Raw genomic sequence first — 54,926 nt, forward strand, 5'->3', positions numbered from 1 at the left:
GAGGGGACCTCGGTGTCGACCTTGTCCGTGCTGACTTCCAGCAGGGCTTCGTCTGCGTCGACGTGCTCGCCCACCTCCTTGAGCCAACGGGAAATGGTGGCCTCGTTCACGCTTTCGCCCAGAGTGGGGAGAATGACTTCGGTCGACATGGTGCTACCGGACTCCTTCGCCAGAGTTCTTGGAGGATCGCCCGCCGGCACGACTCCGGTGGGATCTCTGCGGTCAGCCTAACCCCAAAGGACAGCGCGTGTCGGGCCCCGGAAGGCACGTGCGGGGTCCGGTCACCATGCCAGGAGCGAACACGACGGCACCCGGTTCGGGAGGTCCCCACGCGGAGTCGGGACTGGACCCCGGTGTTGTTGCACCGGGTTTTCTCGTTCGAGAGTCCCCCTCGGAGCCGGGACTGGATCGTCCGCGGTCCGGCCCACTGCCCTCGTCGGTGCGGTGGGACGCTCACTCCTCCTGCTCGCCGAGTCCCATCGGGCCGTAGACGAGCTCATCGTCCTCGTACAGGCTGACCGAGGAGACGCCGTAGTCGGCCAGCTCGTCGAAACTCTCACCGAGCCAGGACTCGGCGTCCTCGCGGGTGTCGAATTCGCGGCCGAGTCCGAGACCGTGACGCTCGTCCTCGCTGAGTTCGGCCTCGGGCTCGAGCTCTTCCTCCCAGCGGAAACTCATCAGTACTTCTCCCCTCGCTTGACGGCGCAGCCCGGGTTGCGGAAGCGGCGCAGGGTGATCATTCGGGACATCATGTCGGAGACCAGGCGCTTGCCCTTCGGGTTGAACCCGGGAATGCGCGCGTATGCCTCCTTCTTGTATGAGCGCCAGCGGAAGAAGACGTCCATGCCGCAGAGCAGGAAGTAGGCCCAGATGCCGATGCTGGAGACGACGGAGAGCCACGGCAGCCACTGGGTGGCCAGCATGGCGGCGATGAGGATCAGCACGACGGGCCAGGCGAACTCGCAGACCGACCAGTGCGCGTCGACATTGTTGCGCAGCAGAACGCGCTCGGGGCGGGCATTGGCGGTGCGGAAGGCCTCCTCCCGCCGCCGGTAGTCGATCTCACGGTTACGGGCCCGCTGCTCCTTCTTCGTCAGGACCGGGTGGAGGCGCTGCATGCGGGCGGCCTCGGCCTGCTTGCGGCTGGGGGTGGGAGCGTTCTTCGTGCGTGGCGCCGGCCGCTGGACGGGTGCCTCCGCCTCGGCGGCGTCCGCGACCTCCTCGTCGGCCGCCTTGGCCGTCTTCTTGAATCGCAGCGATGCCACGGGGTGCCCTTTCGTCGTGATTCCTGGCCACTGATTCTAGGCCGGTCGGCGGGATCGGGTTCAACAGACCCCACCGTGGTGTCCGGTCATGGGGACGATCCGCTTCTGATGGCGAGATGATGGTGCCCATCCGATCATTGAGGCAATAGGCTTGTGATGGTCCGCCCGTCGCGCATCCACGCGCAGGGCAACGCAGCGGAAGGATCGGACGCACCGATGGCAGGAATCTTCGAACGGCTCTCCATGATCTTCAGGTCGAAGGCGCACAAGGCCCTCGACAAGCACGAGGACCCCCGCGAGACCCTCGACTACTCCTATCAGCGCCAGCTGGAACTGTTGCAGAAGGTCCGCCGGGGTGTCGCCGACGTGGCGACCAGCCGCAAACGCGTCGAGATCCAGGGCAACCAGATCGGCCAGGAGATGGACAAGCTCACCGCCGCGGCCCAGCGTGCCCTCTCCCAAGGGCGGGAGGACCTCGCCCGCGAGGCCCTGACCCGCAAGTCCGGTCTGCAGGCCCAGCTCGACGATTTGCAGACCCAGCACGCCGCCCTGGCCGAGGAGGAGGAGAAACTCGTCCGCGCCAGCACCCAGCTGCAGGCCCGCGTGGACGCCTTCCGCACCAGGAAGGAGACCATCAAGGCGCAGTACTCCGCGGCCGAGGCCCAGACCCGTGTCAACGAGGCATTCACCGGGCTGAGCGATGAGCTCGGCGACGTCGGTGCGGCTGTCGCCCGGGCCGAGGACAAGACCGCTCAGCTGCAGGCCCGTGCCGGCGCCGTCGATGAGCTGCTCGCGTCGGGCGCCCTCAACGACCCCACCGGCACCTTCAAGGACGACATCTCCCGTGAGCTCGACGCCATGGCCTCCTCGGCCTCGGTCGAGAACGAGCTCGCAGCCATGAAGACCCAGCTCGGTCTCGACGCCGGCCCCTCCGAGCCCGCGCCTCAGCTGGAACAGGGCCGGCAGGAGCAGACCGGGAACGACCAGGCCTGACCGCCTGCACGCCGACTCCGTGGCCCCCGGCCGCGCCCGTGTCGCGCGTGACATGCCGGTACGGTGCAGACGTATGAGAGTTCTCGTGGCGGCAGGCGCGATGGCCGGCTTCGACGCCTGGCGAGCCGGAGCCAGGGTCGGCCGCGCCTGGCGGACCGTCGGCGCTGACGTCGCGCTCGTGCCCCTGGCCGAGATGGGGCCGGGCTGGCAGCAGGCCAAGGAGAACCTGGCGGGGCCGGACAACACCCTGTTCATCCCCCTCGACGGACGTGACCACGACAGCGGTCCCATGCTCTTGTCCTTCCTGAGCGGCGGCGGGCCGAGCACGCTCGTCGACGCCGTCGGGACGGGCCGGGCCGCCTCGGGCGTGGATCTCCTCGACATCGACCGGGTCCGTGACCACCTGGCCGAGCGGCCGCTCATCGGGCTGTGCCGTTCGGGCGAACAGGACACCGTGCTGGCCGGCGCACAGGGGCTGGCGGGCCGACGAGTGGACCTGCCGCTGCGCGAGCGCCTGGCCCTCGACAGGATGCTCCGGGCGTGGGCCGATCTGCTGGCCGCGAGCAGCAGCGACCCGTCCGGCCCGGCCGACGGCGCGACGCTGGCCGCCACCCCCGGATCCGGCGCCGGCGGGGGAGCGGGCGCCGTGGTCCAGGCACTCGGCGGACGAGTGCTCACCGGGCCGCAGGCCCTCGGCGAGATCGCCGACCTGGACCGGACGATCGCGGCAGCCGACCTGGTCGTCACCTGCTGCGAGGACTTCGACGTGGATGCCTGGGGCGGGCCGGTCGTCGAGTACGTCGTCCAGCGGGCCGCCGCGGCGGGACGGCCCGTCGTGGTCATCACCGCGACGAACCACGTGAACCTGACCGGTCAGCGGCGCAACGGCGTCGAGGCGGTCCACGCCATCGGTACCGGAGACATCACGGATGCGTGCCTGACATTTGCGCAGAGCTGGTTCTGGTAGAAACTTGAGGGTGAGAACCGGGCCTGCTGCCAGGCCCGGCCCCATCTGGCTGGGAAAGGCGAGAAGAGGACCGACATGACAGATACCGTGACCGAGAAGATCACCGGCGTGACACTCACCGACGCCGCAGCCGAGAAGGCCGCCGGCCTGCTGCGCGCCGAGGGCCGCGACGACCTCGCGCTGCGCATCGAGGTGCAGCCCGGCGGGTGCGCGGGACTGCGTTATCGCCTGGCCTTCGACGACGAGCAGCTCGAGGGCGACCTCGTCGACCACTACGACGGCGTCGACCTCGTCGTCGACCGGATGAGCGCCCCCTATCTCGGCGGGGCCGTCATCGACTACGCCGACACCATCGAACGGCAGGGTTTCACGATCGACAACCCGAACGCGGTGAGCACCTGCGCCTGCGGCGACTCCTTCCACTGAGCCGGCTCGCCCGCAGTGACGACCGGTTCGCGGCCCCGCGCACGTCCAGGGCCCCGGCCGGTCAGGCCCAGCTGACCGGCAGCGCGCGCCCCTCCTCGTAGCCGGATGGGGACTGCACGCCGACGACGGCCTTCTCGTGGAACTCGGCCAGGGAGCGGGCGCCGGCGTAGGTGCACGAGGACCGCAGCCCCGAGGTGATCCAGTCGAGCAGGTCCTCCACGCCCGGGCGGGCCGGGTCGAGATACATGCGTGAACTCGAGATGCCCTCCTCGAACAGCGAGGCACGGGCGCGTTCGTAGGCGCTCTGGTCCCGGGTGCGGTTGCGCACCGCGCGGGCCGAGGCCATACCGAAACTCTCCTTGTAGCGGCGCCCGTCGGCGTCGGTCAGCATCTCGCCGGTGGACTCGTTCGTCCCGGCGAACCAGGATCCGATCATCACCGAGCCGGCGCCCGCCGCCAGGGCGAGGGCCACGTCGCGGGGATGACGCACCCCGCCGTCGGCCCAGATGGCGCCGCCGGCACCGGCCGCGGCCTGGGCGCACTCGAGGACCGCCGAGAACTGGGGCCGGCCGACACCGGTCTGCATCCGGGTGGTGCACATGGCGCCGGGCCCCACCCCGACCTTGACGACGTCGGCTCCGGCGTCGATGAGGTCGAGGGTGCCCTGAGTGGTGACGACATTGCCGGCCACGATCGGTACGCGCACCCCGGTGGCGTCCGCGTGGGCGTCACGGATCGGGCGGACGCGGGCCAGGGCGTCCAGCATGCGCTCCTGATGGCCGTGGGCGGTGTCCATGACCAGCACGTCCGCGTGCGCGTCGAGCAGGGCCCTGGCCCGGCCCTCCGCGTCACCGCTGATGCCGATGGCCACGCCGATCATCAGACGGCCCTGGTCGTCCAGGGCGGGCGGGTAGATGCCGCAGCGCACGGCGCCGCGCTGACTCATGACACCGACGAGGGCGCCGTCGGCGTCCACGGCGACGGCCAGGCGGTGACGGGTCGAGGCGAGGACGTCGAAGACCCGCTGCGGCTCGGCATCGGCGTCGATGACGGTCAGGTCGGTCGTCATGACGTCGTGAACCTGCGCGAAACGATCAACACCGGCACCGTCGGCGGCCGAGAACAGGCCGATCGGGTGGTCGCCGTCGTCGATGACGACGGCCGTGCCGTGGGCCCGTTTCGGGATGAGCGCGAGGGCCTCGCCGACGGTCGCCGTCGGATCGAGCACCACGGGCGTCTCGAACCGGGTGGGGGAGGCCTTCACCCGGGTGATCGCCTTGACGACGAAGTCGACGGGGATGTCCTGGGGCAGGATGGCGATGCCGCCCCTGCGGGCAACCGTCTCGGCCATGCGACGGCCGCTGATGGCCGTCATGTTCGCGACGACGAGCGGAAGCGGCAGGCCGATACCGTCATTGCTGGTGAGGTCCACGTCGTGGCGGGAACGGACGCTGGAGCGGTTCGGTGCCATGAAGACGTCGTTGTACGTCAGGTCGTAGGCCGGCTGCTGGTTGAGGAAACGCACCAGCAGATTGTACGCATGGCCGTGTTCGGCGCGCAGTGGTGCGGTACCCGCCGCGATGTGTGGCCGGGCGGCTCTGGCCCGCGTCCGCCCGTCTCACGACGCTGCGGTGTCCGGCCGTGTCGTGAGGGGGTTACGATGGGTCAGTAATTTCCGTGCACAAGCAGAGGACGGTTCCATGAGCAACGGCGCCAGCTCCGACTCCGCAGACCTGAAGGTCATCGTCTACTCGGACGACCGCACCGTGCGTGAGCAGGTGCGTCTCGCCCTCGGACGCACCATCGCCTCGGATCTCCCTCAGCTCCAGATCAGCGAGTTCGCCACCCAGCCCGCCCTGTGGGCCGCCCTCGACGAGCAGGACTACGACGTCGCGGTTCTCGACGGCGAGGCCGTCCCGGCCGGGGGCATGGGCGTCGCCCACCAGATGAAGGACGAGTTCGCGCGCCCGCCCCTCGTCGTCCTGCTCGTGGCCCGCCCCGCCGACTCCTGGCTCGCCGCCTGGTCGAACGCGGAGGCGATCTCGCCCTATCCCGTCGACCCCATCCGCCTGCCGCAGACGGTGGCCGACGTGGTGCGTGCGGCACGCGCCGAGGACGCCACGATGCCCATGACCCCCGAGGCCTTCGGCGCCCCGGGCCAGTCGAGCCGTCACGGGCTCGATGACCGACACGACGTCCCCAAGGAGATGACGGTTTGATGACTCAACTGACCTGGCCCAATCTCATCACCGGACTCATCAATGGTCACGACCTCGACGACGAGGCCGGCGCGTGGGCCATGGATCAGCTGCTGTCCAACCAGACCAGCCCCGAGCAGATGAGCGGCTTCCTCGTCGCCCTGCGCTCCAAGGGCGAGACCAGTGCCGAACTGTCGACACTCGCCTCGGGCATGCTCGCCAAGGCACTGCCCCTGGAGCTGCCTCGCGAGGCCGTCGACGTCGTCGGCACCGGAGGGGACCGCGCCAACACGGTCAACATCTCGACGATGGCCTCCATCGTCACCGCAGCCAGCGGCCGCCCCGTCATCAAGCACGGCAACCGCGCGGCCAGTTCGATGTGCGGCACCGCCGAGTGCCTCGAGGCGCTCGGCGTCGTCATCGACCTGTCGCCCGAGGCGGAGGCGGCGGTGCTCGCCGAGACCGGCATCGTCTTCCTGTACGCCCAGCGCTACCACGCGTCGATGCGCCATCTCGGCCCCACCCGTAAGGCCCTCGGCGTGCAGACCGTGTTCAACTTCCTCGGCCCGCTGGCCAACCCGGCCAGGCCGCGCGCCCAGGCGCTCGGTGTCGCCGACGAGCGGACCGCCCCGCTCATGGCCGGTGTCCTGGCGGACCGCTGCGACCGCGGTTTCGTGTTCCACGGCACCGACGGTCTCGACGAGGTCACCACGACAGGGCCCTCGGACGTGTGGATCCTCGGGGGCGGGCGCTGCGAACGCACCATCCTCGACCCCGCCGATCTCGGCCTTCCCCCCGCCACCCGAGAGGATCTCGTCGGCGGTGACCCGGAGCACAACGCCCGCGTCGTCCGTGATGTCATGGCCGGGCGCCCCGGCCCGGTGCGCGACATCGTCACGCTGAACGCCGCTGCCGCGATGCTGGCCTTCGACGGCCCCGACTTCGACGAGCCCATCGCCGATCAGCTGCGCAGCCGCCTCGACCAGGCCCGCCGGGTCATCGACGAGGGTCGCGCCACCGAGCTGCTCGACACCTGGATCGCCTCCACCACGGCGCACGCCGACGACTGACGACGTCCTCACGGGCGGCCCCTCACCCGCGGATCTGCGCTCCGAGATGTGGGCTTGCGCCACGCCGGAGCCGTCATGGGCCATGATGGAACCATGACTGACAACCCGACAAGCACGCCCTCCGCCAGCGAGCCCGACGACTCGACGCGCATCTTCACCCCGGGGCCGAGTACCCCGTACACGGGGGACTCGCCGTCCCAGAACGTCCCGCCCGCGCCATCCCAGAGCACGGCCCCCACGTGGCGCAGCACCACGTCGGCGTCATCGGCCCCCTCCAGCACTCCGGCCCCGGAACCGACTCCCGGTTGGCGGGGGATCCCCCCGCAGACACCTGCCTCGGCCTCGAGCGCCCCTGCGGCCCCCTCGTCCGTCGCCAGCGCCTCATGGGGCACCCAGCCGGCACAGCAGCCCCAGCCGGCCCAGCAGTGGGCCGCCCCGCAGGGCCAGCCGGTGCAACAGCAGCAGTCCTGGGGGCAGAACACGGGCCAGCAGCCGGGCCAGGCGCCCCAGGGCGCCCCCTACGCCCAGCAGCAGATGCCGTATGCCGCCGCACCCCAGGCCAGCACCCCCGCCCCCGGGCAGAAGGACGGTCTGCGCGCCCTGTTCGACTTCGGTTTCACCAGCATGGTGACGCCCCTGCTCGTCAAGATCATCTACATCGTCGTGATGGTTCTGGCCGTCCTGTCGTGGCTCGCCGCCATCTTCATCAGTGTCGGCGCCGCCTCCGCCACCGACATCTACGGTCGGCGCAGTAGTGGCGGCGGGTTCCTGATCGTGCTGTCGATCCTGTTCGGCTGGATCCCCGGTGCGCTCGACATTCTGGTCACCCGGGTGCTCTGCGAGTTCGTCCTGGCGAGCCTGAAGACCCAGCGCGCGGCCGAGGAGATCCTCGCGCACCTGAAGTCCGAGTGACCGTCCCGGCGCGACCTGCCGAGTCCTGGCGTCAGGGCGTTGCCGGCGGCCAGGCGAGGCAGGCGTAGGCGCCGAGCCACAGCGCCGGCCCGTAGGGGAAGGGCCCGTGACGGGTGCTCCCCATGGCATGGATGATCCCGGTCGCCGCGCCGATGACGGCTGTCGCCATGACGGCAGCCACGGCGGCGGCCGGGCCGGTGCCGGCGGCGCCTGTCGCACCGGTCAGCGCGCCGAGCCCGACGGCCAGGCGGACGTCGGCGAAACCCAGGCCCGCGCCGGCCCGCCAGACCACCCAGAAGAAACCGCCCACACCCCCGGCCCCGGCGAGCGCGCCCACGACGAGCCGCGGTTCGCCGGCCAGGGCGGCGCCCAGCAGCAGTGCCGCACCCAGTTCGCCGAGCACCAGTCTCGTCAGGCCCCGGGGGATCCACGTCGAGGCGGCGTCGACCCCGGCCAGGACGACCCCGCCCGAACCCCAGATGAGCCAGGCCGGGGCAACCGGCCCGGCCATCACCGTCGCGGCCGAGCCGGCCGCGACGCCGAGCAGACAGGTGAGCCGTACCCGCCCGCCGGCGGCGAGTTCGGCATAGGGGGTCTTCTCGGACGCGCCCGGCACGGTGGGCGCGGGCTCGGGCTGGCGGGCCAGGAGCCGCAGGTGGATCGCGGCGAGCAGCAGTGCCGACACGAGGCACAGGACCCAGCAGAGCAGCCGGGCCGGCACGGCCGGGGGTGAGGTGGCCATGAGGCCGAGCCTAGGGGCCCCACGACCCGGCCGGAAGGGTTCAGGACGACCTGTGGACGGTGGGGCCGTCGCGGCGACCGCCGCGGGCGAGCACGCCGGCCACATCGGGACGGAAGAAACCGGGCCCCTTGAGGACCTTGCCGTCGGCGCGGTAGAGGGGCCTGCCGTCGGCGCCCAGCTTCGACATGTTCGAACGCTGCACCTCGGCGAGCACGGCCGGCAGGTCGATGCCGGTCTCGAGCGCCATGCCGTAGACCACGTAGACCAGGTCGGCCAGCGCATCGGCCGTCTCCACCAGATCGCGCGCGTTCTCGTCGGCGGCGACCGCCCGGGTGAAGGCCTCCTCGACGATCCTCCGGGACGAGGACCCGTAGACCGCGCCGACGAGCTCGGCGAATTCCTCGGCGATGAGGCCCATGCGCATGTGCAGGTGCTCGCGCTCCAGGCTCGGGCCGTCCTCGACGATCGGCAGCCCGTAGACGCGGTGGAAACGTGCCACCAGGCCCTCGGGGGAGTCGCCCTCGCGGGTGCCGGTGGCGTCGGTCGGCGTCACCGTCTCGCGGCCGTTCCCGCGGGGCCGTCGGGAGGGCGTCGGGCCGTCCCAGGGGGCCTGCGGGCTGCGGGGGTCATCGGGCAGCAGGTCGGCCAGCCACATGTCATGACGCCGTCCGTCGTTGACCGCGGCGCCTCGCAGCCTGCCCTGCTTGTGGAATCCCGTCTTCCACGCGATCCGCCAGCTCGCCCAGTTCGGGACGCCGTCATGGATCTCGGCCCGCCACAGCAGGCGCTCGGCGCCGATCTCACCCTGCGGGTCGAAGGCGGCATCGACGAGGGCCCGCACTGCGCGGCTCGTCACACCCCGCCCCCGGGCCGCCTCACTCGTCCAGTATCCGATCTCCCAGGTTCCCAGCGGGCGGGCCTGCAGACTCACCATGCCGACCGGTTCGCCGCCGGCGGTGGCCCGCACCGCCCACATCGGGTGGGCACCGGTCTGCCAGCCGGTCTGCACGGCATCGGTCACCAGGCGCCGCGCATCGGCCGCTGTGAAGCCGGACCGGATCGTCGTCCACTCCGCGATGCTCGGTTCGGCGCAGATGCGGGCGAACGCGTCGACGTCATCCGGTGTCGGGGCCGACAGGACCAGGCCGTCTGCGGTGATGCGGAAGGGCTCCATGTCGGACGAGCCTACTGCCGACGCCCTGACCCGCCCCACTCACGCACGAGGGGTCCCGCCATGGCGGGACCCCTCGTGGTCAACGGGTGAGTGGTGGGCGTCAGCGCTGGGCCTTGGTGAAGCCGGCCGCCTCGGCCGCCTCACTGGAGACGAACCACACGTCGGCGTTGGTGCGGCTGTAGCCGGCGCCATCGGGGGTGTGGTACTTCATCGAACGCTCGTTGCCCTTGATGGTGTAGCCCTCGGGCGGGTTGGTGCCCAGGTAGGCGCCCTCGCCGTAGTCCTTGTCGCTGGTCGCCGCGATGGGCTCGGCCGGGACCTCGGCGGCCTCCTCGACGGCCGTCGCGGGCTCGGTGGCGGCGGCCTCACTGAAATCGGTGGTCACGTCATCATCACCGAAGGCCCCGCTGGGCTCGTGCGGGGTCCAGCCGTCATCCTTGGGCATGAGGATCTGGCGGACGGCGAGGAAGACGACGCCGACCACGGCGGCGATACCGAGGCAGGTCAGCAGACGATGGCGCTTCTTGGCCGGCTTGGCCGCCTCGGGCAGGTGCTTCTTCAACGGATCGGGCAGGTCGTCGGCCTTCTCACGCACGGTGTCGAGCACCTCTCCGCCACGACGGGTGGCCTCGACGACGTATTTGTTGTCGGCGGCCCTCTCGAGCACATCGGTCAGGTTCTCGTTGAGGTTCTCCAGGCCGTCCTTGACGGCGTCGCGGGTCTGGTCGTACAGCGGCCCGACCTTCTCGGCGGCTGCACTGATGGTCTCGCGGGCGTTCTCGCCGGCGACGGCCATGGACTTCTTGAAGGTCTTCTTCGACATGGGACTCTCCGATGATCGACTGGTTGCTCGTGATCGAGCCTGCTCGTGGTCGAGCTGTCGCCAGCCTACAGTCGCCCCGGCCCCCCGCGGGCCGGGCAGGGCTCGGTTCAGGGTGATGCGCGACCTCGAACCGAACCCGGGGCGGCCCCGGGGAGCCCTGGATGGCATTGAAAGGCCTGGGAGGATGGGGGGCGTCCTCGTACCGACAGCTGAAAGGGGAGGCACGTGACCCAGGCCGTCCTGCACACCAACCACGGCGACATCACGCTCGACCTGTTCGACGACTTCGCTCCCAAGGCGGTGAAGAACTTCGTCGAGCTCGCCAACGGCACGCGTGAGTACCTCGACATGAACACGGGCCAGCGGAGCACCGCCCCGTTCTACGACGGCACGATCTTTCACCGCGTCATCGACGGGTTCATGATCCAGGGCGGTGACCCCACGGGAACCGGCCGCGGTGGCCCCGGCTATCGCTTCGCCGACGAGTTCTACCCGGACCTGACCTTCTCGAAGCCGTACCTGCTGGCCATGGCGAATGCCGGCCCCGGCACCAACGGCTCGCAGTTCTTCATCACGGTCGCCCCCACCCCGCACCTGAACATGCGGCACACGATCTTCGGCGAGGTGAGCGACGAGGCCTCCAAGAAGGTCGTCGACGAGATCGCCGCCGTGCCGACCGGCGCGGCCGACCGTCCCGTCGAGGACGTCGTGATCACCACGGTCGAGATCATCTGAGCACCCCGCGGCCCCGGCGCGAGGCGGCCGCGGCGGGTCGCGCGCTCGGCGCAGAGCGGCTCCGGGAACCGGACCCGAGGAGGGACGATGAGTATCGCGGTGGCCGGACGCCGGGTGGTGCCCGCGGTGGCCCTGTCCCTCGTCCTGCCGTTGGTGGCCTGCGCCCCTTCCGGGTCGGCCGGCGCTGTCGGCGTCCTCGAGATGCTCAACGCCTCGATCGCCGACATGGACCGCGACCGGTTCGACGAGGCGCTCGACCAGTCGATCCCGCAGTCCACCCGGGACATGTGGTGGTCCAACCTCGCCCAGCTGAGCGAGGTCGATTTCGCCGGCACCGTCGACGGCTGGCGGGTGGACTGGTCCCTTCCGGGCGAGCAGGCCGCGGCCACCCATGTGGTGAACCTGGACATCGGCTGCGCCGGCACGTCCTGCCGCATCACCCGGATCGAACCCGTGCCCTCCCGGCCGGCCCCGGGATGGCTCGTCGAGCCGGTCGACGTCACCACCGTCGACGGCGCCGTCCTCATCGCCGGCCGGGGTGCGATCGACGTGACGGCCGCCGCTGCCACGGCCACCGCAGCCGTCGACGACTCGGGCATGGCCCTGCTGGACACCGACTCCCGGGCGCCCATGCCCGTCGAGGTGCCGGCCACGGACAGTGCGTACGCGCTGGTCACCGGGGCTCCGGCAGCCGAGACCCGGGGGCTGGGCGCGCTCACCCGCCGCACCGGTGACGCGGTCCGTGTCGTCGTCAACCCCGCCCATGCCGAGCAGTGGAGCCCCGCCCAGCAGGCCATGCTGCTGACGCATGAGGCGGTGCACTGGCGCCTGGCGGGCCACGGCACCCCGACCGGCGGCAACACGTGGGTGAGTGAGGGCCTGGCCGAGTGGCTCGCGTTGTCCCGGAACGCCGACGAGCGGGCCTCCAGCCAGACGCGGGCCGTCCAGGCCTGCCGGGACTCCGGCGGAGCCCCGGCCCTGCCCGCCGACGAGGACTTCAGGGCGACCGACGACGCCGATGCCCTGCGCGGCGCCTACGCACTCAGCTGGGCCGCCGTCAGCGAACTCGTCGCCGAGTCCGGCCCCGGTGCCGCAGGGGACCTCGTCGAGCTGCTGTGGACGACCCCCGCGGGCCAGGTGGACCAGGTCCCCGACGTCCTCACCCGCTGGTGCGCGTCGAACGCACCCTGAGCCGTTCTCAGGGGCAGGGCCGACGCGCCCTGCCGGGCCCACCTGCCTCCCGGGCCGCGGCGGCGTCTCCCGATAGAGTGAGAGACGTGTGGTACCGCTTCTTCAAGTACGCATTGTTCCGCCCCGGCGTGAAACTGCTCATGCACCCCGACCTGGTGGATGAGCAGAACATTCCCGCCAGGGGCGGGGCAGTGCTCGCGAGCAATCACCTCGACGCAGGCGACACCTTCACCCTGCCGGCGATGATGAAGCGCCGCCTCATCTGGCCGGCCAAGAAGGAACTCTTCGAGGGCAAGGGCCCCAGGATGAGGATCGTCGCCTGGTTCCTGCGCGCAGTCGGTATGGTGCCACTCGACCGCTCGGGCGGCCGGGCCAGCGTCGACGCGATGGGGCCGGTCGAGGCCGAGCTGGCCGCCGGCAACATCATCGGCATCTTCCCCGAGGGCACCCGCACCCCCGACGGAAATCTCTACCGCGGCCACACCGGCGTCGCCCGCCTGGCCCTGGAGAACGGCGTACCCGTCATCCCCGTCGGCATGGTCAACACCCGCCTGCGCAAGGGCCTGTTCGGCCTGCCCACCATGAAGGATGCCCGCATCATCATCGGCGAACCACTCGACTACACGCCCTGGCGCGGACAGGCCGACTCGGTGCGCGTGCTGCGCTGGGTGACCGATGACGTCATGGCGCACATCCAGGACCTGAGCGGCCAGGACTACGTGAACGTCTATGCGACCAGGGTGAAATACGGCAACCTCAAGGGCAAGGACCTGACCCGATTCACCCGGGTCAGGGCCAACGACGGCCTCGAGACTCCCCCCACCGACGCAGAACTGGCCGCCCAGGCGGCCGCCGGGCCCGGCGAGAACGATGAGTGACGAGAGCGCCTACGACGACCCGCGGCAGCCGGACCAGGCCGCCGGGCCCCCCGGCGGCGCCGGCGAGGCCGGTGTGGCCCGGGCCGCGGCCGACCCCGTGCCGGAAGCCGAACCGGGCCCGGCCGACCGACCCGTCACCGATGACGGCGCGGACCGGGACGACGCTGCCGCCGCCCGCCCCGAACCGTCGGAGAGCCCCGGATCCCCGCCCACCCCGGACGAGTTGACCAGGGTCGAACAGGTTGCGAGGCCGGGGCATGTCCGGGCCGCATGGAACTGGACCCGCCGCGCGGCCAGGACCACCCAGCAGGCCCTGTCCGTGCACGCCGAGGGCCTGCAGAACCTGCCCGAGGGCGGCGCGATCCTCGCCGCCAACCACGTCTGGGCCGGCGACTTCAGCCGTCTTCGCGCGGTGCTCGACCGTCCGGCTCGCCTGGCCGCCGGATCATCCAGCCGCCTGCTGCGCAGGCGGGTCCGCATCGACGACCCCCTGCAGGGCGATGACGCGGCCCAGGTCCTCGCCGGCGGCGGCCTGGTCGTCGTCTTCCCCGAGGGCGCCCCCAGCCCCGACGACGACATCCACCGCGGCGGCACTGACGTGGCGTGGCTGGCCCTGACCGCCAGGGTCCCGGTCGTGCCCGTCGGCATCGTCCCTGCGAGGGCCGGCCACCGGCTGCTCAGACCAGTCACCGACCGGGCCCTCGGGCCGACAGTGGTCTTCGGCGAGCCCCTGGACTTCTCACGCTTCTGGGAGATTCCCGCGCTCAGCTACGCCCTCGACGGGGTCCTGCTGCGTGGCGTCACCGATGAGATCATGAACGCGATCGTGGCCCTCACCGGTCGCACCTACTCCGACACCACGCCGGCCCAGGCCAGGGAACTCGCCGCGGCCGCCCGCAGGCAGCGGGCCTGGGCGAGAGCCAGCGAGTACCCGACCGTCTCCCAGATGCGCCGCGCGGAGGCGGAGCGCCGTGAGATGTTCCGCGAACGCGACGAACAGGACCTGGCCAGGGCCGCGGCACGGGCCCGCACCGGCCGTTGAGATCGGTGCACCCCGGGTGGCATTATCCTTGGGAAGGTGCCCGAGCTGATTCCATCACTGAGTGACCTGCATGCCATGCCCCAGGTGCAGCAGCCGCACTATGATGACGCCTCAGAGGTCACCCGCGTCATCCACGAGCTGAGCAGCCTGCCCCCGCTCGTGTTCGCCGGGGAGTGCGACGACCTGCGCGAACGCATCGCCAGGGCGGCGGCCGGCAAGGCCTTCATCCTGCAGGGCGGCGACTGCGCCGAGACCTTCGACAGCGTCCAGGCCAACCCGATCAAGGCCAAGCTGCGCGTCCTGCTGGCGATGAGCGTCGTGCTCACCTACGCCGCGCAGGTGCCGGTCGTGAAGATCGGCCGCCTGGCGGGCCAGTACGCCAAGCCCCGCAGCAAGGACACCGAGACCCGGGGCGACCTCACCCTGCCCGCCTACCGCGGTGACGCGGTGAACGGCTTCGACTTCAACGCCGAGGCCCGCCGCCACGACCCGCAGCGCCTGCTCGGCATGTACAACGCCTCGGCGGCCACGCTCAACCTGGTGCGCGCCTTCGTCAAGGGGGGTTTCGCCGACCTGCGCCGGCTGCACGCCTGGAACGCCAGCTTCGTCAAGGACTCCCACGTCGAGGACAACTACGAGCGCATCGCCGACGAGATTCAGCGCGCCCTCGGGTTCATGACCGCCTGCGGCGTCGACGCCGACACCATGCGCACCGTCGACTTCTACGCCAGCCACGAGGCCCTGCTGCTCGACTACGAGTACGCGATGACCCGCATCGACTCGCGCAGCGCGCGGCCCTACGACACCTCGGGCCACATGGTCTGGATCGGTGAACGCACCCGCCAGCCCGATGGGGCCCAGGTGGAGCTGCTCAGCCACGTGCACAACCCGCTGGGCGTCAAGCTCGGCCCGACGGCGACCGCCGAGGAGGCCCTGGCCATTGCCGACCGACTCGACCCGGACCGGGTGCCCGGTCGTCTCACCTTCATCACCCGGATGGGTGCCGACAAGGTGCGTGACAGGCTGCCCGCCCTCGTCGAGGGCGTTGTGGCATCGGGGCGGGAAGTGGCCTGGGTGTGCGACCCCATGCACGGGAACACCTTCGAGACCCCCAAGGGCTACAAGACCCGCGAGTACGCGGCCGTCGTGGAGGAACTCAACGGCTTCTTCGACGTCCACGAGCAGCTGGGCACCTGGCCCGGCGGCGTCCACATGGAGCTCACCGGCGACGACGTCACCGAGTGCCTCGGAGGCGCCTTCCAGCTGTCCGAGGCCGACCTGGCCGAACGCTACGAGACGACCTGCGATCCCCGCCTGAACCGCAACCAGAGCCTCGAGATGGCCTTCATGATCGCCGAGCGCCTCAACAGCTACCGCGCCAAGTACGTCCCTGCCGAGCCGACACCCGACTGGTACGAGTGAGCCGCATCGCCCCGCCCCTGCGCCGGTTCCGCCTGGTGGTTCGTCGTGCGGGCCCGGTGGCGGCATAGTGGGACCATGCAGATCACGCGTTTCGGCCACTCATGTCTCCTGGTGGAGACCGGCCACGCCCGGATCCTCGTCGACCCGGGCAACTACTCCGACGGATGGACCGACCTCGGCGGGCTCGACGCCGTGTTCGTCACGCACCGTCATCCCGACCATGTCGACCCGGCGCGTTTCCCCGGGTTCGTCGCCGACCGTCCCGGCCTCGCCGTGTACGCCGAGGCCGGTGTCCTCGCCGACGTCGCCACGCCCGGGGGTGTGGCGCTCGAGGCCGGCCGGCAGGTCGCCGTCAAGGACGTCCGTGTCACCGCGGTCGGCGGCCGCCACGCGGTGATCCATCCCGAGATCCCGCGCATCGGCAATGTCGGCCTGGTCTTCGCCGCCCCGGGCGAACCCGTGCTCTTCCACCCCGGCGACGAGATCGACACCGCCCCCCGGGACGTCGACGTGCTGGCGGTGCCGATGATGGCGCCGTGGAGCAAGGTCAGTGAGACCGTCGAGTTCGTCCGCGCCGTGGGCGCCCGCTTCGTCATCCCGATCCACGACGGCCTGCTCAACGACCGCGGTTTCGCGCTCATCGCCGACCGGGTCACCCTCATGGGCGGCGGCGAGTTCGTGCCGCTCGGCAGCGGATGGCCCTGGACGGTGCCCGTCGTCCGGTGAGTCGGCGGCGTTGAACCGTCCCCGAGCGGGCCCGACAGGCACGGTCTGGCGGGGCCGCGACGTCCGGGATTCACTCGGCCCGGTCAAACGGGGTACGCTGTTCGAGTTGCGCCATGGCCCCCGGCGCCCGTCGCCGGGTGGGCGGTCCATCAGCAGCCAACAGAGAGTGCAGTTGTGATTTCGGCTTTCCTCAACGCGTTCCGGTCCCCGGACCTGCGCAAGAAGATCCTGTTCACCCTGATGATCCTCGTGATCTTCAGGCTGGGGGCCTCCATCCCCACCCCCAACGTGAACATCTCCGCGATCCAGCAGTGCGCGGCCGATGCCACCACGGGTGACGCGGCCGGCGCCTACGCGATGATCAACCTGTTCAGCGGCGGCGCGCTGCTGCACCTGTCGGTCTTCGCGCTGGGCATCATGCCGTACATCACGGCGTCGATCATCCTGCAGCTGCTGACCGTCGTCATCCCGCACCTGGAGAACCTCAAGAAGGAGGGCTCCACCGGGCAGGAGACGATCACCAAGTACACGCGCTGGGTCACGGTCGTCCTCGCCGTCCTGCAGGCCACCAGCTTCACGATGCTGGCCGTCTCCGGCCAGCTGTACAGCACCTGCACCCAGTCGGTCGTCTACGACACCGGTATCTTCTCGATCGTCGTCATGATCCTCACCATGACCGCCGGCACCTCGCTCATCATGTGGCTCGGCGAGCTCATCACCGACCGCGGCATCGGCAACGGCATGTCGATCCTCATCTTCACCCAGATCGCGGCGCGTTTCCCGAGCTCGATGTGGGCCATCCGCACCGCCCACCCCGGGAACCAGGGCTGGCTGCTCATGATCATCGTCGTCGCCGTCGGCCTGCTGGTCATGGCCGGGGTGGTCTTCGTCGAGCAGGCGCAGCGGCGCATCCCCGTGCAGTACGCCAAACGCATGGTCGGCAACCGTCTCATGGGCGGGTCCAGCACCTACATCCCGCTGAAGGTCAACCAGGCCGGCGTCATCCCGGTCATCTTCGCCTCCTCGATCCTGTACCTGCCCTCGCTCTACCTGATCTTCCGGCCGACCGGGAAGGCCTCGGAGTGGATCGCCGCGAACCTGGCGGGCACCGGGGACAGCCTCGTCTACAACGTCATCTACCTGCTGCTCATCATCTTCTTCACGTACTTCTACGTGGCGATCACCTTCGACCCGGTGGAGATCAGCGACAACATGCGCAAGTACGGCGGCTTCATCCCCGGCGTCCGGGCCGGCAAACCCACGGAGGACTACCTGGCGTACGTCCTGAGCAGGCTGACCGCTCCGGGATCGCTCTACCTGGCGGTCATCTCGCTCATCCCGACGCTGGCCATCATCTGGATCAACGCCGACCAGAACTTCCCCTTCGGCGGCACGAGTCTGCTCATCATGGTTGGTGTCGGTCTCGACACCATGAAACAGGTGGAGTCCCAGCTCCATCAGCACAACTACGAAGGGTTCCTCAGATGAGACTGTTGATCATGGGCGCCCCCGGGGCGGGCAAGGGCACGCAGGCCGTCGGCATCGCCGAGCACTACGGCATTCCGGCGATCTCCACCGGTGACATCTTCCGGGCCAACGTGAAGCAGGGCACCGAGCTGGGTAAGCAGGTCAGCGCCATCATGGCCGCCGGCAACTACGTGCCCGACGAACTCACCGAACAGATCATCACCAACCGGCTCGACGAGGCCGACGCGGCCGACGGCTGGCTGCTCGACGGTTTCCCCCGCACCCTGCACCAGGTCGAGGCGCTCGGGGCCTACCTGGCGGAGCACTCCGCCGGTCTGGATGCCGTGATCTGCCTCGACGTCGACCCGGAGGACCTCATCGCCCGGCTCCTCAAGCGCGCCGGCATCGAGGGCCGTGTCGACGACAACGAGGAGACCATCCGCCACCGCATGGACGTCTACCTGGAGTCCACCCAGCCCCTGCTCGACACCTACGAGCAGCAGGGCCTGCTCGTGAGGGTCGACGGCAACGGCACCGTCGAGGAGGTCGGTGCCCGCATCACCGCCGCCGTCGACGCCTTCGTGGCCTGACCCGGGCCCATGCGCGAGCGAATCGAGATCAAGACACCCGACCAGATCCGCCTCATGCGCCGGGCCGGGCTGGTGACCGCCGAAGGCCTCGAGGCGATGAGCGCCGCCGCACGGCCGGGCGTCACCACGGGGGAGCTTGATCGGATCGGCCGTGAGGTGCTGGCCAGGCGCGGCGCCCGGAGCAACTTCCTCAACTACGGCGCCGGCTGGGGTTACCCGCCCTTCCCCGGCGTGGCCTGCATCAGCGTCAATGAGGTCGTCGTCCACGGCATCCCCGGTGAACGCGTCCTCGCCGAGGGGGACATCGTCTCCATCGACTTCGGCGCCATCGTCGAGGGCTGGCACGCCGATGCCGCCCGGACCGTCGCCGTCGGCGAGGTCGACGAGCCGTCCCGTACCCTCTCCGAGGTGACCCGCCGGTCCATGTGGGACGGCATCGCCCGGATCCGCGCCGGCGCCCGCGTCGGCGACGTCTCCCACGGAGTCGAGTCCTCGGTCGGTTCGCACGGCCGCTCGTACGGCGTGCTGCGCGAGTACACCGGGCACGGCATCGGTACCGCCATGCACCAGCCCCCGGACGTGCCGAACGTCGGTCGCCCGCGCAGGGGTCCACGCATCGTCGCCGGCATGTGCCTGTGCGTCGAACCCATGGTGACCCTCGGCGGTGAGGAGGTCGTCGAGCTCGACGACGGATGGACCGTCGTGACCCGGGACTCCTCACGGGCCGCGCACTGGGAGAACACGGTGGCCGTCATGCCCGACGGCCTGTGGGTGCTCACCGAACCCGACGGCGGCGAGGCCGAACTCGGGGGCAGGGGAGTCCGGTTCGCCCCGCTGGGCTGAGCGGGCGGGCGCGGCCGGTGCCGGCGGGTCGCATAGGCTGTTGTCATGACGAACATGCCGGTGCCCGGGGAGCAGTTCGAGCGCGACCGGTCGCGCCTCAATGACCTCCTGGGCGCCGCCTACACCGGCGGTCACCTCGACCTGGCCGACTACCGTGAGCTGCAGGACGAACTGTTCACCGCCGGCAGCAGGGCCGAGCTCGCCAGGATCGGCGAGAGACTGCCCGCGCAGTACCGCTTCAGCGACCCCGCAGGGTCCAGCAATGACGTCGCCCTCGCCCCCGGGCAGGTCAACGACCCCTCGATCCGCCCCGACAGCACCCCCGCTGTCAGGGCCTCGTCGTGGTTCGGCATCGGCGCCGCGGTGGTGCTCGTGGCGGTCGTCGTACTGCTCCTGGTGGCACTTCTCTGACAAGCCGCGGAGTGAGGATCATTCGCAGCTGATTCGGCCTCCTGACCAGGGGAATCGGTGGCGGGCGGGATGTTCTGGCCGCATGCTGGTCCCAGCACTGGATTTGTGGACTGAGGCAGCCCTAAGGTTTGGTCCGAGTGGATCGAACAGGAGGACTGATGCAGCACGACCACGCCCACGGCGCTCCCGGCGGGCACCGGCCAGGCGGATCCGATGAGGTGCACGAGCACCATCACCACGACCACGGCGTGACCGTCACCGCCACCACTCGCCGCGGCCCCCTGTGGGGGGCGCTTCTGCTCCTGCTCGCCTTCATGCTGGTCGAGGTCGTCGTCGCGCTGCTGACCGGCTCCCTCGCCCTGCTGTCCGACGCCGGCCACATGCTCACCGATGCCGCGTCGATCGCCATCGCCCTGTGGGCCGCCAAGCTGGCGGTCCGCCCGCCGAAGGGGTCCATGACCTTCGGGTGGCGCAGGGCCGAGATCATCTCCGCGATGGTCAACGGCGTGAGCCTGCTGGTGGTGGCCGTCATCGTCCTCGTCGAGGCCATCGAACGCCTCGTCGACCCGCCCGAGGTCGACGCCGTCCCCGTCATGATCGTGGCGGTGATCGGCATGGTCGTCAACGTCGTCGACGTCCGCCTCATCGCCGCGGCCAACCGCACCAGCCTGAACGTCGAGGGCGCCTACCAGCACATCCTCACCGATCTGTTCGGGTTCATCGGCACCCTCGCCGCGGCGGCCGTCATCCTCGTCACCGGCTGGATGCGGGCCGACGCGATCGCCTCACTCATCGTCGTCCTCCTCATGGTGCGGGCCGGCGTGCCGATCACCGCGAAGGCAGTGCGCATCCTCATGGAGGCGGCACCCTCCGATCTCGACCTGGACGAGGTACACCGGCACCTGCTCGACGTCGACCACGTCAAGGCGGCCCACGACCTGCACGCGTGGACCGTCACATCGGGCGTCACCGCGGTGAGCGCGCACGTCATCATCGCCGACGAGTGCTTCACCGACGCCCATGCCAACCAGATCCTCGACGAACTGGACGAGTGCCTGGCCGCACACTTCGGTATCGACCACTCCACCATCCAGCTCGAGCCGGCCAAACACCAGGAGCACGAGCACAACACGACGAGCGTGTGAGCCCCCGAAACGACGACAGCGGCCCGCAGCCCGTGAGGCCGCGGGCCGCTGCGGGTGGCAGAGGGTCAGGGCTGGGCGAAGATACCGGTGACCGGGTTCCACTCGATGACGCTGCGGTCGGAGACGATGCCCTCCGTGACCATCGGGTCGGCATCGCTGAGCGCGGTGGCGGCGGCCTCGTCGGGGGCCTCGACGATGAGCAACGCCCTGACCGGGTCGGTGCCCAGCAGGGGGCCCGCCGCCTTGAGCGAGCCGGCGGCGTACAACTCGCGCAGATAGGCCCGGTGCACCGGACGGACCGCATCGGCGTCCTTGGCCGGATCGTAGGTGTAGTTGATCGTGAAGAAGGACATCATTGCTCCTCGGGATGCGTCGACTGGCACTCCCAAGCAAAGCAGATCACGCCCTCGGGCGCGCGCCACCCCGCCCAGCGGGCAGCCGGCCGGTTCGTGGTCGCCGCAGCCGAGCGGGGGCGCGGGCGGTTGCCGCGGGCCGGCGGCGGATTTGGGCGCCGGGCCCAGGTGGCATAACATTGACCGTCGGTTCATTGTGTCCGGTGATGCCCGCATGGTCGCATGCGGGTGTCCGTGTGGTTTCGGCCGTCGGGCACGTCCAAGCGTTCGATCAAGAGATTGAGAGTCTATGGCCAAAAAAGAGGGAGCCTTGGAGCTCGAGGGCACAGTCGTCGAGGCCCTGCCCAATGCGATGTTCCGCGTTGAGCTGGACAACGGCCACAAGGTGCTGTCGACGATCAGCGGGAAGATGCGTCAGCACTACATCCGCATCCTGCCCCAGGACCGTGTCGTCGTGGAGCTCTCCCCCTATGACCTGACGCGTGGACGCATCGTCTACCGCCACAAGTAATCACGTCACACCCATGACCGTGGGGCATCGTGCCCCGCGGCCCATTCAAGGAGAGGCTCGATGAAGGTTCAGCCGAGCGTCAAGAAGATCTGCGACAACTGCAAGGTGATCCGTCGCCGCGGTGTCGTCCGGGTGATCTGCACCAACCCGCGCCACAAGCAGCGCCAGGGCTGAGCACCCGCTCTTCACGACAACTGAACAACCGCTGCGGGCCCCGTGCCGCGCAGCGGCTCCCAACGTGAGTGCAGGGCTGGGCCGGACCCAGTCAAACCCCTGGACGAAGGCCAGGGCCCGCCGGGGACCCGATCCCCGGGCCGCGGGAACGCCTCACGCCACAACCTTCGCGGCCGGGTGGAACCGGCCGAGAACTGAAAGGTACCGCCTGATGGCACGCCTCGAAGGTGTCGACCTGCCGCGCGACAAGCGCCTGGAGGTCGCACTCACATACATTTACGGCATCGGGAGGACCCGTGCCGACAAGATCCTGGAAGCAACCGGTGTCAGCCCCGACATCCGCGTGAGGGACCTGACCGACGAGCAGCTCGTCGCCCTCCGCGATTTCATCGACGCCAACTACGAGGTCGAGGGCGATCTTCGCCGCGCCGTGGCAGCCGACATTCGCCGCAAGGTCGAGATCGGCACCTACCAGGGCCGCCGCCACCGCGCCGGCCTGCCGGTCCGCGGCCAGCGCACCCGCACCAACGCCCGCACCCGCAAGGGCCGCAAGAAGGCCGTCGCAGGCAAGAAGAAGGCCCGCTGAGCCCCAGGGCGACGCGGAACAAGGATTGATTCCAGGAGACTGAGAACTTTATGGCTACTGCAGCCCGCAAGGCCGCCGCGAAGACCAAGGTGCGGCGCAAGGAGAAGAAGAATGTGGTCGCCGGTCAGGCCCACATCAAGAGCACGTTCAACAACACGATCATCGCCATCACCGACACCAATGGCGCCGTGATCGCATGGGCCTCGGCCGGCACCGTCGGTTTCAAGGGCTCCCGCAAGTCGACCCCGTTCGCCGCCCAGATGGCAGCCGAGGCTGTTGGTCGTCGTGCCATGGACCATGGCATGAAGCGCGTCGACGTCTTCGTCAAGGGTCCCGGCTCCGGTCGTGAGACCGCCATCCGTTCGCTCGGCGCCATCGGCCTGGAGGTCGGCACGATCTCCGACGTCACCCCGGTGCCGCACAACGGCTGCCGCCCCCCGAAGCGCCGCCGCGTCTGAACCCGACCAAGCAGAAAAGGACTGAACAACAATGGCCCGTTACACCGGCCCCATGACCAAGAAGTCCCGTCGCCTCGGGGTGGACCTGGTCGGCAACGACAAGGCGTTCGAACGCCGCCCGTACGCCCCGGGCGTCCACGGCCGCGGCCGCACGAAGGACTCGGAGTACTCGCTCCAGCTACGTGAGAAGCAGAAGGCGCGTTTCGCCTACGGCGTGCTCGAGAAGCAGTTCCGGCACTACTACGAGGAGGCCTCCCGCCGTCAGGGCAAGACCGGTGACCTGCTGCTGCAGATCCTCGAGTCCCGCCTCGACAACGTCGTGTACCGCGCCGGCTTCGCACAGACCCGCCGCCAGGCCCGTCAGATGGTCAGCCACGGCCACTTCCTCGTCAACGGCAGGAAGGTGAACATCCCCAGCTTCCGGGTGAGCGCCCTCGACATCATCGACGTGCGCCCGAAGAGCCAGCAGATGGTCCCCTTCATCGTGGCCCGTGAGACCTTCGGCGAACGCGACGTGCCCGCCTGGCTCACGGTCAAGCCCAACAAGATGCGCATCCTCGTGCATCAGCTGCCCACGCGCGACCAGATCGTCGTGGACGTCAACGAGCAGGCAATCGTCGAGCTCTACTCGAAGTGATTCGGCGCCCCCGCGCCGGCCGTCGGCGCGGGGCCGTCCTCTTGGCGGGGGCGGGGTCATCCCCGCCCCCGCACCAGGGCCGCGAGGGGAGTCCTCGTGGCCGGCTCATCGCCCCGTCATATAGCGGTCGGGGCGGAAAGGGAAAAGAATGCTCATCGCACAGCGCCCGACCCTCTCCGAAGAGGTCGTCGGCGACTTCCGCTCGCGGTTCATCATCGAGCCCCTCGAACCCGGCTTCGGGTACACGCTCGGCAACTCGCTGCGCCGCACGCTGCTCAGCTCGATCCCCGGCGCATCGATCACGTCCATCAAGATCGAGGGCTGCCAGCACGAGTTCTCCACCCTGCCCGGTGTCGTCGAGGACGTCACGGAGATCATCCTCAACCTCAAGGGACTTGTTCTCTCGAGCGAGGAGGACGAGCCCGTCGCCATGTACCTGCGCAAGTCCGGCGCCGGCGATGTCACGGCCGCCGACATCGCGGCCCCGGCCGGTGTCGAGATCCACAACCCCGAGATGCACATCGCCACGCTGGCCGACAACGGCTCCCTCGAGATGGAGCTCGTCGTCGAGCGGGGACGCGGCTACGTGTCCAGCGCCCTGAACAACGATCCGGACGCGGAGATCGGGCGGATCCCCGTCGACTCGCTCTACTCGCCCGTGCTCAAGGTGAGTTACAAGGTCGAGGCCACGCGTGTCGAGACGCGCACCGACTTCGACCGGCTCATCGTCGACGTGGAGACCAAGCCCAGCATCCACCCGAGGGACGCCGTGGCCTCCGCCGGTAAGACCCTCGTCGAGCTCTTCGGCCTGTTCCGTGAACTCAACGTCGAGGCCGAGGGCGTCGAAATGGGTCCGAGCCCGGTCGACGAGCAGCTCGCCGCCGACCTGGCCCTGCCCGTCGACGATTTGCATCTGTCGGTGCGCTCGTACAACTGCCTCAAGCGCGAGGGCATCCACACCGTGGGTGAACTGGTCAGCCGCTCGGAGCAGGATCTGCTCGACATCCGCAACTTCGGTTCGAAGTCGATCGACGAGGTCAAGGAGAAGCTGGCCGAGCTGGGCCTGTCCCTCAAGGACAGCGCCCCCGGTTTTGATCCGCTGGCGGCGGCCGACCGCTATGAGGACGAAGAAGAAGACGGCGCCGACTACGCCGAGACGGAACAGTACTGATCTGTGCGCCCTCGCGCGCGCCACATGATTTGGAGAGAGAAACATGCCCAAGCCCACGAAGGGTCCCCGCCTCGGCGGCAGCGCATCCCACCAGCGGATCATCCTGGCCAACCTCGCCAGCCAGTTGTTCGAGCACGGCCGGATCACCACCACGGTGACCCGTGCCCGTCGCGTGCAGCCCCTGGCCGAGACGCTCATCACCAAGGCGAAGCGCGGTGACCTGCACAACCGCCGCATCGTCGCCAGGACCATCCGCGACAAGGAGGTGCTGCGCCACCTCTTCGACGACATCGCACCGGCGCTCGAAGGCCGCGACGGCGGTTGCACCCGGATCACGAAGATCGGCAACCGCCGGGGCGACAACGCCCCGATGGCCGTCATCGAGATCATCACCGAACCGGTCAGCCCCAAGAGCCAGGCCAAGCCAGCCCCGACCGCCGCCGAGACTGTCGAGGCGATCGAGGAGGCCGCTGCTGCTGCCGCCGACACCGAGGCCGCTGACGAGGAGCAGGCCGAGGCCGTCGTCGAGGATGAGCAGGCCGAGGCCGCTGAGGACGAGGACGCGGTGGAGCCCGCCGAGGCGGACGAGGAGAAGTGAGTCACTGATCCGACGTCGTGAGTCATGATGCCCGGCCCCGGAAGGGGCCGGGCATCATGCGTTGCGGCTCGGATCGGTGTTCCCCGACACGGGCGGCTCGGTTCCGGACAGGGGAAGACGCGAGGCCCCACCCGATCGGATGCGGGTGGGGCCTCGCGTCTTCGCGTCCGGCCCGGTCCGGGGCCGTGTCGCGTGGGGGTCTCAGGCCGCGCTCGCGCAGCCCCAGGGGGACAGGCCGCGTTCGGCGTAGAGCCGGTTGGCGACGGTGATCTGCTGCTCGCGGGTCGCCAGATCCGCGCGGGGCGCGTAGTCGCCGCCACCGGCCCCGAGCCAGGTCTGGCTGTCGAACTGCAGACCGCCGTAGTAGCCGTTGCCGGTGTTGATCGACCAGTTCCCGGAGGACTCGCAGGCGGCGATCCGGTCCCACATGTCGGCCCTCGACAGGTCGAGGCCCTCGGTGGAGCCGGTGTTGCCGTCGCTGGACTTGGTGCCGACCCTGACCCGCCTGGTCACCGGCTCGGAGGTGACCTTCTCGGACTTGCTGGTGCGGCTCTCCTCGACACCGTCGACGATGACGACCTCGTACTCGACGTCCTTGGAGCCGTCCCGGCCCTCCTGGGTCTCCTTCTCGGTACCGGCGTCGAGGGTGTCGTCCTCGGTCTCCTCGGTCTCGTAGGGGATCTTCTCGGTCTCGGTGACCTTCTTCGTGGTGACCCGCTGCACCTGGATGCGCATGTCCTTCGTCACGGGGGTCGCCGGGTCGGCGCTCACCCGGTCCTTCTCGCCGAGGGTGATCCCATTGCTGGCGAGCAGGTCGGCGACGGTCTCGTCGGTGGAGACCAGCCGGCGTTCCTCGCCGTCGGCCACGAGCGTGACGTTCTTCGGGGTCACCGCGGTGACGGTGATGCCCTCGCGCTCGATCCGGGTGTTCCGGTCGATCGAGATGCGGGCGTCGTCGGCGACGCCGAGCGAGTCGAGCACGTCATCGAGGCTGGTGGAGGTGGTCCACAGGGAATTCTTCGCCCCGTCGATGGTGACGTTGACGGGACGGCCGTAGTTCACCGAGACCTGCTGGCCGTCCGTGATCCTCGTGTCGAGCGAGGGGCTCACGACGTCGTGGGCGTCGTCGAGGGTGATGTCATGGGCGTTGAGCAGGTCGGCGACCGTGCCGCCGAGCTGATGGGTCTCAGTGCTCTGGCCGTCGACGATCAGCTCGACGTCATTGTTGGCCAGCGCGATGCTGAAGCCGCTCGTGAACAGGGTTGCTGCCCCGACACAGGTGGCGACCGGGGCGGTCCATGTCTTCTTCACGCGTTCAGACTCCTGGAGTTGAAAGAACGTTTCTCTTCACATGCTTGTCTTCACATGGGGCGTGGGGAAGACGCACCGATGAATGACCCCAGTCTAAGACAAGGCTGAGAGATGTGGAAGAAGACCCCCATTGAACCCTGAATCGCCAAGGCCGCGGGTGTTTCCTGCCGAGACCGGTGAAAAACCTTGTCACAACGGTAAAAGGGGCTCCCCGTCGCACACGGGGAGCCCCTTCGTCCGGGAAACGGTTGCCTCAAGTTTCCTGAGAAACCATGTCCAACGGTCCGACTCAGGCGTTCTTGGCGGCCAGGAAGCGCGCGGAGACGTCGTCCCAGTTGACGACGTTCCACCAGTTCTTGACGTAGTCGCCCTTGACGTTCTTGTACTGCAGGTAGAAGGCGTGCTCCCACATGTCGAGCTGGAGGATCGGGGTGGCGCCGGCCGGCAGGTTGTTCTGGTGGTCGAAGAACTGCAGGGTCTGGATGCGCCGGCCCAGCGGATCCCAGACCAGCGAGGCCCAGCCGGACCCCTGGATCCCGGTGGCGGCGGCGTTGAACTGGGCCCTCATCGCGTCGAAGGAGCCGAAGAACTCGGTGATGGCCTCGGCGAGCTCGCCCTCGGGGGCCTCGGGGCCGGACCCCTTGGGGGCCATGTTCTGCCAGAAGACGGAGTGATTGACGTGGCCGCCGAGGTTGAAGGCCAGGTCCTTCTCGAGCTTGTTGATGGCACCGAAGTCGCCGCTCTCGCGCGCCTCCGCCAGCTTGTCGAGGGCCGTGTTGGCGCCGTCGACATAGGCCTGGTGGTGCTTGTCGTGGTGGAGCTCCATGATCTCGCCCGAGATGTAGGGCTCCAGCGCGGAGTAGTCGTAGGGCAGTTCCGGAAGCGTGTAAATGGCCATGTCTCCTCATTCCGCCCCCGGCGCCGGCTGCGCCCGGGGCTCGTCGGTGTCATCTTCAACAACATGCGGCCGGTGCCCGTCTATTCCCGCACCGCCCGATCCGGCCGCAGAACCGCGGGTCGGCCGCGGGCGGATCCGTCGAAGGAATGAGACGGAAGGGCTGATTCCATCCCGAGATGGGATGCGCGGCGGCGCGGGATTTCAGGATGATGGGGACATGAGCACGTCATCGATACCGCAGGGCGACCCGGGGCGGACGGTCTCCGGCCCGGACCACTGGGCCGCTCCCGGAGCCGCCCAGCAGCCGTACCCGGCTGCGCCTGGCCCGCAGGTCCCGCCGCAGGCGGCACCCGCCGACTGGCCCCAGGGCGTCCCCGCCGGACCGTCCCAGACCGTTCCCGGCGGGGCGCCGGTGCCCGCCGCGGCGAACCCGCGGGCCGCCCTGTCGATCCGTGGGCTGGTGAAGTTCTTCGGCGGCAGGTGCGCGGTGGCCGGCATCGACCTGGACGTTCCCGCCGGATCCCTGTTCGGCCTGGTCGGCCCCAACGGGGCAGGTAAGACGACCGCCCTGTCGATGGCGACCGGCCTGCTGCGGCCCGACCAGGGGCAGGTGCACGTCGCCGGGCACGACGTCTGGGCCGACCCCGCCGCCGCCAAGGCGCTCATGGGCGTCCTGCCCGACGGGCTGCGCACCTTCGACCGGCTCAGCGGGCGCGAACTGCTCGAGTTCGTCGCCCGCATGCACCGGATCGACCGCACCACCGCACGCCAGCGCGCTGACCAGCTGCTCGCCACGCTCGACCTGGCCGGTGACGCCGACAAGATGGTCTGCGACTACTCGGCGGGCATGGCCAAGAAGATCGGCCTGGCCTGCGCCCTCATCCACAACCCCCGCCTCCTCGTCCTCGACGAGCCCTTCGAGTCCGTCGACCCCGTCTCGGGCGAGACGATCCGGCAGATCCTGCACCGCTACACGGCCGGGGGCGGCACCGTCGTCATGTCGAGTCACGTCATGGAGCTCGTCGAGACGCTGTGCGATGCCGTGGCCGTCATGGCCGCCGGCCGCATCCTCGCCGCCGGCACGATCGATGAGGTCCGCGCCGGGCTGCCGCTCCAGCAGCGCTTCCTGCAGCTCGTCGGCGTCCACCGGGTGGGCGGGGGTGAGCTGTCGTGGTTGGATACCTCGCCCGGCTCCAACTGAAACTCACCTGGCGCGGCGTCACCGCCAGCACCGGGCGCATCGTCGCCTTCGCCATCGTGCTGCTCTACGGCCTCGGCCTGCTCGCCCTGCTCGGCGCCGGAATCGTCGCGCTCGGCCTCGACGAGGCCTCAGCGGTGCGCGGGCCGGTGCTCACCGCGGCCATGGCCGTCATCACCCTCGGCTGGCCCCTGATCGGTGTCGCCGGCGCGGGCGACGCGAGCCTGCTCGAACCCGCCCGCTTCGCCCTCACGCCCCGCACCGGGCGCGAACTGGCCCCCGCACTGTTCGCATCCGCCCTGCTCACCCCGGGCTCGGTCGCCGTCGGCATCGTCGCGCTCCTCGTGGTCGTCGCCTGGCGCGCCGAGCCCCTGTCCGCGGTACTCGCCGCGGCCCAGCTGCTGCTCGGCGTCACCACCTGCGTCCTGCTGGCACGCGTGGTGCTGGCAGCGCTCGGCCCTGTTCTCGGCAGGAGGCGCGTGCGCGAGCGGCTGGGGGTCGTGCTGCTGCTCGGCGTCATCGGCGCCGGCGTCGGCTTCCAGTTCCTCTCCCAAGCCCCAGTCGACGCCCTGTGGGGCACGGAACTGCTGGCCCCGGTGACCGCCGCCGCGCAGATCGCCCGGTGGACGCCCTTCGGGTGGTGCTGGTCACTGGCCTGGGACGCCCAGCAGGGCGCCTGGCCGGTCCTGCTGGTGCACGTCGTCGCCTCGCTCGCGCTCGTCGCGCTGCTCGCCCGGTGCTGGGTGCGCCTCATCGACCGGACCCTGGTCAACCCGGTCACGCGGGACGAGGCCGCACGGGTCAAGGGCTCCCGACTCGACGACCTGCTGCCTGCCGGGGTCGTGGGCGCGCTCATGGGCCGTGAGCTGCGCTACTGGCGCCGCGACCAGCGCCGGTTCATCCAGCTCATCAGCATCGTCCTCGTGCCCCTCATCATGGTCCTCCCGGCCGTGCTCGGCGACCAGCGGCAGGCGATCGCCCTGGCGCCGTTCATGTGCGCGCTGATGACCTCGAACGTCTCGGCCTGGGGGCTGAGCTACGACGGCTCGGCGCTGTGGACCGTGGCGCTGTCGCAGGTGTCCGCCGTCCACGACCGGGCGGCCCGCGTCGCCGTCGTCGCGATCATCAGCGGCCCGGTCCTGCTCTGCAGTCTCGTCGTCGCGCTCGTCCTGGCACCCGGATACGACGTTCCGGGCCTGATCGGCATGACCGTCGGAACATGGCTCGTCGCAATGGGCACCGGAACCTGGGTGGATGCGATGTGGCAGCAGCCCATGCCGCCACCCACCTCGAGCGTCTTCACCCGCAACGCGGGCAGCACGGCCGAGACCTTCCTCGGGTCGGTGCTGACGATGATCCTGCCGGTCCTCGGCGGGGCGCCCTCGGGTCTCCTGTTCATCCTGGCCACGGCCATGGGACGGCCGGCGCTGGGCTGGGCCGGGCTGATCGTCGGCCTGCTCGTCGGCGGACTCGCCTGCTGGGGCGGTGTCGTGCTGGCCGGCCGGCGCCTGGACGGCCACTGGCCGGAGGTCCTCGCCAAGGTCAAGGAGCGTCTCACCTGAGTGGGGCGGGGCCACGGCTCCCGGGGCGTTGTACCCTCGACCTTGCATGCCTGGGGCGCGATCATCCCGCGCTCGGCAGGCGCGGGATGGGGGAGCGGTGCCGAGCAGGACGGGAACCGGGATCGATGCCGGCCCGCCGCAGGGGGGCGTGCGGCTCGTGGGACGAACCGTGCACCCCTGGGCCTGGTGGGCCTGGGCCATCTGCGCTGCGGTGACCGTCAGCCTCACGACCAACCCGTGGCTCATCGGGCTCGTGTGCGCCGCCGTGCTCGTCACCGTGCTGCGCCGCCGCAGCGACGAGCCGTGGGCCCGCTCACTGGGCGTCTACCTGTCGATGGCCGGTTTCGTGCTCGTCATGCGCGTCTTCTTCGCCACCTTCTTCAGCGCCACCTCCTCCGGCACGCTGCTGTGGGACCTGCCCCAGCTGTCGCTGCCCTCGTGGGCGGCGGGACTGCGCATCGGCGGACGGGTCTACCTGGAGCCCGTCCTCATGGCCTGCTTCGACGCGATGCGCCTGGCCGCGATGCTGCTGTGCGTCGGCGCTGCGAACACCCTCGCCAACCCGCGCCGGGCGCTGCGCAGCGTGCCGGCCGCCCTGTACGAGATCTCGGTGGCCGTGGTCATCGCGCTCACCGTCGCCCCGCAGATGATCGAATCGCTGGCCAGGGTGCGCCGCGCCCAGCGGCTTCGCGCCGGGGCGGTCACCGGCGTCGGCGGCCTGGCCCGTCTGGTCATCCCGGTTCTCGAGGACTCGGTCGAACGCGCCATGGGGCTGGCCCGGAGCATGGAGTCGCGCGGTTTCGGCAGGACACGGGCGGGCGGCGGCTCTGCGTGGGGGATCCTGCTCGGGCTGCTCGGCTCGGTCTGCCTGGGGATCGGGGCATTCCTCATGCTGGGCGGCAGCCGGCCGAGCCCGGTGTGGGTCGTGCTCCTCGCTGCCGGGGCGCTGGCCCTCGGCGCGGCCCTGCGCCTGGCCGGCCGTCGCCTCCAGGTCACCCACTACCGGCCCGATGACTGGTCGCGGCCCGAGTGGGTGGTCCTGGCCAGTGGCGTCGTGGCGGTCGCGGCCGCGGTCGCGGCAGGGCGCCTGGCCCCCGGCGCGCTGGACGTGACGATGCCGCCGCTGGCCCTGCCCGCCCTCCACCCGCTCTTCCTGTTCATCGTGGCCTCGCTGGCGGCCCCCGCCGTCCTGACCCCGCCACCGCCCCGCGTCTCGGACTGGCTCGCCTGGACGGCCCGGCGTTCCGAGCCGGAGCAGGAGCAGGCCGGTGGGCGGGCCGATCTCGACGCCGAACGACTCCGACCCCGAGGTGGTACGCCATGATCGACCTGATCGGATTGTCGGTGGGCTACCCGGGCCGTCCGGCCCCGGTCCTCGCGGACGTCAACCTGAGCATCGACGAGGGCGACCTGGTGCTCGTCGCCGGCCGCACCGGAACCGGCAAGTCGACCCTGCTGGGCACCGTCAACGGCCTCGTCCCGCGTTTCACGGGCGGGACGATGAGAGGCGCCGTCACCGTCGCAGGGCGCTCCACCGTCGATCATGCGGCCCGCGACATGGCCGACCTCGTCGGTTTCGTCGGCCAGGACCCGCTCGCCGGATTCGTCACCGACGTCGTCGAGGAGGAGATCGCCTACGGCATGGAACAGCTGGGCATCGCACCCGACGCGATGCGCAAACGTGTCGAGGAGACCCTCGACACGATGGGCATCGCGGACCTGCGCCGCCGCAGCCTGCGCAGCCTCTCGGGCGGCCAGCAGCAGCGCGTCGCCATCGCAGCGGTGCTCGCCGCCCAGCCGCAGGTGCTCGTCCTCGACGAGCCCACGTCGGCGCTCGACCCGACCGCGGCCAGCGACGTCCTGGCCGCCATCGGGGCGCTCGTCTGGGACGCGGGACTGACCGTCGTCCTGGCGGAGCATCGGCTCGAACGCGTCATGAAGCAGGTCGACCAGGTACTGTGGCTGCCCGGCGACGGCCGGGCCGAGTTCGGCCCGCCGGCCGAGGTACTCGCCCACGCGGACGTCGTCCCCCCGCTCGCCCAGCTCTCCCGAGCCATCGGCTGGGCCCAGGTGCCGTTGTCGGTGCGTGACGCCCGGCGACGGGTGGGCCGCGAGCACGTGGAGCCGTCGGTCATCGAACATGAACCGGCGCCGGTGGGGCCGACCACCGTGCGCGCCCGGGGACTGAGTGTCTCCTACGGGCCCGTCGTCGCGCTCGACGGCATCGACATCGATCTCACCGCAGGACAGGTCACCGCCCTCATGGGACGCAACGGGGCCGGCAAGTCGACCCTGCTGTGGGCCCTGCAGGGCGGGCGGCGCAGCACCGGTGAACTCACCGTGGCCGGCGCCGACCCGCGCCGTCTCGGCGCCAGGGCGGCCCGCCGACTCGTCACGCTCGTCCCGCAGACCGCCGCCGACCTGCTCTACCTGCCCACCGTCGCCGCCGAGTGCGCCCAGGCCGACGAGGACGCCGGTGCCGCCCCCGGTGCCACGAGGGCGCTCCTGGAACGACTCGGCATGGACCTGCCGTCACGGACCGACCCGCGCGACCTGTCCGAGGGGCAGCGGCTCGGGCTCGTCCTCGCCATCCAGCTGTCCGCCGGAGCCGGCGTGCTCCTGCTCGACGAACCGACCCGCGGCCTCGACTACGAGGCCAAGCACCAGCTGCGCACCATGCTGCGCGCCCTGGCGGCCGACGGCGCCACGGTGCTCGTCAGCACCCACGACGTCGAGTTCGCCGCCGGCGTCAGTGACCGGACGGTCATGATGGCCGACGCGCAGATCGTCGCCGACGGCCCGAGCCGGGAGGTCTGCGCCGCCTCGCCGAGCTTCGCCCCGCAGCTGGCCCGGGTCTTCGCGCCCCGCCCCGTCCTCACCCTGGACGACATCGACTGGGCCTCGGTGAGGGCGGTGCGGTCATGAGCCGCCGGGCCCGGGGCGGTGCGGTCTCGGTGACCTGGCGTTCGCGGGTCGCGCTCGTCGCGGCGGCGCTCATCGGTCTGGCCGTCTTCTGCTGGCCACTCGTCGCGCCGTCCGGTGACGTCGCCGCCTACTCCGGGCGGGCGCCGTTCGTCTTCGCCCTGGTGCTCCCGGTGATCCTCGCTCTCGTGCTCGTCGAGCTGTCGAGCGGCGCGATCGACGTGAAGGCCCTCGCCATGCTGGGGGTGCTGACCGCGATCGACGCGGTCCTGCGCCCCCTCAGCGCCGGCACCGCTGGAATCGACCTGGTCTTCTTCCTCATCATCCTGGGAGCCCGTGTCTTCGGCGCCGGGTTCGGTTTCATCATGGGCGCCATGGTGATGCTCGTGTCGTCCCTGCTCATCGGCGGCGTCGGGCCGTGGCTGCCGTACCAGGCGCTGTGCTGCGCCTACGTGGGGCTCTTCGCCGGCGTCCTGCCCCGCAGGGTGCGCGGGGCGGCCGAGATCGCCATGCTGTGCGGCTGGGGGATGGTCGGCGCCGTGCTCTACGGCACCCTCATGGATTTCGCGTTCTGGCCCTACTACGCGGGTACGAGCGGGCTGGGCTGGGACGCCGAGGCCGGCCTGGGCCACAACCTGCACACCTTCGCTCTCTTCGAGCTGGCCACCGGCATGGGCTGGAACGTCGGGCGCGCCGTCACCACCGCGGTCGCGATCATCCTGGTCGGTCCGGGCGTCCTGAGGGTGCTGCGCCGGGCGGACCGCAGGGCCTTCTTCGCCGAGGCCGACGAGCCGGCCCCGGGTGGGGAGTCCGCGCTCACGGACGCCGCACCCGGGACCCACCGGGCGGTTCAGGCCGCGGAGGACTGCTCCGCCTCGGGCGACTGATCCTGGTCGTCGGCGGCCGCCGTCTCATCGGCGTCGCCCGCCGCGGGGCCCGACGTGTCGATCTGCGGGGCCGCGTCACCCTCGATGCCCTCAGGCGTGCAGGTGGTGCCGTAGCACCACCCCTCGATCCAGCCGCCCTCCGGCGCGAAGGTGTCGGCCGACTCCTGCGAGTAGAACCAGGTGCCGGCGGGTTCGGCGTGGTAGTAGTTCCAGTAGCTGTCGGAGGTGACCGTGCACTCCGACGGGTAGCCGTCGATCTGGCAGATGAACTGGCTGTTGCCGTCGCGGGCGATCGTCAGGCCGGCCGCCTCAAGGGCCGCGGCGCCGTTCTCGGGGTTGCCGACGCACTGGTTGGCCAGCACCTCGCCCTGGTCGGTCGAGACGACCAGCCAGACCTGGCCGGCCCCGGTGCACTCCTCGACGCTCGAATAGGTGCCGGTCGAGGCGGACGCCGAGGAGTCCTCCCCGGACGACGAGGAGCCGGAACAACCGACGAGCGAGGCGGCGGCGATGAGAGCCGTCGCGGCGGCAGCTGTCTTCGTACCGATGGACATGTGTGGGTCCTTTCCCGGGACGCCCGGCGGCCGTCATCGGCGTCCCGAACAGGTGACGTGACGAATCGGTGGGGCCGACGGACCGTGACGGCGGGGCGGCCGCACCGATCCCGATTGTACGGTTCGCCTCCCGCGTGAGGGCGGGCGCCCCGCTCCGGGGGCGGGCCCGATCAGGCGGTGGCCCGGGTCACGTCGAGCACGCGGAAGCCCTTGGCCGAGCCCACCCGCACGACATGCCAGCCCTGCCGGGCCAGCCAGGCGGCCAGCGAGTCGGCCCCGAGATTCTTGCTGACCACCAGGTGCGCGACCCCGTCCTGGGTCAGCCGGCCGAGCCAGGTGTCCAGCAGCTCGTGCAGGGCCGCCTTGCCGATGCGGATCGGGGGATTCGACCAGATCTCGTCGTAGCGGACCGCGGGTCCGATCTGTTCCGGGGCGCATGCGGTGACACGATCGGCGACGCCGAGGGCCTTCGCGTTCGCGGCCGTCAGGGCGACGGCGCGTTCGTTCACGTCGATGGCGTCGACGTGCGCGTCGGGGCACTCCAGGGCGAGCCCCACCGCGATGGGGCCGAAGCCGCAGCCCAGATCGAGGAAGCGCGCCGGGCGGTTGACGGGCGGGTCGAGTTCGCGCAGCAGCACCGCCGTGCCGAGGTCGAGCCGGCCCGCGCTGAAGACCCCGTCCTCGCTGGCCAGGGTGAGGTCGTGACCCCAGATGCGGGCGCGGACGGTGCGGGGACGCCCGGGGCCGTCCGGCGTGACGAAGTAGTGGCTCATCCTCATCCCTCCGTGGTGCAGCCGCAGTCGTCCCGGGGCAGGGTACGAAGGGCTCGGGCCTGCCCGACGCGAGCCGCCAGCGCCCCGTCGTCGGGGTAGTGGACCTCCTCCAGGCACAGACCACCGGGCGGCATGACGTGGACGTCGCCGCACCGTCTCGTGCTGGCGGCCACCGCGTCGATCCACTCCAGGGGCCTGCGGCCGGTGCCGACGGCGACGAGGGCCCCGGTCAGGGACCGCACCATCGAATGGCAGAAGGCGTCGGCCCGTACCGTCACCTCGACCGTCCTGCTCGGGTCGCCGGCCCTGGTCGCCGCGCAGTCGAGCAGGGTGCGGATCGTCGTGGCCCCCGCGCGGCGCCTGCAGAAGGCGGCGAAGTCGCGCAGCCCCAGCAGGCGGGAGCCGGCCTCGCTCATGAGGTCGGTGTCGAGGACCTGGCCCACGGTGGTGGTGTGGCCGCGCAGCAGGGGGTCGGGGCGGGACCGCTCGTCCCACAGGCGGTACACGTAGCGGCGCCACGAGGCCGCGAACCGGGCGTCGAAGCCGGCCGGCGCCGGGCTCACGCGGTGCACGATGATGTCCGGCGGCAGGACCCTTCCCAGCCGGTGCCCCAGCTCGGCGGGGGAGATGCGGGCGGGTACGTCCACGTGGGCGACCTGGCCGCGGGCGTGGACGCCGGCGTCGGTGCGTCCGGCCACCGTCAGCTCGGCGGGAGCGCCCAGGCGGGCGACGCGTCCGATCCAGTCGGCCAACTCGCCCTCGACGGTGCGCAGGCCGGGCTGGATCGCCCAGCCGTGGAAGTCCGTGCCGTCGTAGCCGATGTCCAGGCGCAGGCGGTGCGTGCCGGTCCGTGTCGGTGCGGACGTCATCGGGGCACCCGGGCCCAGACGAGATCGCGGATCGTGCGGCCGGCCTCCATGCCCCGCCGCTCGAACCGGGTGACCGGCCGGTCGCCGCGCGGAGCCCATCCCCCGGGCAGGTCGGGGTACCGGTTGGCGAACAGGGGGCTGGACCCCAGCACCTCGGTCATCTGCTCGGCGTAGTCGGCCCAGTCGGTTGCCAGACGCCACAGCCCGCCGTCCTCGAGACGATCGGCGACCAGCTCGGCGAAGACCTGGTTGACCAGGCGTCGTTTGCGGTGCCGCTTCTTGGGCCAGGGGTCGGGGAAGAGGGTCCACAGCTCGGCCAGGGCGGCGGTGCCGACCAGTTCGCGCAGCCCCTCGGTGCCGTCGGCGGCGACGAGCCGCACATTGCGCACCCCAGCGCGGTCGAGCTTGCCCATCGTCGAGGCGATGGCCGGCGCGTAGACCTCGAAGGCCAGGACGTTCATGTCGGGTCGGGCGCCGGCCATGGCGACCAGCGAGTCGCCGACCCCCGAACCGATCTCGACGGCGAGCGGGGCCCGGCGCCCGAAGCGCTCGGCCAGATCGATCCGCGTGCCCGGGGCGACCGAGGTCGACATGTCGGCGCGGGGCACGTCGATGAGATAGCGGGGTGCCAGATCGTCCATCGCCCGGTGCTGGGAGAGATTCATGCGCGGACTGCGGCGGACGAAGGAGACGACGCCCCGGCCGGGGTGGTCCGCCACCGCACCGGCGGTGCGGGGCGCCGACGCGCCGACAGCGCCGGGCGAGCGGGGACCGGACGGATCAACATTGGCTGGCACGATCACCCAGCCTACTTGGTGCCACCTGCGGTGCCGCGCCGCCGGACACGGTGCGGGGCCGGCCCCGGGCGGGACCGGCCCCGGCTGGTCGGGCTCGGCTCACTGCCCTTCGAGGAAGGCGGCCGCCTTGTTCGCGGGCATCAGTTCGAAACCGTCCTTGGAACGGGTGAAACTGGCCGCGCCCCGGGCGATGCTGCGCAGGTCGATGGCGTAGTTGAGCAGTTCGAGCGCGGGCACCCGGGCGGTCACCGTGGTGAACCCGTCGTCGCCGGGTTCGGTGCCGTTGACCTGGCCGCGCCGGTTGCTCAGGTCGGTCATCACGGTTCCCAGGTACTCGTTCGGGCAGCGCACCGCGACGGCGTCGACCGGCTCCAGCAGGGCCACCGTGTCGGGGCCGGCGGCCTCCCGCAGCGCCAGGGCGCCGGCCGACTGGAAGGCCATGTCGGAGGAGTCGACCGAATGGGCCTTGCCGTCGTGCAGCGTGACCTTGACGTCGACCATCGGGTGGCCGCTGATCGTGCCCTTGGCGAGCTGGGCGGCGATGCCCTTCTCGACCGAGCCGATGAACTGACGGGGAACGGCGCCGCCCACGACCTCGTCGACGAACACGAAACCGCTGCCCCGCTCGCCGGGTTCGACGCGGATGTCGCAGACCGCGTACTGGCCGTGGCCGCCGGACTGTTTGACGTGGCGGCCGTGACCCTCCGCCTTGGCGACGAAGGTCTCGCGCAGGCCGATACGCACCGGGGGCGTGTTCACCTGAACCCCGTAGCGCTCTCGCAGTCTCGAGAGCACGAGATCGCGATGGGCCTGACCCATCGTCCACAGGATCATCTGGTCGGTGTCGGGGTCGCGTTCGACCCGCACCGTCGGGTCCTCGATGACCAGGCGGTTCAGGGACGAGGCCAGCTTGTCCTCGTCGTTGCGCCCGGCCGCCTCGATGGCCGTCGGCAGCAGCGGCTCGGGCAGCGCCCACGGCTCGATGACGGCCGGGTGCTCGGCCTCGGAGAGGGTGTCCGAGGTGTCCGCCTTGGTCAGCTTGGCGACATAGACGATCTGGCCCGCGACGGCCCGGGACACCGGGGCGGTGCCGGTGCCGTCCGGGACGGTCAGCAGGCCGACCCGCTCGGTGTCGTCGTGGTCCTCGCGGCCGTGCCGGACACCGGTCAGGGCCTCGCGGTGGCCGGCCACGTGGACGACGGTCTCGGGGGCGAGCACCCCGGAGTAGACCCGCACCATCGACAGGTGGCCCGCGTAGGGATCGGCGATCGTGCGGATCGTCTCGGCGAGCAGCGGGCCCTCCGGTGACCCGAGCTGCGGGTCGATGGGATCGTCGTTGAGGTCGGCGATGAGCGGCAGCGTGCGGCGGGTCGGGCGCGGGAAGCCGCGGTGGATGAAGCCCAGCACCTCCTCGGTGCCGATGCCGTCCAGTCGCACGGGGATGACCGGGAAGAAATTGCCGTGGTACATGGCCGACAGCAGCGCCTCGACGACCTGGTCGTTGTTCAGCTCGTCACCGTTGAAGTAGTGCTCGAGCAGGGCGTCGTCCTCGGACTCGGTGATGATCGACTCGACGTAGTCGGTGCGGAAGTTCTCGATGAGGGCGCGCTGCGCCTCGTCCGCGTCGGTCGTGACGCGGCTGCCGCTCGAGTAGTCGTGCACGTGGCCGGTCAGCAGGCTCATGTTGCCGATGACCTGACCGTCGGCGTCCTCCAGCGGAAGATAGGCCGGGTGCGTGCCCGAACCGAAGGCCGTGGTGATGGCGTCGAGGGTGGTGTTGAAGTCTGCCTTGTCGGTGTCGAGCTTGGTGATGACGATCGCTCGCGGCATGCCCGTCGAGGCGCACTCCGCCCACAGCGAGGTGGTGATCGGGTCGAGGCCGTCGGCGGCGCTGATGACGAAGATGGCCCCGTCCGCCGCGCGCAGCCCGGCCCGCAGCTCACCGGCGAAGTCGGGGTGGCCGGGCGCGTCGAGCAGGTTGATGACGACGTCCCCGTCGGCCGTGTCGTGGTGGTTGACGACGCTGGCGAGCGTGAGCGCGCCGCCGCGCTCCGGGTCCTCCTTGTCGGGGCGGTAGTCGGGGATTCGGGCTCTCAAGAGGTTCTGGAACAGCGTGGTCTTGCCGCTGCCGGACGAGCCGACGAGGACCACGTTGCGCAGATCTTCCGGTCCTTGGATCTGTGATGCGACGTTCGTCTTTGAACTCATGTGCACACATTGCCCCGACTCGGCCGCTGTGGCAAGGAGCGTCGGCCGGATACGGGGCGATGGGCGAGAAAAAGGGAGTCCCGGCGCCTGCCGGGACTCCCTGGGAGCATGTGATCAGCGGGTTGCGCTGGGCAGCCAGACCGTGGACCAGCCGATGATCGGCTCACCCCAGCCGTCGGCCGGCTCGTCGATCGAGATGAGGCCGACACCGCCGTTCGCGGCGCCGTTGGAGTAGACCATGCCGTCCCCGGCGTACATCGCGACGTGGCCGAAGGGGTTGCCGGACGGGCCGCCGTCGTACCAGATGAGGGCGCCGACGGGGATGTTCGTCATGTCCTTGTGCATCTGCCCGGCGGCCTCGATGGCGGCCGCGGCATCGGTGGCGGAGTTCACGCCGGCGCTGCTGTAGCCGTAGAAGGCGGCCGACAGGGCCAGGCACATGTTGCCGTAGTTCTGGTCGCCGACCATCGACTTGGCCTTCTCGATGGCCTCGGCGGTCGACAGCGGTGCCAGCTGGCCGGGCGCGGTGACACTGGCCGGGTCGACCGTGGTGGAGACCTGCACAGTGATGGGTTCGACCTCGACGACGGCCGGGGTCTCCTCCTCGGGTTCGGCGGTCTCACCGGCGATCGCGTCCGCCTCGGTGCCGACCTCGTCGGTGTCGACGGCCTCGACCTCGGCGGTGTTCTGCGGGGTGGCGGTGCCCGAGGCCATGGCGCTGTTGGTGATGGCCAGCCCGCCGGAGACGGTACCGATGACGGCCGCCAGGCCGAGACCTGCGGCCATGAAGCGCGAGTCGCGGCGCTTGCGGCGCGGCGCCGCCTTGATGAAGGCGCGCTCGGCGGCCGGCTCGTCGAGGGTCAGCGAGACGGGGACGGCGTGCTCCGCCGCGCGGCGGGCGCGGGTCGGTTCGGTCGCAGCGAGTGACTCCGACAACGCCCTGCGGGCGGCGGGGGCGGTGATGAACTCGTCAGCGGCCAGTGCCCGCTTGGCCGAGGTGGCGGGCATGGCCCGCCGTGCCGTGGTGGCTGCAGTGGTGGTGAGTGTCGCCGAGATCGTGTCGACCGGCTGCTCGACCAGTGCCCTGCGTGCGCTCATTCAACAAATCCTCACGGTTTGTGGGGGAGAACTAAGGGTGCACTACCGCGCTCCCTGAATCTGTTTCTGAAAAAAGACTAAGACTCTTCAGAAAGCAGGTCAACTTGAGGGCATTCGGTTGCAGTTTTCTCAGGTCGCTCCCAGGTGCCATGACACCGCCTGCGTCCGACCCCTCAGGGTTCCGGGGCTCGCGGCCCAAGACCGTCGCTCGAGCGGCCCGGGAATGCGCCGCCGTACCCCCGCCGACGGCCGGCAGGGGCGTCGACCGTCGGGCGTCGGCGGGCGATGATACCAAGCGCCCCCTCCGGCGCATTGTGGCGGCCGAGACCGGGGCCTGGTTAGGCTGCCGGCCATGTGGAGGCAGCTCAATCGCTGGATCATTCACCCCGTCGCGTGGGTGATCGTGATGCTCGCCGTCTTCGCCTTCGTCTCGTTCAAGTCGGCGCCGCCCTCGCAGTCGGACGCGGGATTCACCGTCACATCCTTCGACGGCGACTACTCGGTCAGTGAACAGGACGGGAAGCTGCGGCTGGAGGTCGTGGAGACGATCACGGTGCAGTTCCTGCAGTGGGGTCTGCACGGCATCGAGCGCACGCTCCCCACCGTCTACGGCGACTCCGACCTGGGTCTGACCGACGTGAGCGTCACCGACGAGAACGGCAACCCGGTCAGGACCACCACCCGCAGCCATGGTCAGGCCGGTTCCTCGGACGTGCAGGACGGCACCGTCAGCGTACGGATCGGCGACGCGTCACAGACCGTCAGGGGCGGCAAGACCTACGTGCTGCACTACGCCTACACGAACGCCATGGTGGGCACCCGCGACGGCCAGGAGCTCTACTTCGACGTCAACGGCACCGGCTGGGTGGCGGGCATCGGGGCCATCACGGCCACGGTGCACCTCGACCCGGCACTCACCGACTCGCTGACCGGCGCCCAGTCCTGCTACCGCGGCGCGGCCGGCTCCACCCGGCAGTGCGCGATCTCGCGCACCGGTGACGGCTTCCGGGTGAGTGAGACCGATTTCGCTGCGGGTCAGAACGTGACGATCGCGATCGGTTTCCGGCCCGGCACCGTTGCGACGACGATCCAGGCCCCCGGGACCCCGCCCGGCCTGCTGCTCTGGGCGCCGCCGGCCATCGCATTGCTCGCCCTGGTCATTGCCCTGGGCGTCCGGCACAGTCACCGCCACCCGCGTCTGCTGCGCAGGGAACCGGTTCCGGTGAACTTCGTCCCGCCGGCCAAGCTCTCACCTCTCGTCGCGGCCGACTTCCTCGGCTACCCGGCGAACGGCATGGCCGCCTGGCTGACCCAGCTGGTCTGGGAGGGGCGGGCCCGGATCCTCCAGGACGAACCCGCCGGTGACGACGCATCGGCCCCGCCCCTACGCGTCGTCCTGGGCGCCGAGGACGAGTTCTCGGGTCGGGAATGGGACGCGCTCGCCCCGTTCAGCGGCGGCCCCGGCGGCGTGCGGCTCGACGAGGCACGCTCCCCGGAGGCGCTCGAGCGGTCGGCGAAGGCCCGGACCACGATGTTCTCCATCGCAGGGCTGCGTCTGGACAGCTCCCTGCCCTCGGTCCTGCTGTACGGCGGCGTGATCGGCCTCTACGCGGTGGGCCTGCTCGCCTTCGTCGCCGGAGAGTTCACGAACGCCGACGACACGAAAGGTCTCGTGCGCTTCCTGCTCGTCGGCGTCATCTCCTGCCTGGGCGTCATCGCCGCCTCCTACTACGCGCCGACCCACGGACGCATGACGGACCGGGGCAAGAAGGTGCTCATCGAGCTCGAGGGGCTGCGCGAGTTCATCACGATGGCCGAGGCCGACCGCATCAGGGTGCTGTCCGGCGTCGACGCGTCGTCCCGGACCGACGAACCGGCCGGGGCGGGTGGCGTCCACCAGGTCGAGATCACCGAGTCGCTTCTGCCCTGGGCGATCGTCTTCGGGTGCGAGGACAGCTGGCGCAGGGCCATCGGTGAGCTGCGGGCCTCGATCCCGCAGGTGCAGCTGCCCGACATCGAGCTGCCGACCGTCGAGATCGGCCGTGAGATGAGCCACCACTACCGGCGCTACCAGCGGCGCTACGACACCGACAGCAACTCCTTCTTCGCCACCCGCAGCCCCTTCGGCCAGGGCTCCGTCTCCACCGGGATCTCCAACCTGCTCGACGGCTGGTCGAGCGCCCACAGCAGGGACGGCGACGGCGGCGGGTCCGGCTGGGGCGGTGGCTTCTTCACCGGCGGCGGATCGTCCTTCTCGGGCGGCTCCCACGGCGGTGGCCACTCCGGCGGCGGCATCGGCGGCGGGGGCGGCCGGGCCTGGTGAGTTCCCACGCGCCGCCTCGGAGCCGCCGCGGCGCGTGCCCGTCCGCTTTGACCTGAGCGGGGTGTGAGGGTTATTGTTAGTCGCTGTTGCGTCTCCGCCATGGCGATGCGCCGGCGCGGTGAGTCGTCCGAGGGCGCTCACGGGCCCGGCCCGGCCGTGCGGAGCGTGCTCAGAATCCGTAGTGACTAGTGGAAGATGGTCTGCGACCGTGTCAACCTACAGCCCGAAGCCCGGCGACATCACCAGGGCCTGGCATGTCATCGATGCCGAGGACGTCGTGCTCGGCCGTCTCGCCGTGACCGCTGCCACCTTGCTGCGCGGCAAGAACAAGCCAACCTACGCACCGCACATGGACACCGGCGACTTCGTCGTCGTCGTCAACGCGTCCAAGATCGCCCTGACCGGCAAGAAGCGCACCGATTCGCTGCGCTACAACCACTCCGGCCGTCCCGGCGGCCTGCGCGTCACCACCATCGGCGAGCTGCTCGAGAAGGACCCCCGCCAGGCCGTCGAGCGCGCCGTCTGGGGCATGATGCCGAAGAACAAGCTGAGCCGCCAGCAGATGAGGAAGCTGAAGGTGTACGCCGGCCCCGAGCACCCGCACAAGGCCCAGGCGCCCCAGCCCTACCAGATCACCCAGATCGCGCAGTGAGTGAGGATTTGACTGTGTCTGAGACCGTGAACGAGGACATCGAGACCGGCACCACGCCGTTCACCGACGAGAGCAACCGCGAGATCGCCTACCGCTCCGACTCCGCGGGCGCCACTGCGACCGCCTCGGAGCGCCCCGCCGTCATCGCCCCCGGCGCCGGCACCGGCCGCCGCAAGGAGGCCGTGGCGCGCGTCCGCCTGGTGCCCGGTACCGGCAGCTACCAGGTCAACGGCCGCACCCTCGACGAGTACTTCCCCAACAAGGTGCACCAGCAGCTCATCAACGAACCCTTCGTCGCCGCCGGTGCTGCCGGCGCCTACGACGTGATCGCCCGGATCGACGGCGGCGGGACGACCGGCCAGGCCGGTGCCCTGCGCCTGGGCATCGCCCGCGCGCTCAACGCCATCGACACCGAGGCCAACCGTCCGGCCCTGAAGAAGGCCGGTCTGCTCACGCGCGACGCCCGCGTCAAGGAGCGCAAGAAGGCGGGTCTCAAGAAGGCCCGCAAGGCCCCGCAGTACTCCAAGCGCTGATCGCTCGACGCCCGATGGCCAGGCCCGGTCCCTCACGCAGGGGCCGGGCCTGGCCGCGTCACGGGCGGGTCCGCCGCCCGGCGCGGGGGCGTCGCGGCGCCCGTCCCACGTGCGGCGCGCTGGAGGCGCGGCGGCGCGGGCTGTGAGTAGAGTTCCCCCATGGCTCGATTGTTCGGAACCGACGGCGTCCGTGGTGTCGCCAATGGTGATCTCACCGCAGAACTCGCCCTCGACCTGTCCGTCGCCGCCGCGCACGTGCTCGGCGAGGCCGGCGCCTTCGACGACCGTCGTCCGGTGGCGATCGTCGGACGCGACACCCGCATCTCCGGCGAATTCCTGCAGGCCGCCGTCATGGCCGGCCTGGCCAGCGCCGGGGTGGACGTCATCGACGTCGGCGTCATCCCCACCCCCGGCCTGGCCTACCTGGTCGCCACGCAGGAGGTCGACCTGGGGGTCATGCTCTCGGCCAGCCACAACCCCATGCCCGACAACGGCATCAAGTTCTTCGCCCGCGGCGGCGTCAAACTCGACGACGCCATCGAGGACGCCATCCAGGAGCACCTGGGTGAGGAGTGGAAGCGCCCCACCGGGGCGGGGGTCGGACACATCCGCGTCGACGACGAACTGCTGGGCACCTACATCAACCATCTGGCCGCCTCCCTCGGCGGGGTGAGCCTGAAGGGCCTGCGCGTCGTCCTCGACTGCGCCAACGGCGCCTCCTCGGTCACCGCCGTCCCGGCCTTCGAGGCCGCCGGTGCCGAGGTCATCGGCATCCACTGCGAGCCCGACGGCCTCAACATCAACGACGGCTGCGGTTCCACGCACATCGAGAGCCTGCAGGCCGAGGTCGTCGCCCGCAACGCCGACCTGGGGTTCGCGTTCGACGGCGACGCCGACCGCTGCCAGGGCGTCGACGCCCAGGGCAACTGGGTCGACGGCGACCAGATCATGGCCATTCTCGCCCTGGGGCTGCAGGCCGAGAACAAGCTGGCCGACAACACCCTCGTCGCCACGGTCATGAGCAATCTCGGCCTCATCGTCGCCATGCGCGAGCACGGCATCCACGTCGACCAGACGAAGGTCGGCGACCGCTACGTGCTCGAGGACATGGCGGCCAACGGCTTCACCCTCGGCGGCGAGCAGTCCGGCCACGTCATCATGAGCGAGTTCGCCACCACCGGGGACGGCGTGCTCACCGGCCTGCACGTGGCGGCCGCCGTCGCCAAGAGCGGGTCGCCGCTCGCCGACCTGGCGGGCGTCATGACCCGGCTGCCCCAGGCGCTGGTCAACGTGCCGGACGTGGACAAGCTGCGCGCCGCCCTCGACCCGGTCATCACCAGCCAGGTCGCCACGACCAGCAAGGAGCTCGGCGACACCGGGCGGGTCGTGCTGCGTCCCAGCGGCACCGAACCGCTAGTGCGGGTCATGGTCGAGGCGGCCACCCAGGAGCAGGCCGACGAGATCGCCCACCGGCTGGCCGGTGTCGTCGCCGAACGCGTCGGCCTGAAGCAGTAGCCGGCCCGGGGCCGGTCCCGCGGTGCGGGGCCGGGGTCCTGCGCCCCGTCAGATCTTGCGGATCCGCACCGTCGAGATCCGGTGGTCCGGCCCCTTGCGCAGGATCACCGTGGCGCGCGGACGGGTCGGGGCGATGTTCTCCCGCAGGTTCGGCCGGTTCGTCCTCGCCCACACCCGGTGGGCCAGGTCGCGGAACTCCTCGTCACTCAGGTGGGAGTAGGCCCGGAAGAAACTGCTCTCCTCAAAGACGGCCTCACGCCGGTAGGCGATCTGACGTTCGACGTACCAGCGTTCGATGTCCGACTCGTCGGCGTCCACGTACACCGAGAAGTCGATGAAGTCGCTGACCGCCACCGAGCTGCGGTCCCCGTGCCCGGCCCGGGCCGGCTGCAGCACGTTGAGGCCCTCCAGGATGAGGATGTCGGGGCTGTGGATCTGCTCGCGTTCGCCGGGGACGATGTCGTACAGCGTGTGGGAGTAGACCGGCGTCGACACGTCGGGGCGGCCCGACTTGACGTCCATGACGAACCTCAGCAGCGCCCGCAGGTCGTAGCTCTCGGGGAAACCCTTGCGCGGGATGAGGCCGCGGGCCTCGAGCTCGGCGTTCGGCATGAGGAAGCCGTCGGTCGGCACCAGCACGACGTGGGGGTGGTTCTCGCCGCGGGCCAGCAGTTCACGCAGCAGACGGGCCGTCGTCGACTTGCCGACGGCCACCGAACCGGCGACACCGACGATGAGGGGGGTGCGGGGCGTCGCGGCCGAGCTCAGGCCGAGGAAACGGTTCTGGGCGCCCCACAGCCGCCCGCGGTTGGTCCTGTGCAGCTCGATGAGCTGGCTCAGGGGCAAGTAGACCTGCTCGACATCGGACTCGTCGGTCGGGTCGTCCAGCCCTCGCAGGTGCTCGATCGTCGCGCGGTCGAGGGTGAGCAGGGAGTCCCCGGCCAGCTGTGACCACTGGGTGCGAGGAATCTCGAGCCAGGGGCCGCCGTCGCGTCGGCCGCTGTCGCGGGTCTCGTCGAGGGGCTGTTCGTCGCCCGGGTCGCGTCCCCCCGGGCCGGGTTCTCGTGGGTCCTGCACCCGTGAAAGCCCACCACGTCGCGCCGCCGATGTCCACTCGGCGCGACGCGGCGGCAGGTGAGAAGGTCCGCGCGGGCCGCCCGGGAGGCCCCGGGGCCTCGCGCCCACGAGCACCGCCGAGGGCCGGGAACCCTCGGCGCGCACCGCCCGGCGCCGGCGCGGGGTGCTGCCGCGGCCCGCCTGTCCCGGTAGGGGGCCGGGTGCCCATAGAGTAGGGGTCATGTGCGGAATCATTGGTTACGTCGGCCCCCAGCAGGCCGTGAACGTCATCGTCGAGGGCCTGCGCCGTCTGGAGTACCGCGGGTACGACTCCGCCGGCGTGGCCGTCGGCACCGGCAGCAGCATCGAGTGGCGCAAGAAGGCCGGCAAGATCACCAATCTCGACGCCGAGCTGGCCGCCAGGCCACTGCCGGCCTCGACCATCGGAATCGGCCACACCCGCTGGGCCACCCACGGCGGCCCCACCGACACGAACGCGCACCCGCACCTGTCGCAGGACGGCCGGGTCGCGCTCGTCCACAACGGCATCATCGAGAACTTCGCCCAGCTGCGCGCCGAACTGAGCGCCGAGGGCGTCACCTTCCGCTCGGAGACCGACACCGAGGTCGCAGCAGCCCTGCTCGGCCGCGTCCTGGCCACCGCCGCCGACCTGCCGAGTGCCATGCGCCAGGTCTGTGCCCGGCTGGAGGGCGCCTTCACGCTCGTCGCCATCGACGCCCAGGACCCGGACCGTGTCGTCGCGGCCCGCCGCAACTCGCCGCTCGTCGTCGGCGTCGGCGAGGGCGAGAATTTCCTCGCCTCCGACGTGGCCGCCTTCATCGAGCACACCCGTGACGCCATCGAACTCGGCCAGGACCAGGTGGTCGTCATCACCGCCGACTCCATCGAGGTCACCGACTTCGACGGCAGCCCGGTCGAGGTCACCCCCTACCACATCGACTGGGACACGACCGCCGCCGAGAAGGCCGGCTACGACTGGTTCATGCGCAAGGAGATCTTCGAGCAGCCGCAGGCCGTGGCCGACACCCTGCTCGGGCGCTACGCGGACCACGGCGAGCTCGTCCTCGACGAGATCCGCATCAGCCCCGAGATGCTGCGCCGGGTCAACAAGATCATCATCATCGGCTGCGGCACCGCCTACTACGCGGGCATGGTCGCCAAGTACGCCATCGAACACTGGGTGCGCATCGGCTGCGAGGTCGAGCTGGCCAGCGAGTTCCGCTACCGCGACCCCATCGTCGACGCCGGCACCCTGTGCGTGGCCATCAGCCAGTCCGGCGAGACCGCCGACACGCTGCAGGCCATCCGGCACGCCCGCGAGCAGGGGGCGAAGGTCATCGCCATCTGCAACACGAACGGCTCGACGATCCCGCGCGAGTCCGACGCCGTGATCTACACCCACGCGGGGCCCGAGATCGGCGTCGCCTCCACCAAGGGCTTCCTCACCCAGCTCATCGCCTGCTACCTGCTCGGCCTGTACCTGGCGCAGGTGCGCGGCATGAAGTACGGCGACGAGATCAGCGCCATCATGGACGAGCTGGCCGGCATGCCCCAGAAGGTGCAGCAGGTGCTGGACGGCGCCGACGCCGTCTACGAGCTGGCCCACCAGCTGATCGATCAGGGCGACTACGTTTTCCTCGGACGCCACGTCGGCTACCCGGCGGCCATGGAGGGCGCCCTCAAGCTCAAGGAGATCGCCTACCTGCACGCCGAGGGCTTCGCCGCCGGCGAGCTCAAGCACGGTCCCATCGCCATCATCAACCCCGACATGCCGGTCTTCGTCATCGTCCCGCCGGCCGGACGCGACCAGCTGCACGACAAGGTCGTGAGCAACATCCAGGAGGTGCGCGCCCGCGGCGCCCGCACCATCGTGCTGGCCGAGGAGGACGACACCGAGGTCGACGCCTACGCCGAGAGGATCATCCGCCTGCCCAAGGTGAGCACCCTGCTGCAGCCGGTGCTGGCCGTCGTGCCGCTCCAGCTGTTCGCCTGCGAACTGGCCACGGCGCTCGGCAACGACGTCGACCAGCCGCGCAACCTGGCCAAGTCGGTCACCGTCGAGTAGGAGGGGCGGGCCATGATCATCGGCGTGGGCATCGACGTCTGCTCGGTCGAACGCTTCAGCGCCATGCTGAAACGACACCCCGGTGTGCTCGAGCGCCTGCTCAACCCCGACGAGCGCCTCGCCCACGGGCTGCCGCGCTCACCGGAGTCGCTGGCCGCCCGCTTCGCGGCCAAGGAGGCGCTGGCGAAGGCACTCGGCGCGCCGGGAAACCTGTCGTGGCGCGACGCCGAGGTGGTCGTCGGCGAGGACCGCCGGCCCGTGCTCGAGGTCCGCGGCTCGGTGAAGGCCCGCGCCGACGAACTGGGCGCCACCGTCTTCCACCTGTCGCTGAGCCACGACGGGCCGGTGGCCACCGCCATCGTCATCGCCGAGGCGCGCTGAGATGCGTCCCGTCGCCACCGCCGACCAGATCAGGGCCGCCGAGCAGTCCTGGTTCGACGCCCACCCGGGCCGGGACCTCATGGAGACGGCCGCCGCGCACGTCAGCGCCGCCGCCCTCGACATGCTCGCGGACGCGTCCGGGGCCCGTGTCCTCGTCGCCGTGGGGCCGGGCAACAACGGCGGGGACGGCCTGTACGCGGCCCGCGACCTCGCGGCCCGGGGCGTCGACGTCGCACTGTGGTTCACCTCGTCGCACCGGCACGAGTCGGGCGGCGCGGCCGCCGCGGGCGCCGGCGCCCGCGAGGTCGACGCCACCACGGCCATCGCGGAACTGGCCGAGACCGACCTGGTCATCGACGCCGTGCTCGGCATCGGCGGGCGGCCCGGCCTGCGCCCGCCGGTCGCCGAGTTCGCCCGCGCCTGCACCGACCTGGCCGTGCCGGTCCTGTCCGTCGACGTGCCCTCCGGCCTCGACGCCGACCGGGCCGGCGCCGAGCACCCGGAGTGCTTCACCGCCACCCGCACCGTCACCTTCGGCGCGCTCAAGTGCTGCCACGTCGCCCAGCCCGCGGCCGGGCGCTGCGGCCGGGTCGAGGTGGCCGACATCGGCATCACCGTCACCGGGCCCACCGTGTTCGCCGCCGAACGCTGCGACATCGCCGCCCGCTGGCCCGCCCCTGGGCCCGAGTCCGACAAGTACACCCGCGGTGTCCTCGGCCTCGACACCGGATCGGCGGGCTTCCCCGGCGCCGGCGTCCTCACCGCCACCGGCGCCCTGTACGCCGGCGCCGGGTTCATCCGCTGCTGCGCGCCGGACCCGGTGCCCGCCATGGTCACCGCGGCGCTGCCCTCGGTCACCGTCGGCCCGGGACGGGTGCAGGCCTGGGTGGTCGGCTCCGGCTGGGGCGATCCCGGACACAACGCGGGGCGCCTGGCGGCCCGACTCGGTGACGGGGTGCCGCTCGTCCTCGACGCCGACGCCCTGGCCGAGCTGCCCGCCGAACTCCCCGAGGGCTGCCTCGCCACCCCGCACGCCGGCGAGCTGGCCCGCCTGCTCGGCGTCGACCGCGCCGAGGTGGCCGCCGACCCGATCGGTTCGTGCCGCGCCGCCGCCGAGCGTTTCGCGGTGACGGTGCTGCTCAAGGGCGCCACCCAGTATGTCGCCGAGCCCGGCGGCCGCGTCACCGTCGCCCCGCCCGGCCCGGCATGGACGGCGCAGGCCGGTTCGGGCGACACGCTCGCCGGCATCTGCGGCACGCTGCTCGCCTCCGGCCTGAGCGCGCGCTGGGCGGGCGTGCTGGCCGCCGGCGTCCAGGCGCTCGCCGCAACGGAGAACCCGGGGCCGTACCCGCCCGACGAACTCGCCCGCGCCCTGCCCGCGGTCATCGCCCGGCTCACCGCCGAGGCCCGGTCCGCCGCCGGCCGCTGACCAGCCCGCAGGCTTGCCCGCGGCGGGTATCGTGGCGTGACGGTGCGCGACACGCGCATGAGGGGCCCGACCGTATTCATCGAGACAGGGCTTCTGTGCCCTGCTCTTCCTGAAAGTCCCCATGCCTCACTCACATGACGCCGGTCGCCCCCGACGCGACCGGAAAGCCGGCGCCGACCGATCCAAGCACGCCCGAGGGAACCGACCACGGGGCCGCGACGGCAGCCGTGAGCGCGCCCGCGGCTGGGGCCGCGACGAGTGGGACGCCGCCGTCGGCCGGCCCGCGCGCCGCCGCAGGAAGTGGGACCGCGACGCGGGGAGCGGTGGGCAGCGCGCCGTTGATGCCCCGCAGCGCGGGCGCACGGAGGGCCGGCGACGTCCCGGCGACGGTCGCGGTCGGGGCCCGGGTCGCCGTGGCGGGACCACACGATGGACCGACGAACGCAGCGGCGGCCGGCGTACGGACTTCCGGGAGAACGTCCGCGACCGGGACGGGCGGACGGACCACCGGGCAGGCGGATCCAGTGGATCCCGTGACCGCCGCCGCGGCAACGCGCCCCTGAGGGGTGACCGGCCGGCCGAGAGAACACGCTCCGGGTGGCAGCAGGCGCTCGACGCACGACCCGAGGACACCCGCCGGGCCGATGGCCCCGACGAACGCCGCACCGACGCCGGACGGGTAGGGCGGGACGAGCACCCGCACGGCCGGGTCGGCCGGGAGAAGGCGCCGCGCCGGACCAGTCGGGGCCCGCGCTTCACCGAACTCGGCGTGCCCGAGGCCCTCGTCGCCGTCCTCGACGCCCAGGGCATCACCACGGCCTTCCCCATCCAGGCCGCCGCCATCCCCGACGCCATGAGCGGCCGCGACCTGCTCGGCCGCGGCCAGACCGGCTCGGGCAAGACCCTCGCCTTCGGCCTGCCCGCCCTCACCCGCCTGGGGCACGGCGGCGCCGCACCGGGGCATCCCCGCGCCGTCGTGCTCGCCCCGACCCGCGAACTGGCCATGCAGGTGCACGACGTGCTGCGCCCGCTCGCCGAGGCCGCCGGCATGCGCACCGTGCTCGTCGCCGGCGGCATGAGCTACACCCCGCAGCTGCGGGCCCTGCGCGCCGGCGTCGACGTCGTCGTGGCCACACCCGGCCGCCTCGTCGATCTCATGGAGCAGCAGGCGGCCCGGCTCGACCAGGTGGAGACCATCGTGCTGGACGAGGCGGACGAGATGGCCGACCTGGGTTTCATGCCCGAGGTCACCCGCATCCTCGACGACGTGCAGTCCGGCGCCCAGCACCTGCTGTTCAGCGCCACGCTCGACGAACAGGTCGACGAGCTCGTGCGCCGCTACCTCGACGACCCGGTCGTGCACGGCGTCGACGCCGCACGCGCCTCGGTCACGACGATGCGCCACCAGGTCTGGGCCGTCAGCGCCCGCGAGAAGAAGGACGTCATCGCGCAGGCAGTCAACCGGCCGGGCCGCACCATCGTCTTCGTGCGCACCCAGCGAGACGCCGACGAGACCGCGGAGCGGCTGCGCGCGGCCGGCGTCACCGCGGGCGCCCTGCACGGCGGCCTGCCCCAGGGCATGCGCGCCCGCGTCCTGCACGCCTTCCGCACCGGCACGGTGCCGGTGCTCGTGGCCACCGACGTGGCGGCCCGCGGCATCGACGTCGACGACGTCTCACTCGTCCTGCAGGCCGACCCGCCCCACGACGGCAAGGACTACCTGCACCGGGCCGGGCGCACCGCCCGCGCCGGCACCGACGGCCTGGTCGCCTCCGTCGTGCTGCCCCGGCAGCGCCGCCGGATGGACCGGATCCTGCGCGAGGCCGGCGTGCAGGAACGCCCGCGCGGTGTGCGCCCCGGGGACCGGCTGACCGAGCTGACCGGCGGCACCAGGCCCGGCGGCGATCCGGTCACCGCCGAGCAGTACAAGGCCCTCATCGCCCCGCCGCGCCCGGCCCACCGGCAGGGCGGCCGCCGCAGGGGACGGCCGTACCGGCGCAGGCACCCCAGACGCTGAGCAGGCCTGGGGCGCAGCCCCCGCGCCCTTGCCCGTCGCCTGATCGAGGAGAGGAGAACTGGGCATGAACCCGAGCTATTTCAGGATCAAACTGGCCAGGGACGAGGCGCTGGAGCGGCTGTGTGCCTGGAACAAGAGGCCGATCAGGGAGGAGATCGAGGTGGAGTACGCCAAGGCCGTCTCGGTCGCGGTCGACGAGAACGGACTGTGGAAGGGGGTCTGCCTGTACGTCTACGAGAACGCGGGCTGGACCGTTTTCGAGGAGCTGTCCGGTTACCACTCCTTTGTCGACGCCGAGGACTGGAAGGCCTTCGCCGGGGACGACTCACTGGTGGTCGCCGGGTATGACGAAGCCCTGCTGAGTGCCGAGTTCGTGGTCATCGAGAACGGAACCTTGGTGAAGAATTTCACCGAAATCGAGGACACCCCGGAGAAGAACGTGAATCAGGGCACCGGTTTCGACGAGATCAGCAGCTGGGTGGACGTGGCGTCCTTCGTCGATGATGACGACCTGGCCTATTCCGGTGACGGTGCGGTCGTCATACTCTGAATGCCGGGGAAACTCCTCTCAGGTGCGCGGGCCCGGTCGATTCAGCGGCGAACCGGGCACCGCCCTCTGACGGCACGGGGCGCATCTGCGGACATCGGGCGGTACCGGGTCACCTCTCCTGGGCCCACTAGACTGGACGGACGTGACCGATGACGACGTGCAGTTGAGACTGGCGGGCCCGCAGGACGCGCCCGCCATGCTCGGCATCATTCACGAGGCGTTCGGGGCCAGGCGTGAACTCGCCACGCCCCCCGAGGCGCTGAGCGACACCGTCGATGACGTGCGCGCCCGCATCGCCGACTGCGGCGGCGTCGTCGCCACCGTCGCGGGCCGCGACGCGGCCTGCCTGCTCATGAGCACCCCCGACCCGGACACCCTCATGGTGCATAGGGTCAGCGTCCGGCCCGGCTTCCAGCACGCCGGGCTCGCCGCCCTCATCGTCCGCGCGGCGGGCGAGTGGGCCGCCGAGCAGGGGCTGCGCCGGCTCCAGCTCATGGCCCGCGCCGACCTGCCCGAGGTCATCGGCTGGTGGCGCTCCCACGGGTTCAGCGCCGACCACGAGGTGCCCGGGGGCCTCATCCTGGGCATCGACCTGCCCACGGCCCTCACCGTGCCCACGGCCGAGCAGATGCGCCGCCTCGGCGTGCTGCTCGCACGGCGGCTACGGCCCGGTGACCTACTCGTCGCCAACGGCGAGCTCGGTGCCGGAAAGACCACACTCGCCCAGGGGATCGGCGCCGGCCTCGACGTCGAAGGGCCGGTCATCTCACCCACCTTCGTCCTGTCGCGCGTGCACCGCGCCCGTGGCACCGGCCCCGGCCTCGTGCACGTCGACGCCTACCGGATGGGCTCGGCCGCCGAACTCGAGGACATCGACCTCGACGCCACCATGGACGACTCGGTCACCCTCGTCGAGTGGGGCGCCGGGATGGCCGAGCAGCTGGCCCCCGACCGGCTCGACATCGACATCGCCCGCAGCGACGACCCGTCCGACGACACCCGCACCGTCTACCTCACCGGCCACGGCGACCGCTGGGCCGGCGAGAACCTGCACGGCCTGCGCGACGAGCTCGCCGCAGCGGCCACCGAGGCCCAGGAGACCCGATGAGCACCCATCCGACCACCCGCCCGACCGGCTGGACGCTGGCCGTCGACACGTCGACCGTCGTCACCGCCGGCCTGGCCCGCGACGGCCGGACGGTCGCCTCCGAACAGGTGGGCGACAACCACGCCCACGCCGAACTGCTCGTGCCGACCATCCAGGTGATCCTGGCGGACGCGGGCATCGGCTGGGCCGAGCTCGCCGCGATCGGCGTCGGGGTCGGGCCGGGCCCGTTCACCGGGCTGCGGGTGGGCGTGGCCACCGCCGTCACCGCCGGCATCGCGGCGGGCGTGCCCGTCACCGGCGTGTGCAGCCTCGACGTCATCGCCGCCCAGTGGGCCGCCCAGGGCGCCCCGGCCGAGTTCATCATCGCCTCCGACGCCCGCCGCAAGGAGCTCTACTGGGCCGCCTACCGTGATGGACGTCGCGTCGGCCAACCGCAGGTGAGCGCCCCGGCAGCCCTCCCCGAACAGCCCACCGCCGGGCCCGGCGTGCACGTCTACCCGGACCTGCTCGCCCCCCGCCGCCCCGGCGACGCGCCGCTCGGGCTCGACGCGGGCTTCCTCGCCGCCCACCTGCACGAGCTGCCCGACGCCGGGCTCGAACCGCTGTACCTGCGCACACCCGACGCCGCACCGCCCACCGCGCGCAAATCGGCGCTCACCGGACGCCGCCACCGCCTACGCCCCGGGGCCGC

57 protein-coding genes (1 of these 57 running past the window's edge) are annotated in these 54,926 nt (G+C 71.0%); 40 read left to right on the forward strand and 17 right to left on the reverse strand.

Annotated elements, in window-relative coordinates; all coding sequences use genetic code 11:
- From PROPJV5_RS10735 to PROPJV5_RS10745, 3 genes are all read right to left on the reverse strand, one after another.
- The coding region (locus PROPJV5_RS10735) for a biotin/lipoyl-containing protein (RefSeq protein ID WP_338047474.1) at positions 1-149 on the reverse strand (149 nt) is incomplete at its 3' end.
- 304 nt (positions 150-453) lie between these two features.
- Positions 454-678 carry a hypothetical protein gene (locus tag PROPJV5_RS10740; RefSeq protein ID WP_119716360.1) on the reverse strand — a complete coding sequence of 75 codons (225 nt, stop codon included), beginning with the start codon at positions 676-678 and terminating at the stop codon, positions 454-456.
- Positions 678-1,265, reverse strand: coding sequence for a DUF3043 domain-containing protein (locus tag PROPJV5_RS10745; protein ID WP_119716361.1), 588 nt, complete (start codon positions 1,263-1,265; stop codon positions 678-680). The genes PROPJV5_RS10740 and PROPJV5_RS10745 overlap by 1 nt, the downstream gene beginning before the upstream one ends.
- A gap of 216 nt (positions 1,266-1,481) precedes the next feature.
- On the opposite strand from PROPJV5_RS10745, the gene PROPJV5_RS10750 reads away from it, so the two are divergent.
- The 3 genes from PROPJV5_RS10750 (at position 1,482) to PROPJV5_RS10760 (ending at position 3,651) form a co-directional block, all read left to right on the forward strand.
- Complete coding sequence (locus PROPJV5_RS10750; protein WP_119716362.1) at positions 1,482-2,258, forward strand: PspA/IM30 family protein; 777 nt, start codon at positions 1,482-1,484, stop codon at positions 2,256-2,258.
- A 73-nt stretch (positions 2,259-2,331) separates the two neighbouring features.
- Positions 2,332-3,225 (forward strand): glycerate kinase, encoded by an 894-nt coding sequence (locus PROPJV5_RS10755; RefSeq protein ID WP_182858695.1) that lies wholly within the window; start codon positions 2,332-2,334, stop codon positions 3,223-3,225.
- A gap of 75 nt (positions 3,226-3,300) precedes the next feature.
- Positions 3,301-3,651, forward strand: coding sequence for a HesB/IscA family protein (locus PROPJV5_RS10760; RefSeq protein ID WP_119716364.1), 351 nt, complete (start codon positions 3,301-3,303; stop codon positions 3,649-3,651).
- Positions 3,652-3,712: 61 nt separating this feature from the next.
- Here the strand turns inward: PROPJV5_RS10760 and PROPJV5_RS10765 are convergent, their stop codons facing one another.
- Complete coding sequence (locus PROPJV5_RS10765; protein WP_119716365.1) at positions 3,713-5,176, reverse strand: GuaB1 family IMP dehydrogenase-related protein; 1,464 nt, start codon at positions 5,174-5,176, stop codon at positions 3,713-3,715.
- Between the two features lie 175 nt (positions 5,177-5,351).
- Here PROPJV5_RS10765 and PROPJV5_RS10770 point away from each other — a divergent pair, with 175 nt between their 5' ends.
- From PROPJV5_RS10770 to PROPJV5_RS12435, 3 genes are all read left to right on the forward strand, one after another.
- Positions 5,352-5,870, forward strand: coding sequence for a DNA-binding transcriptional response regulator (locus PROPJV5_RS10770; protein WP_119716366.1), 519 nt, complete (start codon positions 5,352-5,354; stop codon positions 5,868-5,870).
- Positions 5,870-6,919, forward strand: a complete 1,050-nt coding sequence (trpD, locus tag PROPJV5_RS10775) for an anthranilate phosphoribosyltransferase (RefSeq protein WP_119716367.1) — start codon at positions 5,870-5,872, stop codon at positions 6,917-6,919. The genes PROPJV5_RS10770 and trpD overlap by 1 nt, the downstream gene beginning before the upstream one ends.
- Positions 6,920-7,012: 93 nt before the next feature.
- Positions 7,013-7,831, forward strand: a complete 819-nt coding sequence (locus PROPJV5_RS12435) for a DUF4282 domain-containing protein (protein WP_147385434.1) — start codon at positions 7,013-7,015, stop codon at positions 7,829-7,831.
- Positions 7,832-7,862: 31 nt separating this feature from the next.
- On the opposite strand, the gene PROPJV5_RS10790 is transcribed toward PROPJV5_RS12435, so the two are convergent.
- The 3 genes from PROPJV5_RS10790 to PROPJV5_RS13095 form a co-directional block, all read right to left on the reverse strand.
- The gene (locus PROPJV5_RS10790) at positions 7,863-8,573 is read right to left on the reverse strand and encodes a hypothetical protein (RefSeq protein ID WP_119716370.1); all 711 of its coding nucleotides are present in this window, start codon (positions 8,571-8,573) and stop codon (positions 7,863-7,865) included.
- A gap of 40 nt (positions 8,574-8,613) precedes the next feature.
- Entirely contained in the window at positions 8,614-9,747 is a 1,134-nt protein-coding gene (locus PROPJV5_RS10795; protein ID WP_119716371.1) for a GNAT family N-acetyltransferase, read from the reverse strand.
- 100 nt (positions 9,748-9,847) lie between these two features.
- Positions 9,848-10,570, reverse strand: a complete 723-nt coding sequence (locus PROPJV5_RS13095; protein WP_119716372.1) for a sunset domain-containing protein — start codon at positions 10,568-10,570, stop codon at positions 9,848-9,850.
- A 225-nt stretch (positions 10,571-10,795) separates the two neighbouring features.
- Here PROPJV5_RS13095 and PROPJV5_RS10805 point away from each other — a divergent pair, with 225 nt between their 5' ends.
- The 11 genes from PROPJV5_RS10805 to PROPJV5_RS10855 all read left to right on the forward strand — a co-directional run bounded on the left by PROPJV5_RS10805 (position 10,796) and on the right by PROPJV5_RS10855 (position 21,020).
- Entirely contained in the window at positions 10,796-11,305 is a 510-nt protein-coding gene (locus tag PROPJV5_RS10805) for a peptidylprolyl isomerase (RefSeq protein ID WP_119716373.1), read from the forward strand.
- 87 nt (positions 11,306-11,392) lie between these two features.
- Positions 11,393-12,496: a hypothetical protein gene (locus PROPJV5_RS10810; protein WP_119716374.1), complete on the forward strand. Its 1,104-nt coding sequence runs from the start codon at positions 11,393-11,395 to the stop codon at positions 12,494-12,496.
- A gap of 86 nt (positions 12,497-12,582) precedes the next feature.
- Positions 12,583-13,374 (forward strand): lysophospholipid acyltransferase family protein, encoded by a 792-nt coding sequence (locus PROPJV5_RS10815; protein ID WP_119716375.1) that lies wholly within the window; start codon positions 12,583-12,585, stop codon positions 13,372-13,374.
- A complete protein-coding gene (locus tag PROPJV5_RS10820; protein WP_119716376.1) occupies positions 13,367-14,416 on the forward strand; it encodes a lysophospholipid acyltransferase family protein in 1,050 nt (349 codons plus the stop codon). Before PROPJV5_RS10815 ends, PROPJV5_RS10820 begins: the two co-directional genes overlap by 8 nt.
- Positions 14,417-14,437: 21 nt before the next feature.
- The gene (locus tag PROPJV5_RS10825; protein ID WP_119716377.1) at positions 14,438-15,838 is read left to right on the forward strand and encodes a class II 3-deoxy-7-phosphoheptulonate synthase; all 1,401 of its coding nucleotides are present in this window, start codon (positions 14,438-14,440) and stop codon (positions 15,836-15,838) included.
- A 75-nt stretch (positions 15,839-15,913) separates the two neighbouring features.
- Positions 15,914-16,564, forward strand: coding sequence for an MBL fold metallo-hydrolase (locus tag PROPJV5_RS10830; RefSeq protein ID WP_119716378.1), 651 nt, complete (start codon positions 15,914-15,916; stop codon positions 16,562-16,564).
- Positions 16,565-16,738: 174 nt separating this feature from the next.
- The gene (secY, locus tag PROPJV5_RS10835) at positions 16,739-18,052 is read left to right on the forward strand and encodes a preprotein translocase subunit SecY (RefSeq protein WP_119716379.1); all 1,314 of its coding nucleotides are present in this window, start codon (positions 16,739-16,741) and stop codon (positions 18,050-18,052) included.
- Positions 18,049-18,621, forward strand: coding sequence for an adenylate kinase (locus PROPJV5_RS10840; RefSeq protein WP_119716380.1), 573 nt, complete (start codon positions 18,049-18,051; stop codon positions 18,619-18,621). The genes secY and PROPJV5_RS10840 overlap by 4 nt, the downstream gene beginning before the upstream one ends.
- A 9-nt stretch (positions 18,622-18,630) precedes the next feature.
- On the forward strand, positions 18,631-19,464 hold the full coding sequence (gene map, locus PROPJV5_RS10845) for a type I methionyl aminopeptidase (RefSeq protein WP_119716381.1): 834 nt from the start codon (positions 18,631-18,633) through the stop codon (positions 19,462-19,464).
- Between the two features lie 45 nt (positions 19,465-19,509).
- On the forward strand, positions 19,510-19,875 hold the full coding sequence (locus PROPJV5_RS10850; RefSeq protein WP_147385435.1) for a DUF1707 domain-containing protein: 366 nt from the start codon (positions 19,510-19,512) through the stop codon (positions 19,873-19,875).
- A 158-nt stretch (positions 19,876-20,033) separates the two neighbouring features.
- Positions 20,034-21,020 (forward strand): cation diffusion facilitator family transporter, encoded by a 987-nt coding sequence (locus PROPJV5_RS10855; RefSeq protein ID WP_119716383.1) that lies wholly within the window; start codon positions 20,034-20,036, stop codon positions 21,018-21,020.
- 65 nt (positions 21,021-21,085) lie between these two features.
- On the opposite strand, the gene PROPJV5_RS10860 is transcribed toward PROPJV5_RS10855, so the two are convergent.
- Positions 21,086-21,373 (reverse strand): YciI family protein, encoded by a 288-nt coding sequence (locus PROPJV5_RS10860; protein WP_119716384.1) that lies wholly within the window; start codon positions 21,371-21,373, stop codon positions 21,086-21,088.
- 289 nt (positions 21,374-21,662) lie between these two features.
- Between PROPJV5_RS10860 and infA the strand changes: the two genes are divergently transcribed.
- The 7 genes from infA (at position 21,663) to rplQ (ending at position 25,508) form a co-directional block, all read left to right on the forward strand.
- Positions 21,663-21,884, forward strand: coding sequence for a translation initiation factor IF-1 (infA, locus tag PROPJV5_RS10865; RefSeq protein ID WP_013160521.1), 222 nt, complete (start codon positions 21,663-21,665; stop codon positions 21,882-21,884).
- Between the two features lie 60 nt (positions 21,885-21,944).
- Positions 21,945-22,058, forward strand: a complete 114-nt coding sequence (rpmJ, locus tag PROPJV5_RS10870) for a 50S ribosomal protein L36 (protein ID WP_016667967.1) — start codon at positions 21,945-21,947, stop codon at positions 22,056-22,058.
- 211 nt (positions 22,059-22,269) lie between these two features.
- Positions 22,270-22,644: a 30S ribosomal protein S13 gene (rpsM, locus tag PROPJV5_RS10875; protein ID WP_119716385.1), complete on the forward strand. Its 375-nt coding sequence runs from the start codon at positions 22,270-22,272 to the stop codon at positions 22,642-22,644.
- Between the two features lie 50 nt (positions 22,645-22,694).
- Positions 22,695-23,102, forward strand: a complete 408-nt coding sequence (rpsK, locus tag PROPJV5_RS10880; protein WP_119716386.1) for a 30S ribosomal protein S11 — start codon at positions 22,695-22,697, stop codon at positions 23,100-23,102.
- Positions 23,103-23,133: 31 nt separating this feature from the next.
- Complete coding sequence (rpsD, locus tag PROPJV5_RS10885) at positions 23,134-23,739, forward strand: 30S ribosomal protein S4 (protein WP_119716387.1); 606 nt, start codon at positions 23,134-23,136, stop codon at positions 23,737-23,739.
- A gap of 148 nt (positions 23,740-23,887) precedes the next feature.
- Positions 23,888-24,910: a DNA-directed RNA polymerase subunit alpha gene (locus tag PROPJV5_RS10890; RefSeq protein ID WP_119716388.1), complete on the forward strand. Its 1,023-nt coding sequence runs from the start codon at positions 23,888-23,890 to the stop codon at positions 24,908-24,910.
- 43 nt (positions 24,911-24,953) lie between these two features.
- On the forward strand, positions 24,954-25,508 hold the full coding sequence (gene rplQ / locus PROPJV5_RS10895) for a 50S ribosomal protein L17 (protein ID WP_119716389.1): 555 nt from the start codon (positions 24,954-24,956) through the stop codon (positions 25,506-25,508).
- A 201-nt stretch (positions 25,509-25,709) separates the two neighbouring features.
- Here rplQ and PROPJV5_RS10900 read toward each other — a convergent pair whose 3' ends face one another.
- Positions 25,710-26,819: a resuscitation-promoting factor gene (locus tag PROPJV5_RS10900; RefSeq protein ID WP_119716390.1), complete on the reverse strand. Its 1,110-nt coding sequence runs from the start codon at positions 26,817-26,819 to the stop codon at positions 25,710-25,712.
- A 289-nt stretch (positions 26,820-27,108) separates the two neighbouring features.
- On the reverse strand, positions 27,109-27,717 hold the full coding sequence (locus PROPJV5_RS10905) for a superoxide dismutase (protein ID WP_119716391.1): 609 nt from the start codon (positions 27,715-27,717) through the stop codon (positions 27,109-27,111).
- Between the two features lie 412 nt (positions 27,718-28,129).
- Here PROPJV5_RS10905 and PROPJV5_RS10910 point away from each other — a divergent pair, with 412 nt between their 5' ends.
- From PROPJV5_RS10910 to PROPJV5_RS10930, 5 genes are all read left to right on the forward strand, one after another.
- Complete coding sequence (locus PROPJV5_RS10910) at positions 28,130-28,918, forward strand: ABC transporter ATP-binding protein (protein WP_420812733.1); 789 nt, start codon at positions 28,130-28,132, stop codon at positions 28,916-28,918.
- Complete coding sequence (locus PROPJV5_RS10915; protein WP_119716393.1) at positions 28,888-30,477, forward strand: hypothetical protein; 1,590 nt, start codon at positions 28,888-28,890, stop codon at positions 30,475-30,477. The genes PROPJV5_RS10910 and PROPJV5_RS10915 overlap by 31 nt, the downstream gene beginning before the upstream one ends.
- A gap of 157 nt (positions 30,478-30,634) precedes the next feature.
- Positions 30,635-31,801: an energy-coupling factor transporter transmembrane component T gene (locus PROPJV5_RS10920; RefSeq protein WP_220474421.1), complete on the forward strand. Its 1,167-nt coding sequence runs from the start codon at positions 30,635-30,637 to the stop codon at positions 31,799-31,801.
- Positions 31,798-33,402, forward strand: coding sequence for an ABC transporter ATP-binding protein (locus tag PROPJV5_RS10925; protein WP_119716395.1), 1,605 nt, complete (start codon positions 31,798-31,800; stop codon positions 33,400-33,402). The genes PROPJV5_RS10920 and PROPJV5_RS10925 overlap by 4 nt, the downstream gene beginning before the upstream one ends.
- The gene (locus PROPJV5_RS10930; RefSeq protein WP_119716396.1) at positions 33,399-34,286 is read left to right on the forward strand and encodes an ECF transporter S component; all 888 of its coding nucleotides are present in this window, start codon (positions 33,399-33,401) and stop codon (positions 34,284-34,286) included. The genes PROPJV5_RS10925 and PROPJV5_RS10930 overlap by 4 nt, the downstream gene beginning before the upstream one ends.
- On the opposite strand, the gene PROPJV5_RS10935 is transcribed toward PROPJV5_RS10930, so the two are convergent.
- From PROPJV5_RS10935 to PROPJV5_RS10960, 6 genes are all read right to left on the reverse strand, one after another.
- Positions 34,250-34,840: a hypothetical protein gene (locus tag PROPJV5_RS10935; protein ID WP_119716397.1), complete on the reverse strand. Its 591-nt coding sequence runs from the start codon at positions 34,838-34,840 to the stop codon at positions 34,250-34,252. The two genes, PROPJV5_RS10930 and PROPJV5_RS10935, sit on opposite strands and share 37 nt — an antisense overlap.
- A gap of 170 nt (positions 34,841-35,010) precedes the next feature.
- Positions 35,011-35,613 carry a class I SAM-dependent methyltransferase gene (locus tag PROPJV5_RS10940; protein ID WP_119716398.1) on the reverse strand — a complete coding sequence of 201 codons (603 nt, stop codon included), beginning with the start codon at positions 35,611-35,613 and terminating at the stop codon, positions 35,011-35,013.
- A 2-nt stretch (positions 35,614-35,615) separates the two neighbouring features.
- Positions 35,616-36,482 carry a tRNA pseudouridine(38-40) synthase TruA gene (gene truA / locus PROPJV5_RS10945; RefSeq protein ID WP_119716399.1) on the reverse strand — a complete coding sequence of 289 codons (867 nt, stop codon included), beginning with the start codon at positions 36,480-36,482 and terminating at the stop codon, positions 35,616-35,618.
- Complete coding sequence (trmB, locus tag PROPJV5_RS10950) at positions 36,479-37,279, reverse strand: tRNA (guanosine(46)-N7)-methyltransferase TrmB (protein ID WP_420812732.1); 801 nt, start codon at positions 37,277-37,279, stop codon at positions 36,479-36,481. The genes truA and trmB overlap by 4 nt, the downstream gene beginning before the upstream one ends.
- Before the next feature lie 99 nt (positions 37,280-37,378).
- The gene (locus tag PROPJV5_RS10955; RefSeq protein ID WP_119716400.1) at positions 37,379-39,487 is read right to left on the reverse strand and encodes an elongation factor G-like protein EF-G2; all 2,109 of its coding nucleotides are present in this window, start codon (positions 39,485-39,487) and stop codon (positions 37,379-37,381) included.
- Positions 39,488-39,601: 114 nt separating this feature from the next.
- Complete coding sequence (locus PROPJV5_RS10960) at positions 39,602-40,585, reverse strand: hypothetical protein (protein ID WP_119716401.1); 984 nt, start codon at positions 40,583-40,585, stop codon at positions 39,602-39,604.
- A gap of 352 nt (positions 40,586-40,937) precedes the next feature.
- Between PROPJV5_RS10960 and PROPJV5_RS10965 the strand changes: the two genes are divergently transcribed.
- The 4 genes from PROPJV5_RS10965 (at position 40,938) to glmM (ending at position 45,608) form a co-directional block, all read left to right on the forward strand.
- Complete coding sequence (locus PROPJV5_RS10965) at positions 40,938-42,908, forward strand: DUF2207 domain-containing protein (protein WP_119716402.1); 1,971 nt, start codon at positions 40,938-40,940, stop codon at positions 42,906-42,908.
- Positions 42,909-43,116: 208 nt separating this feature from the next.
- On the forward strand, positions 43,117-43,560 hold the full coding sequence (gene rplM, locus PROPJV5_RS10970; RefSeq protein ID WP_119716403.1) for a 50S ribosomal protein L13: 444 nt from the start codon (positions 43,117-43,119) through the stop codon (positions 43,558-43,560).
- Between the two features lie 14 nt (positions 43,561-43,574).
- Positions 43,575-44,093 (forward strand): 30S ribosomal protein S9, encoded by a 519-nt coding sequence (gene rpsI, locus PROPJV5_RS10975; protein WP_119716404.1) that lies wholly within the window; start codon positions 43,575-43,577, stop codon positions 44,091-44,093.
- 159 nt (positions 44,094-44,252) lie between these two features.
- The gene (glmM, locus tag PROPJV5_RS10980; protein ID WP_119716405.1) at positions 44,253-45,608 is read left to right on the forward strand and encodes a phosphoglucosamine mutase; all 1,356 of its coding nucleotides are present in this window, start codon (positions 44,253-44,255) and stop codon (positions 45,606-45,608) included.
- Between the two features lie 48 nt (positions 45,609-45,656).
- Here glmM and coaA read toward each other — a convergent pair whose 3' ends face one another.
- Positions 45,657-46,577 carry a type I pantothenate kinase gene (coaA, locus tag PROPJV5_RS10985; RefSeq protein ID WP_239018487.1) on the reverse strand — a complete coding sequence of 307 codons (921 nt, stop codon included), beginning with the start codon at positions 46,575-46,577 and terminating at the stop codon, positions 45,657-45,659.
- 328 nt (positions 46,578-46,905) lie between these two features.
- Here coaA and glmS point away from each other — a divergent pair, with 328 nt between their 5' ends.
- The 7 genes from glmS to tsaB all read left to right on the forward strand — a co-directional run.
- Positions 46,906-48,750 (forward strand): glutamine--fructose-6-phosphate transaminase (isomerizing), encoded by a 1,845-nt coding sequence (gene glmS, locus PROPJV5_RS10990; RefSeq protein WP_119716407.1) that lies wholly within the window; start codon positions 46,906-46,908, stop codon positions 48,748-48,750.
- A 12-nt stretch (positions 48,751-48,762) separates the two neighbouring features.
- The gene (locus PROPJV5_RS10995; protein WP_119716408.1) at positions 48,763-49,131 is read left to right on the forward strand and encodes a holo-ACP synthase; all 369 of its coding nucleotides are present in this window, start codon (positions 48,763-48,765) and stop codon (positions 49,129-49,131) included.
- Position 49,132: 1 nt separating this feature from the next.
- Positions 49,133-50,560 (forward strand): NAD(P)H-hydrate epimerase, encoded by a 1,428-nt coding sequence (locus PROPJV5_RS11000; protein ID WP_119716409.1) that lies wholly within the window; start codon positions 49,133-49,135, stop codon positions 50,558-50,560.
- A 121-nt stretch (positions 50,561-50,681) separates the two neighbouring features.
- A complete protein-coding gene (locus PROPJV5_RS11005) occupies positions 50,682-52,577 on the forward strand; it encodes a DEAD/DEAH box helicase (protein ID WP_239018481.1) in 1,896 nt (631 codons plus the stop codon).
- Positions 52,578-52,641: 64 nt separating this feature from the next.
- Positions 52,642-53,127: a hypothetical protein gene (locus PROPJV5_RS12960; RefSeq protein ID WP_239018482.1), complete on the forward strand. Its 486-nt coding sequence runs from the start codon at positions 52,642-52,644 to the stop codon at positions 53,125-53,127.
- A 142-nt stretch (positions 53,128-53,269) separates the two neighbouring features.
- Positions 53,270-54,235 carry a tRNA (adenosine(37)-N6)-threonylcarbamoyltransferase complex ATPase subunit type 1 TsaE gene (tsaE, locus tag PROPJV5_RS13100; protein WP_119716411.1) on the forward strand — a complete coding sequence of 322 codons (966 nt, stop codon included), beginning with the start codon at positions 53,270-53,272 and terminating at the stop codon, positions 54,233-54,235.
- Positions 54,232-54,926: the 5' portion of a tRNA (adenosine(37)-N6)-threonylcarbamoyltransferase complex dimerization subunit type 1 TsaB gene (gene tsaB, locus PROPJV5_RS11020; RefSeq protein ID WP_119716412.1), read on the forward strand. The gene runs 7 nt beyond the window's last position; 695 of the gene's 702 nt are visible here — the first part of the coding sequence; its start codon is at positions 54,232-54,234; its stop codon lies off the right edge, out of view. Before tsaE ends, tsaB begins: the two co-directional genes overlap by 4 nt.

It is taken from the genome of Propionibacterium ruminifibrarum (assembly GCF_900289195.1).
Taxonomy (GTDB): domain Bacteria; phylum Actinomycetota; class Actinomycetes; order Propionibacteriales; family Propionibacteriaceae; genus Propionibacterium; species Propionibacterium ruminifibrarum.

What these genes read in the sequence shown, in the direction of transcription:
- PROPJV5_RS10790 (WP_119716370.1), bottom strand. Translation starts at nt 8,573, where the DNA reads ATGGCCACCTCACCCCCGGCCGTGCCGGCCCGGCTGCTCTGCTGGGTC.
- PROPJV5_RS10940 (WP_119716398.1), bottom strand. Translation starts at nt 35,613, where the DNA reads ATGAGCCACTACTTCGTCACGCCGGACGGCCCCGGGCGTCCCCGCACC.
- PROPJV5_RS10810 (WP_119716374.1), top strand. Translation starts at nt 11,393, where the DNA reads ATGAGTATCGCGGTGGCCGGACGCCGGGTGGTGCCCGCGGTGGCCCTG.
- PROPJV5_RS10925 (WP_119716395.1), top strand. Translation starts at nt 31,798, where the DNA reads ATGATCGACCTGATCGGATTGTCGGTGGGCTACCCGGGCCGTCCGGCC.
- PROPJV5_RS10840 (WP_119716380.1), top strand. Translation starts at nt 18,049, where the DNA reads ATGAGACTGTTGATCATGGGCGCCCCCGGGGCGGGCAAGGGCACGCAG.
- PROPJV5_RS10755 (WP_182858695.1), top strand. Translation starts at nt 2,332, where the DNA reads ATGAGAGTTCTCGTGGCGGCAGGCGCGATGGCCGGCTTCGACGCCTGG.
- infA (WP_013160521.1), top strand. Translation starts at nt 21,663, where the DNA reads ATGGCCAAAAAAGAGGGAGCCTTGGAGCTCGAGGGCACAGTCGTCGAG.
- rpsM (WP_119716385.1), top strand. Translation starts at nt 22,270, where the DNA reads ATGGCACGCCTCGAAGGTGTCGACCTGCCGCGCGACAAGCGCCTGGAG.
- PROPJV5_RS10750 (WP_119716362.1), top strand. Translation starts at nt 1,482, where the DNA reads ATGGCAGGAATCTTCGAACGGCTCTCCATGATCTTCAGGTCGAAGGCG.
- PROPJV5_RS12960 (WP_239018482.1), top strand. Translation starts at nt 52,642, where the DNA reads ATGAACCCGAGCTATTTCAGGATCAAACTGGCCAGGGACGAGGCGCTG.
- PROPJV5_RS10955 (WP_119716400.1), bottom strand. Translation starts at nt 39,487, where the DNA reads ATGAGTTCAAAGACGAACGTCGCATCACAGATCCAAGGACCGGAAGAT.
- PROPJV5_RS10820 (WP_119716376.1), top strand. Translation starts at nt 13,367, where the DNA reads ATGAGTGACGAGAGCGCCTACGACGACCCGCGGCAGCCGGACCAGGCC.
- PROPJV5_RS10860 (WP_119716384.1), bottom strand. Translation starts at nt 21,373, where the DNA reads ATGTCCTTCTTCACGATCAACTACACCTACGATCCGGCCAAGGACGCC.
- PROPJV5_RS10770 (WP_119716366.1), top strand. Translation starts at nt 5,352, where the DNA reads ATGAGCAACGGCGCCAGCTCCGACTCCGCAGACCTGAAGGTCATCGTC.
- PROPJV5_RS10995 (WP_119716408.1), top strand. Translation starts at nt 48,763, where the DNA reads ATGATCATCGGCGTGGGCATCGACGTCTGCTCGGTCGAACGCTTCAGC.
- PROPJV5_RS10890 (WP_119716388.1), top strand. Translation starts at nt 23,888, where the DNA reads ATGCTCATCGCACAGCGCCCGACCCTCTCCGAAGAGGTCGTCGGCGAC.
- rpmJ (WP_016667967.1), top strand. Translation starts at nt 21,945, where the DNA reads ATGAAGGTTCAGCCGAGCGTCAAGAAGATCTGCGACAACTGCAAGGTG.
- PROPJV5_RS11005 (WP_239018481.1), top strand. Translation starts at nt 50,682, where the DNA reads ATGCCTCACTCACATGACGCCGGTCGCCCCCGACGCGACCGGAAAGCC.
- PROPJV5_RS11000 (WP_119716409.1), top strand. Translation starts at nt 49,133, where the DNA reads ATGCGTCCCGTCGCCACCGCCGACCAGATCAGGGCCGCCGAGCAGTCC.
- PROPJV5_RS10795 (WP_119716371.1), bottom strand. Translation starts at nt 9,747, where the DNA reads ATGGAGCCCTTCCGCATCACCGCAGACGGCCTGGTCCTGTCGGCCCCG.
- PROPJV5_RS10930 (WP_119716396.1), top strand. Translation starts at nt 33,399, where the DNA reads ATGAGCCGCCGGGCCCGGGGCGGTGCGGTCTCGGTGACCTGGCGTTCG.
- trpD (WP_119716367.1), top strand. Translation starts at nt 5,870, where the DNA reads ATGACTCAACTGACCTGGCCCAATCTCATCACCGGACTCATCAATGGT.
- PROPJV5_RS10850 (WP_147385435.1), top strand. Translation starts at nt 19,510, where the DNA reads ATGACGAACATGCCGGTGCCCGGGGAGCAGTTCGAGCGCGACCGGTCG.
- glmS (WP_119716407.1), top strand. Translation starts at nt 46,906, where the DNA reads ATGTGCGGAATCATTGGTTACGTCGGCCCCCAGCAGGCCGTGAACGTC.
- PROPJV5_RS10760 (WP_119716364.1), top strand. Translation starts at nt 3,301, where the DNA reads ATGACAGATACCGTGACCGAGAAGATCACCGGCGTGACACTCACCGAC.
- PROPJV5_RS10855 (WP_119716383.1), top strand. Translation starts at nt 20,034, where the DNA reads ATGCAGCACGACCACGCCCACGGCGCTCCCGGCGGGCACCGGCCAGGC.
- rpsK (WP_119716386.1), top strand. Translation starts at nt 22,695, where the DNA reads ATGGCTACTGCAGCCCGCAAGGCCGCCGCGAAGACCAAGGTGCGGCGC.
- truA (WP_119716399.1), bottom strand. Translation starts at nt 36,482, where the DNA reads ATGACGTCCGCACCGACACGGACCGGCACGCACCGCCTGCGCCTGGAC.
- PROPJV5_RS10740 (WP_119716360.1), bottom strand. Translation starts at nt 678, where the DNA reads ATGAGTTTCCGCTGGGAGGAAGAGCTCGAGCCCGAGGCCGAACTCAGC.
- glmM (WP_119716405.1), top strand. Translation starts at nt 44,253, where the DNA reads ATGGCTCGATTGTTCGGAACCGACGGCGTCCGTGGTGTCGCCAATGGT.
- rpsD (WP_119716387.1), top strand. Translation starts at nt 23,134, where the DNA reads ATGGCCCGTTACACCGGCCCCATGACCAAGAAGTCCCGTCGCCTCGGG.
- map (WP_119716381.1), top strand. Translation starts at nt 18,631, where the DNA reads ATGCGCGAGCGAATCGAGATCAAGACACCCGACCAGATCCGCCTCATG.
- PROPJV5_RS10905 (WP_119716391.1), bottom strand. Translation starts at nt 27,717, where the DNA reads ATGGCCATTTACACGCTTCCGGAACTGCCCTACGACTACTCCGCGCTG.
- PROPJV5_RS10960 (WP_119716401.1), bottom strand. Translation starts at nt 40,585, where the DNA reads ATGAGCGCACGCAGGGCACTGGTCGAGCAGCCGGTCGACACGATCTCG.
- PROPJV5_RS10965 (WP_119716402.1), top strand. Translation starts at nt 40,938, where the DNA reads ATGTGGAGGCAGCTCAATCGCTGGATCATTCACCCCGTCGCGTGGGTG.
- PROPJV5_RS10830 (WP_119716378.1), top strand. Translation starts at nt 15,914, where the DNA reads ATGCAGATCACGCGTTTCGGCCACTCATGTCTCCTGGTGGAGACCGGC.
- PROPJV5_RS10935 (WP_119716397.1), bottom strand. Translation starts at nt 34,840, where the DNA reads ATGTCCATCGGTACGAAGACAGCTGCCGCCGCGACGGCTCTCATCGCC.
- rplQ (WP_119716389.1), top strand. Translation starts at nt 24,954, where the DNA reads ATGCCCAAGCCCACGAAGGGTCCCCGCCTCGGCGGCAGCGCATCCCAC.
- PROPJV5_RS12435 (WP_147385434.1), top strand. Translation starts at nt 7,013, where the DNA reads ATGACTGACAACCCGACAAGCACGCCCTCCGCCAGCGAGCCCGACGAC.
- PROPJV5_RS13095 (WP_119716372.1), bottom strand. Translation starts at nt 10,570, where the DNA reads ATGTCGAAGAAGACCTTCAAGAAGTCCATGGCCGTCGCCGGCGAGAAC.